We start from the raw sequence: 40,921 nt of genomic DNA, 5'->3' as shown, positions 1-40,921 counted from the left end.
TGGGCCGCCGCCGACCAGATGACCCGCGGGTTCATCATCGGGGCCACCGCCGGGCGCACCACGCTCACCGGTGAGGGCCTCCAGCACGCCGACGGCCACTCGCCGCTGCTGGCCGCGACCAATCCGGCGGTCATCCACTACGACCCCGCGTACGGCTACGAGATCGCCCACATCGTCCGGCGCGGCCTCGAGCACATGTACGGCACGGGCGACGAGGACCACAACGTCATGTACTACGTGACGGTCTACAACGAGCCGTACCAGCAGCCGGCCGAGCCGGAGGACGTCGACGTCGAGGGCATCCTCAAGGGCATCTACCTGCTCAAGCCCGCCGAGAAGGAGGGGCCCCGGGCGCAGCTGCTCGCCTCCGGCGTGGCCGTGCCGTGGGCGCTCGAGGCGCAGAAGCTGCTCGCCGAGGACTGGGGCGTCTCCGCCGACGTGTGGTCGGTGACCTCGTGGGTCGAGCTGCGCCGCGACGGCGTGGCCGCCGAGAAGGAGGCGTTCCTCAACCCGGGCGACGGGACGCGGACCCCGTTCGTGGCCCAGCAGCTGGCCGGGGCCACGGGTCCGGTCGTCGCCGTCTCGGACTTCAGCGCGGACCTGCCGGACAAGATCCGCCAGTTCGTCCCGAACGAGTTCGCGTCCCTGGGCGCCGACAGCTTCGGCTTCTCGGACACCCGCGCCGGCGCCCGCCGGTTCTTCAAGATCGACTCCCACTCCATGGTGGTCCGAGCCCTGGAGATGCTCGCCAAGCGCGGCGAGGTCGACTGGCGCGCACCCGGCGAGGCGATCGAGAAGTACTCGCTCAAGGACGTCACCGCCGGCACCTCCGGCAACGCGGGCGGCGACGCCTGAGGCGAGCCCTCCGGTGCACCACGGCGCCCCGCCCACCCGCGTCCGGGTGGGCGGGGCGCCGTCGTCGTGCCCGGGCCCGGGGCGGCGATCCGGTGCTCTAAGCTCGGAGGCATGGCTGGACAGGACGGGAACACCACGACGCGCTGGCTGCGCCCCTCGCGCAGACGGTCCACCGACCGGCACCGTCCCGTCGCCCCGCCCCACCCCAGGACGCTCGAGAACCTCAAGGCCAACCTGGGCGCGATCTCCACGGTCGCGACCCGCCGGCTCGAGACGGACCTCGGCTGGTTCGAGGAGCTGCGCGCCGACGAGCGCTCCGAGCTGGGTCTCGTGGCCCAGCGGGGCATCTCCTCGTTCGTGCGCTGGTACGAGGACCCGGAGGAGCCCCTGTGGGTGCTCACCCAGGTCTTCCGGGGCGCCCCCACGGACCTGACCCGCTCCATCTCCCTCCAGCACGCCCTGCAGCTGCTGCGGATCGTCGTGGACGTCGTGGAGGAGAAGGTCCCGGAGCTCGCCAAGCACCACGACGAGGCCGCGCTGCGGGAGGCCGTGCTGCGCTACTCGCGGGAGATCGCCTTCGCCGCCGCGGACGTCTACGCCCGCGCGGCCGAGAACCGCGGGTCGTGGGACGCCCGGCTGGAGTCCCTCGTGGTCGACGGGATCCTCCGGGGGGAGCACTCCGACGCGCTGCGCTCCCGCGTCGCGGCCCTGGGCTGGGCCTCGACGGGCCCGGTCACGGTGCTCACGGGCTCCGCGCCCGAGGCCGCCGGCCCGTCCACCGTGGCCCGGCTGCGCAGGCTCGCCGGCCGCCACGCGCAGGACTCCCTCGTCTCCATCCAGGGCGACCGGCTCGTGCTCATCCTCGGAGGGCTGTCCGACCGGGACCTCGCCCTCGAGAAGCTCGCCGCCGCGTTCGGGCCGGGACCGGTGGCCTACGGCCCGGAGTCTCCCACGGTCTTCGCCGCGGGACGCTCCGCCCGGCTCGCCCACGCCGCCCTGTCCGTGGCGCCGGCCTGGCCCGCGGCGCCCCGCCCGGTGCACTCCGAGGACCTGTGGCCGGAGCGGGCCATGGCCGGGGACGAGAGCGCGCGCACGGCGATGGTCGAGTCGGTCTACCGCCCGCTGACGCGCTCCGCGACCGGGCTCGTGGAGACCCTGTCCGCCTACGTCTCCGTCGGCCACTCCCTCGAGGCCACCGCCCGGGAGCTGTTCGTGCACGCCAACACGGTGCGCTACCGGCTGCGCCGGATCAGCGACCTCACCGGCTGGGACCCCCTGGTCCCCCGCGACGCGTTCGTGCTGCACTGCGCCCTCGTGGCGGGCCGGCTCGCGGACTCGTGCGCCCCCATCGACACCTCCGCCCCCGCCGTGGGACCGGTCTTGTAGCATCCCTACAAACACCGCCGCCGGGCTTGGTGGCCTCCGGGCCACCGCGCGAGGGCCCATCCTTGCGAAGCTGTAGCGGTGATCGCGATCCTCTGCCCCGGACAGGGCTCCCAGAAACCCGGCTTCCTCACCGAATGGCTCGCCCTCGACGGCGTCCGCGCCCACCTCGAGGAGCTGGGCGAGGCCGCAGGACTCGACCTCGTGCACTACGGCACCGAGGCCGACGAGGACACCATCAAGGACACCGCGGTGGCCCAGCCCCTCATCGTGGCCGCCGGCCTCGTCGCGGGCCGGCTGCTCGGGGACCGGACCGGCCCCGGCCGGGACGACCTGATCTTCGCGGGGCACTCGGTGGGTGAGATCACCGCCTCCGCCCTGGCCGGCGCACTCACCGAGGCCGACGCCATGGCCTTCGTGCGCACCCGGGCCAACGCCATGGCTCGGGCGGCCGCCGCCGTCCCCACCGGCATGAGCGCCGTGCTCGGCGGCAAGGAGGACGAGGTCCTCGCCGCCATCGAGGCCGCGGGCCTGACGCCCGCCAACGCCAACGGGGGCGGGCAGACCGTGGCCGCCGGCACCCTCGAGCAGCTGGCCGCCCTCGCCGCGGCCCCGCCGGCCCGCGCCCGGGTGATCCCCCTCAAGGTGGCCGGCGCCTTCCACACCGAGCACATGGCCGCGGCCCTGGAGCCCCTGCACGAGCTGGTCCCCCGGCTCTCGCCCGCCGACCCCGTGCACCCGCTGCTCTCCAACGCCGACGGCGAGCCCGTGAGCGGCGGCGCCGCGAACCTCGAGTCGCTCGTGGCCCAGGTCTGCAGGCCCGTGCGCTGGGACCTGTGCACGCGGACGCTCCTGGAGCGCGGCGTCGAGCAGCTCGTCGAGCTCCCGCCGGCGGGCACCCTCGTCGGCCTGGCCAAGCGGGGCATGAAGGGCGTCCCGGCCCTGGCCGTGAACTCCGCGGCGGAGCTGGAGCAGGCCAGGAGTATTCTTGACTGACGTCCGCGCGCGCACCGCGCGCGCCGCCCGTCCCGAGGCCGGAGCAGCCGTTCCGCCCCGCCCAGCCGGCCCGTCCGTCCCGCCCGGCCGCACGAAGGAGCAACGACCCCTGTGGTGACCCTGAAGCAGCAACAGACCAACGCGCACTCCCGGATCCTCGGCCTGGGCGTCTACCGCCCGGACGTGGTCGTGACCAACGACGACGTCTGCCAGTGGATCGAGTCCTCGGACGAGTGGATCCAGCAGCGCACCGGCATCAGGACCCGGCACCGCGCCGCCGAGGACGTGAGCGTCCTCGACATGTCCGAGCACGCCGCCCGCGAGGCGCTGGCCGCCGCCGGCATCGAGGCCTCGCAGCTCGGGGCGGTCATCGTCTCCACGATCTCCTTCCCCTACCTCACCCCGTCCGCCGCCGCGGCCCTGGCGGACCGCCTGGGCGCCACCCCTGCACCGGCCTTCGACATCTCGGCGGCCTGCGCCGGCTACTGCTACGGCGTCGCCCAGGCCGACGCGCTCGTCCGCTCGGGCGCGGCCGACTACGTGCTGGTCATCGGCGTGGAGAAGCTCTCCGACGTCATCGACAACAGCGAGCGCTCCATCTCCTTCCTGCTCGGCGACGGCGCGGGCGCCGTGGTCATCGGGCCCTCCGACACACCCGGCATCGGCCCGTCCGTATGGGGCTCCGACGGCTCCAAGTGGGACGCCATCCGGATGACCCACCCGCTCACCGACATCCGGGCGGTGGAGCAGGGGCGCGAGCGGGCCCAGTCCCCCGACCTCCTCGACCCGGAGACCGGCGCGGTGCGCGAGGACGCCACCCTCTGGCCGACCCTGCGCCAGGACGGGCAGACGGTCTTCCGCTGGGCCTCGTGGGAGGTCGCCAAGCGCGCGCAGGAGGCCATGGACGTGGCCGGGGTGCGGCCCGAGGACCTGAGCGCCTTCATCCCCCACCAGGCGAACATGCGGATCATCGACCAGATGGCCAAGACGCTCAAGCTCCCCGAGTCCGTGGTCATCGCCCGGGACATCGCCGACTCCGGCAACACGTCCGCCGCGTCCGTGCCCCTCGCCACGCACCGCCTGCTCGCCGAGCACCCGGAGCTGTCCGGGAAGCTGGCGCTGCAGATCGGTTTCGGCGCCGGCCTCGTCTACGGGGCGCAGGTCGTCGTCCTCCCCTGACCGCCGCCGGGACGCGGACCGGGCCCCAGGGGCCCGGCCCACGTGTCGGTGCCACCGCGGGGCCCTGCGAGTCGTCGTAGGGTTGAACCGCACACCCGATGTCCCCCGGTCCGGGCCCACGGCCCGACCGGGACAGATGCACCCGGCACCTGCCCGGGGCGCACGTCACCACCGGCTGCTCCGGCAGCCGCAGAGAAAGGAAGCCACCATGGCGAGCAAAGAGGAAATCCTGACCGGCCTGGCCGAGATCGTCAACGAGGAGACCGGCCTCGAGACCGAGGCCGTCCAGCTGGACAAGTCCTTCACCGAGGACCTCGACATCGACTCCATCTCGATGATGACCATCGTGGTCAACGCCGAGGAGAAGTTCGACGTGACCATCCCCGATGAAGAGGTCAAGAACCTCAAGACCGTCGAGGACGCCGTCAACTTCATCGACAACGCCCAGGCCTGATCCGGCCGGTCGGTGCGGGGCGCGGCGGACCGCAGGATCCGCCGCCCCGCACCGACCCGCGACCGGGCGGGCCGCCCGCCGCATCACCCCAGGACACGAGGAAGTGCAGTCATGACCCGCAAAGTAGTCGTCACCGGTCTCGGTGCCACCACCCCGATCGGTGGCACCGTCCCCGAGCTGTGGCGCAGCGCCACCACGGGCGTCTCCGGTGTCAGAGCCATCGAGCACGACTGGGTGGACACCTACGATCTGGGCGTGCGGATCGCCGCGCCCGTCTCGACCCCCGCCAGCGAGGTGCTCTCCCGGGTCGAGGCCAAGCGTCTGGACCCCTCCGGGCAGCTCTCCGTCATCGCCGCCCGCGAGGCGTGGGCCGACGCCGGGTTCTCCGGCAACAACGCCGAGACCTCCGAGGAGGTCGACCCGGACCGCTTCGCCGTGGCCTTCGGCACCGGCATCGGCGGGGTCTGGACCCTGCTGGACGCCTACGACACACTCCAGAAGCGCGGCGCCCGGCGCGTCATGCCCCTCACCGTCCCCATGCTGATGCCCAACGGCAACGCGGCGGCCGTGGGCATGGACCTCAAGGCCCGGGCCGCGTCCATCACGCCCGTCTCGGCGTGCGCCTCCGGCACGGAGGCCTTCTACCAGGGCATGAACCTCATCCGTTCCGGCAAGGCGGACCTCGTGGTGGTGGGCGGCGCCGAGTCCGCGATCCACCCCGTGACCATCGCGGCGTTCGCCTCCATGCAGGCGCTGTCGAAGCGCAACGACGAGCCGGAGCGCGCCTCCCGCCCCTACGACACGGCCCGCGACGGGTTCGTCATGGGCGAGGGCGCCGGCGCCGTGGTGCTCGAGTCGGAGGAGCACGCCCGCGCCCGCGGCGCACGGATCTACGCCGAGCTCGCCGGGGCCGGCCTCACCTCGGACGCCTACCACATCACCGCGCCCGACGAGGAGGGCCGCGGGGCGGCCCGCGCCCTCGCGGAGGCCATGGAGACCGGTGAGTTCGGTCCGGCCGACGTCAAGCACGTCAACGCCCACGCGACCTCCACGCCCAAGGGCGACGCCCCGGAGGCCGGCGCCCTGCGCCGGGCGTTCGGTTCGGCGGTGGACGACATGTGCGTCTCGGCGACCAAGTCGATGACGGGCCACATCCTGGGCGGCTCGGGCGCCGTCGAGGCCGTGCTCACCGTGCTCGCCGTCCACCACCGCACCGCGCCCTGCACCATCAACCTGGAGAACCAGGACCCGGAGATCGATCTCGACGTCGTCACCGACGCCCGCGACCTTCCCTCCGGGGACTTCGTGGCCGTGTCCAACTCCTTCGGCTTCGGCGGCCACAACGCGGTCGCCGCGTTCCGCACCGTCTGAGCGCACGCCCGCCGAGCCCGCACCGCCGGGAGCAGCTCGTCCGGGCGCAAACCGTTCGGACGCACGGAAGAGGGCCGTCCCGCTGATCGCGGGACGGCCCTCTTGCGCGCTGCGGGCCCCGTGCCCCCGGAGGCGGGGCAGGGCCGCGGGGGCTCAGCCGACGCGGTGCAGCCAGCGCACCGGGGCGCCCTCCGCGGCGTGCCGGAAGGGCTCGAGCTCCTCGTCCCAGGCCTCCCCCAGGGCGAGGGAGAGCTCGTTGATGACGAGCAGCGGGTTGCCGGCCGCCGTCTCGTAGGCGTAGCGGATCCGGTCCTCGGAGACCATGATGTTGCCGGCGGCGTCCGTGGTCGCGTGGAAGATCCCGAGGTCGGGGGTGAAGGACCAGCGGGCGCCGTCGTGGCCGCGGCACGGGTTCTCGGTGACCTCGAACCGGAGGCAGCCCATCGTGCGCAGCGCCGAGGCGAGGAGGGCGCCGGTCCCCGCGGGTCCGGACCACTCCAGCTCGGCTCGCACGGAACCGGGCTCGGCGTTCTGCTGGGTCCACTCGAGCTCCGTGCGCTGGCGCGCGACCGACTCCAGCGCCCACTGGATGTGCGGGCACAGCGCTCGCGGAGCCGAGTGCACGTAGAGCACTCCGCGCGTGGTGGGTGCAGACATGACCTGTTCCTCCGTCGTGTAGGTACGTCTTCCCCAACGCCCTGCACGGAAGCGGTCCCACCCGTCGGGCCGCGGCGAGCGTGCCGCGACCGGACGATGCTGTTGTCCGGGCTCGCGTCCCGCCGCGGGGATTCGAGGCCCGCGCGGCGTCCGGTCGCCCGGGTGCCGCACCCGTCGTTCCGGCCGGCTCCGAGCGTGTTGCCGTGTCTGGGACGTCGAGTACAATACGCCACTCATTCAACTGCAAACATTCCACGGGCGTCAACCCGGGACGCCGTGTTGCTCCGCGATCCTCCGCTCCGGCGCACGTCAGGCTCGCGGGTGGGCCTGACGGTAGACGGTTCCCAGGCGGTCCACGGAGACGTGCGTGTAGATCTGGGTGGTCCCCACGGAGGCGTGCCCCAGCAGCTCCTGCACCGTGCGCAGGTCGGCGCCGCCGTCCACGAGGTGCGTGGCCGCCGAGTGGCGCAGGGCGTGCGGACCCCGGGCGGCGGTGTCGGGGACGGTGCCGAGCTCCCGCTCCACGACGCGCCGGACCTGTCGGGCGTCGATCCGGCCGCCCCGGGAGCCGAGGAACAGCGCCGGCCCGCTGCCCGCCGCGGCCAGCACGGGCCGGCGGGCCAGCCAGAGCTGCAGCGCGTCGTCGGCGGGGCGGCCGAAGGGCACCGTGCGCTGCTTGTCGCCCTTGCCGATCACCGTGAGGACGCGCCGGGAGCGGTCGACGTCGTCGACGTCGGCACCCGTGAGCTCGCCCACCCGCGCACCGGTGGCGTAGAGCAGCTCGAGGAGGGCGCGGTCCCGGGCGACGAGCGCGCCCTCCGCCCCTGCGGTCCCGGGCTCGGTGGAGCGGGCCGCGAGATCGTCCAGCAGCTCGCGCATCCCGTCGGCGGGCACGACGTCCGGGAGGTGACGCCGGCGGCGCGGGGCGACGAGCCGCAGACTGGGATCGGCGCCCACCAGCCCGGTGCCGGCGGCCCAGCCGAAGAACCCGCGGACCGACGCCGTCCAGCGGGCCATGGACGAGCGTCCCGCCCCCTCGGCGTGCCGGGCGGCCAGCCAGGCCCGGAGCATCTCCAGGTCCACGGCGGCCGGCGCGGCGACCCCGTACCGGGCGTGCAGCCAGGTGAAGAGGGCGCGGAGGTCGCCCGTGTAGGCGTCCACGGTGCGGGGACTGCGCGCCAGCTCGTGCACCAGGTGGTCCGTGTACCGCTCCAGGGCCCGGACCACGGCCGTGGGTAGCGGGGCGGCGTCGGAGGTCATGCGGCGATTCTAGCGGCGGCGCCCCCCCCTCCCCCGCCCCCTCCGCCAGGCCGCGCTCCTCGAGCCGGCGCAGCCCGCCCAGCACCTCGCGGGCGGACAGGCCGGCGACGCGGGACAGGTGGTCCGGGCGGCTGCGCACCCTCAGGGGCAGGGCGTCGAGGAGCACGCGGTCCCGGTCCGAGAGCCCGTCGACGACGGAGACCGGGGCGGGGCGGTCGGGCGCCGGCGCCGTCCCGAGGGGCTGGACGAGCTCGAGCACCTCGTCGACGTCCGTGACCAGGACGGCGGTGCCCTCCCGCACCAGCCGGTGGCAGCCGGCGGAGGTGCCGGCGTGGACGCTGCCGGGCACCGCGCCCACCGGGCGGCTGAGCCCGTCCGCGTGGTGGGCCGTGTTCTGCGCCCCGGACCGCCACCGGGCCTCGACCACCACCGTGCCGGCGAAGAGGGCGGCGATGATCCGGTTGCGCTGGAGGAAGCGGTAGCGGCTGGGCGTGCACCCGGGGGCGGCCTCGGCCAGCAACAGCCCGGCGGCCTCGACCCGGTGGAGCAGCTCGTGGTTGCCCGGAGGATAGAGGCGGTCGATCCCGCACGCCATGACCGACACCGTGGGCGGGTGCGCGGTGCCGGTGGCCAGCGCGGCCGAGTGGGCGGCCTGGTCGATGCCGTGGGCACCGCCGGAGACCACCGTCCAGCCGCGGGCGGCCAGGGCGCCGGCGATGTCCAGGGCGACCTGCCGGCCGTAGGTCGAGCAGTCCCGGGAGCCGACGACGGCGACGGAGCGGGCGGCGGGGAAGCCGAGGAGTCGCCGGTCGCCGCGGCCCCACAGGCCCACCGGCTGGAACAGGCCCAGGTCGGCCAGCGCCCCGGGCCAGTCGGGGTCCTCGGGGATCGCGAACCACGCTCCCGCCTGGGCGGCGACCCCCAGGTCCGCGGGGGGTCGAGGTCCGCCGCCCGGGGGGCCCAGCGGGCCAGGGCGCGCCGGAGGTCGACCTGCCGGGGACCGTACCCGGCCTCGGCGGCCGCCCGCACGAACACCGGGTGCTCCCCGGCGCCGATGGGGTGCGTCCCCGTGGCGATCTCGAGCGCGGCGACCGGTCCGAGCGCCGCCAGCAGCAGCATGGCGGTGGCGTCGGTCGGCTCCACGAGCCGGGACAGCCCGGCGCGGGCCAGCAGCAGCGGGTCGTGGCCGGAGCGTGTGCCGGGCGGGGCGGAGTGCATGGCGGGGCCTTCCTGTCGCGGACGGGGCGGACGCGGCGGCGCTCAGGCCGGGACGAGGGAGCGGAAGTACAGCGCGGTGTCGACGTCGTCGAGCACCGGGACGCCCCGGCCCTCCAGGTCGGCCAGCGTCCAGGCGACCCGGAGCACCCGCTGGTGCCCTCGGGCGGTCAGCGAGCCTCGGTCCATGGCCCGCTCCAGCGGGGCGGTGACCGGGCGCGGGGGACGCAGGGCGCCGTGCAGGAGACTGCCCCCGAGCTCGGCGTTCGTGCGCAGGCCGAGGCCGCGCAGACGCTCCGCCTGGGCCGCCCGCGCCCGGGCGACGCGCACGGCGACCTCCGCCGTGCTCTCCCCCTGTCCTGCCCCGGCGGCGAGCTCGCCGTAGGAGACCTTCGGCACCGCGATCTGCAGGTCCACCCGGTCCAGCAGCGGACCGCTCAGCTTGCCGAAGTAGCTGCGGCGCATCCGTGGGGTGCACGTGCAGTCGGCGCCGCGGCCCCCGGCCTGCCCGCACGGGCAGGGGTTCGCCGCGAGGACCAGCTGGAAGCGGGCCAGATAGACCGCCGAGGCCGTGGACCGGTCGATCACGACCCGGCCGTTCTCGAGGGGCTGGCGCAGCGCGTCGACGACCCCGCGGTCGAACTCGGGGGCCTCGTCGAGGAACAGGACGCCGCGGTGCGCCCGGGAGGCGGCACCGGGGCGCGGGATCCCGGGCCCGCCCCCGAACAGGGCGGCCGCCGAGGCGGTGTGGTGCGGTGCCTCGAACGGAGGGCGCCGGATCAGGGCGGTGCACCGCCCGGCGGCCCCGTTGAGCGAGTGGACGGCCGTCACCTCCATCGCGGCGTCGTCCTCGAGGTCCGGCAGCAGGCCCGGGAGCCGCTCGGCGAGCATCGTCTTGCCGGATCCGGGCGGGCCCACCATGAGCAGGTGGTGCCCGCCGGCGGCGGCAATCTCCAGGGCCAGGCGGCCGTCGGCCTGCCCGGCGACGTCGGCGAGATCCGGTGCGGCGCGGGGTGCGGGGTGCGGGGTGGGCCGCCACGCCGTCCGTCCCGGGCCCGCCCGGCACTGCCCCGCCCGGGACGGACCCGGCAGGTGCCGGCCGGCACAGACCGGCGGGATCGGCCCCGGCGCCGGCGAGCACGTCGGCGAGGCAGCTGAAGCCCTCCACCCGTGCGCCCGGGACCAGCCCCGCCTCCGCCGCGTTGGCCGCCGGGACGACGATCCGCTCGTGCCCGGCGCGCACGGCGGCCATGACCGCCGGCAGGATGCCGCGCACCGGCCGCAGCGCACCGTCCAGGCCCAATTCGGCCAGGAAGACGGTCCGCCCGGTCGCGGGCACGTCACCGGCGGCCTGCAGGCGCTCATCACGATGGCGAGGTCGAAAAGGGATCCCCGCTTGGGCAGCGTCGCGGGGGTCAGGTTGACCGTGAGCTTGCGCGGGCTCAAGGGCATACCGCTGTTGCGCGCCGCCGCCCGCAGCCGTTCCCTCGCCTCGTTGAGCGCGGCGTCCGGCAGCCCCACGATGGAGAAGGCGGGCAGGGTCTGCCCGATGTCCGCCTCGACCTCCACCATCGACCCGTCGAGCCCGACCAGGGCCACTGCCCAGGTCCGTGCGAAGCCCATCAGCGCACCCCGGTGGCGGGCGCGACTGGGATCCCGGGGGGAGCGCCCGGGGACGGGGAACGGAAGGGACGACGACGGTGCATGGGAACCTCCTGGTTCCCAGACTGCGCCGTGCTGGCGGAGCGCGGCGGTGCCGCCCGCCCGACGGTGGAGAAGTCCGCCGGCTCAGGCCAGTTCGGCCCCGTTGAGGAGCGAGGGTGACGGCCCGGGCGTCGCGGCCGGTGACGGTGCGGGTGATGGAGCGCCCGTGGAGGCCGTGGGGGTGGGTGTCGCCGTGGGGGACGGAGCGGGCGACGGAGTGGTGGTCGAGGCCGACGGCGCGGGCGTCGGCGTGGGTTCCGGGCGCGGGGGCCAGTTCCAGCGCCTGGAGGTGCTCGGCGAGGGCGAGGCCGACGCGCCGGCGGTGGCCCCCGGGGTGGCGACCTCCCCCCTGTCGGGATTCTCGGCGGGAGGCATCGTCTCCTCCGGCGGTGGCGTGACCGGGGGAACGGGCGTCGGCGTGGGCTCCGGCGTCGGCTCCACGGGAGGGATGACGGGAGGGATCACCGGATCCACCGGCTGCTGGGGGTTTGCCGGTTCCACCGGCGGCTGCGGCGCCGCCGGCTCGGGCTCGGGGGCCGGTGCGGGTTCGGCCGGCACCGGCGCGACAGGCACTCGCGGCGGCTGCGCGGCGGGACGGGCGGGTTCCGGTGCCGCCGGTGCCGGCGCCGGTTCCGCCTCGATCCGCTCACGGGGCGCCGGGCTCGGCGCCCCGGCCCGGTACTGGCGCTGCTCGGGCCCGTGCCCGACCGGGGCGGGGTCCTGTGACCGGTCGTTGGGGTACGGGGACAGCTCGATGTCGTCGAAGGTCTTCGGCAGCTTCTCGAAGTCGCCGACCATGAGCTCCCGGCCCGTGGCGCCGACCGGGACGGCGCCGGTGTACTGGGCGATCAGCTCGTGCGTGCGGGCGTCGAGCCGGGCGCCCTCCTGCGGGTCGAGGGGGGAGCCGTCGGCGCCCCAGAAGCCGCCCTCCCCGGAGCGGTTGGGGTCCCAGTCGGAGAGGACCTCGGCGACCGGCTCGAACGGGAACTGCCCGCCCTCGTGGCTGATCACCTTGAGGTCGTCGATCTGGACGGTGCGGGTGCCCTCGGTGTTGTCGATGTGCAGCTCCACGTAGACCACCGGCTCCACGTTCAGGTCCCGCCGCAGCTGCTCGACGTCGTCGTCGGGGGCCGGCACGGTGGGCAGGTCGAAGGTGATGACCGCGCCCTCGTCGGTGGTGAGGGCGTACGGGCCCGGGCTGAGACCGATGGGCGCGGTGGTCACGGTGCCCGGCTGCGCGATCGCGTCGGGCTCCGGGGCCTTCAGCACGCCGCACCCGGTGGCGGTCAGCGCGACGGCCGCCGCGAGAGCCGCAGCGCGTCGTGGAGCGGCGAGCGGTCCCGCAGCGACCACAGCACACCTCCGTCGTTACTCCCGGTCATCGACGGTTCAACATTGGCACGTCGCACGAGGCATGTCACGCGGGCCGGGGCGCGCCGCGTCTCATTGGATCTGCCGCAGGACCTCGATCTCCGGCCCTCCGCCGTGTGCGAAAGTAATTGCAACGGCATCGACCCTGACCACCCGGGGGTCGCGGTCGTGGGTCCGCGCCCAGGCGGCCGCCAGGCGGTGCAGACGGACGATCTTCTGCCGCGTAATGGACTCGAACGGATGCCCGTACCGCAGGGTCGAACGGGTCTTCACCTCGACGACGACCACCCAGCCCTCGTGCTCCGCGACGAGGTCGGCCTCCCCCCGCAGTCCGTCCCGGGAGGGCCGTGCGCGCCAGTTGCGCTCCAGGACGCGGTACCCCTGCGCCTCGAGGTGGGCGGCCGCCACCTGCTCGCCGCGCGCGCCCAGTCCCTCGGACACGGGACACCTCCTTGCTCGGCGGCGCCGTCCCGGCGGCGGCCGGGCGGGTGTCCTCATCGTGCGCCACGCCGGTCCCCCGCCGAGGGACCCCACGGGCCGTGTGCAGGGCGGATCAGGGGGCCGCGGGCCCCTCCGGCACGGGCCCGGCGGCGCCCGGCACCGCGAAGGGGTCCGCGTGGGCGAGCTCCTCCACGTTGACGTCCTTGAAGCTCATGACGTGCACGTGCTTCACGAAGCGGGCGGAGCGGTAGACGTCCCACACCCATGCGTCCTTGAGCTCCACGTCGAAGTACAGCCCGTTCTTCGTCTCGACCGGCTCGACCCGGACCGAGTTGGCCAGGTAGAAGCGGCGGTCCGTCTCCACCACGAACTGGAAGAGCCCGGCGACGTCCCGGTACTCGCGGTACAGCTGCAGTTCGAGGTCCGTCTCGAAGTTCTCGAGTTCTTCGGCGCTCATGTCGTCCCGTCTCCGATCGTGCTCGGCGCGGCCGCGGGCGGCGCCTGCGTGAGCCGCCAGCTGAGCCGGTGGTGCGGCGTCGTCCCGTGCTCCTCGAGGGCGCGGCGGTGCCGGACGGCGCCGTAGCCCTTGTTGCTGCCCCAACCGTACTGCGGCCAGCCCGCGGCGAGCTCGCCCATGACCCGGTCCCGCTCGACCTTCGCGAGCACGCTGGCGGCGGCGACGGACGCGCACGTCAGGTCGGCCTTGACGCGGGTCACGACCCGTCCGTCCCACCCGTGCAACGGGAGGTCGTCCGCCGCGGGCGGGGGGTCGCCGAAGAGCGTGCCGGAGCCGGGCTCCGAGAGCCAGTCGTGCGCGCCGTCGAGGAGCACGACGTCGGGCGGCGTCCCCCGCCGCGCCGCGGCCGCGATCGCCCGGTGTCCGGCCAGGCGCAGCGCGGCCGTCAGGCCGAGTCCGTCGATCTCCTGCGGCGAGGCGTGGCCGACGCCGGCGGCCGCGCACCAGGCGAGGATGCGGGGGACGAGCGCTTCGCGCCGTGCAGGGGTGAGCAGCTTGCTGTCCCGCAGCCCGGGGACACCGCGCTCGGTCCCGGGTCGCAGGACGACCAGCCCGGCGGTGACGGGTCCGGCGAGGGCCCCGCGGCCCACCTCGTCCATACCGCCGACGAGGCGCCCGTCCGGCTCCTGCAGGGACCGCTCGACGACGAGCCCCGGGGCCCCGCCCCGGGGCGGCAACGCGCGCCGGCCCGGCCGAGGCTCAGGAGCCACCGGTGGACCGGTCGGCGACGTCCGCGAAGACCTCGTCCGGGTTCTGCAGCAGCTGCAACCGGTCGAGCGGCCAGGCGATGACGAACGCGGTGCCGACGACGTCGTCGTGGCTGACGAACGCGCCGTTGTCCGCGATCTCGGCCAGGTGCACCCGGGCGTCGGCGGACGCGTCCCGGTGGTCGCCCAGCACGAAGTAGTGGTTCTCGGGGACCTCGACCTCGAACTCGAGCTCCGAGGGCGCGGACCCCGGGTGGAGGTACGCGTCCTGCTCCTCGAGGGCCTCCCCGTTGACCGTGACCCGCCCCGAGGCGTCGCAGCACACCACGGTGTCGCCCCCGACCCCGATGACGCGCTTGATGAGGTGCTGGTCGGTGCGGTCGGGCAGCACGCCGACGAAGGCCAGGGCGTCGTAGACGGCATCGGTTGGCCCGCCCCCGCTGTCGGGCTGGGCCGGCAGCCAGCCCTTGGCGTCCTCGAAGACCACGATGTCCCCGCGCTCGAGCGGGCCGAAGGTGGGCTCGAGCACGTTGACGAAGATGCGGTCGTTGAGCTGGAGGGTGTTCTCCATCGAGCCGGAGGGGATGTAGAACCCCCGCACCAGCAGGGTCTTCACGACGAAGGCGATGAGCACGGCCCAGACCAGCACGAGGAGGATCTCCCGCGCCGAGCCCCGGAAGGTGTCGGGGCGCTTCTTGCGGGAGCGCCGGTCGGAGGAGCGGCGGCCCGCGCGGCGCGACGACGCCTGATCCGGCCCGTCCTCGGCGCCGTCGAGGGGTGCGGTGGCGCGCTCCGCGTCGGCGGTGGGCGCTGCCGGGACGGGAACGGCGGCGTCACCGGGGACGCCGTGGTTCTCCTGGGGCACGCCGTCGCCGGCGGGCTGGGTCCTGTCGGCCACTGCTCTCGTCCTTCCTGGGCGGACGCCTGTGGGCGTCCGGATCCGGATCCGTGCGGATCGCGTCAGAGCTGCCCGGCCCGGTCACGGGGCCACAGAACAGCAATGGGTTCTCCGATGACCTTATCCGCTCGGACCAGTCCGCCACCGGGCGCGCCGAGCAGGCTGCGCGAGTCCACGGACACCGACCGGTGGTCGCCCATCAGCCAGAGCCTGCCCTCCGGGACCACCGCGGTGAACTCAACCTCGCTGGGCCGGTCCCCGTCGAGGACGTAGTCCTCGACGATCTCCTCGCCGTCGACCTCGAGGCGGCCGGAGGGACCGCAGCAGGCGACGGTGTCCCCGGGGGTGCCGACGACCCGCTTGAGGTACACGCTGTCCGAGCCGGTGAGCCCGCTCCACCGGCCGAGGGTCTGCAGGACCCGCGCGGGCCACGGGTCGTCGCTGTGCAGCGGGGCGAAGCTGCCCCGCCCGTCGAAGACCACGAGGTCGCCCCGTTCGAGACCGCCCTCGTCGACGAGCTTGCCCACGAGCACCCGGTCCCCCGGTTCGACCGTGGGCTGCATCGAGTCCGACCCGATCCAGTAGACGTCCAGCACGAAGGCGCGCAACAGGCCGGTGACCAGCACGGCCACCAGGAGGGCGAGGACGACGGAACGCCAGCCCCGAGCACGGGGCTGGCGTTCTCGCCGAACGGCGTGGGACCCGGTGGCGCGGGGGTCCCGTGCGCGGGTTCCGGTGGGCACCGAAGCGCGCGCTGTCCTACTTGCCGGACTTGCCGGACTTGACGGCCTTGCCGGACTTCGAGGACTTGGCCGTGGTGTTGTCGCGCTTCTCGCGGATGCGGGCGGCCTTGCCGTGGCGGTCGCGCATGTAGTAGAGCTTCGCGCGGCGGACGTCACCGCGGGTGACGACCTCGATCTTCTCGATGACCGGGGAGTGCACCGGGAAGGTGCGCTCCACGCCCACTCCGAAGGAGACCTTGCGGACGGTGAAGGTCTCGTGCACGCCGGCGCCCTGGCGGCCGAGGACGAAGCCCTTAAAGACCTGGACGCGGGAGCGGCTGCCCTCGACGATGTTGACGTGCACGTTGAGGGTGTCGCCCGGACGGAAGTCGGGGACGTCGCTGCGCAGCGACTTGGCGTCGAGCTGGTCGAGAATGTTCATGGTGACTCTCCTGGTGAACGCCGCAGGTCGCTCACGTGGGTCGGCACGGATCCGTGGTGGCCGGGCGGTGCCCAATCCGGGTACGTGATCCGCAAGACGTGGTGACGGGAGCCCTGTTCGGGGTCCCGGGTGTCCGGCTGTTGGTCGCTCATCCCCCTGCGGCAGGGGCGTGCCCAGCAGACACACAGCTGAACATTATGCCACAGGTTCCCCGGAGGCGCCGTCCCCGGCGCGCACCACGTGTCCGCCCGAGACGACCCACCCCGCCTCGGCCAGGACGGCGCGGTCCGCGCGGTCCAGGCCGGCGGGGTCGAGGGACGCGACGAGGTCGGGGCGGCGGGCCGCGGTGCGCTGCAGCTGGCGGTCCCGCCGCCAGCGGGCGATCCGGCCGTGGTGGCCGGAGAGCAGGACCTCGGGGACCGGGCGGTCCCGCCACAGCGCGGGCTTGGTGTAGACGGGGTACTCGAGCAGGCCGTCGGCGTGGGACTCCTCCACGAGGGACTCGGGGTTGCCGACCACGCCGGGCACGAGGCGCCCGATGGCCTCGACCATGGCGAGCACGGCGACCTCCCCGCCGTTGAGGACGTAGTCGCCGAGGCTCATGGGGCGGACCTCGAAGTGCTCGCGGGACCAGTCGACCACGCGCTCGTCGATGCCCTCGTAGCGCCCGCACGCGAAGACGAGGTGCTCCCGCAGGGCCAGCTCGCGGGCGGTGGCCTGGGTGAAGACCTCACCGGCCGGGGAGGGCACGACCAGCACCGGCCGCTCCCCCGCGGGCGCGGGTCCGCCGCCGAGGACGGCGCCGAGCGCCGCGGCCCACGGCTCCGGCTTCATGACCATGCCGGCCCCGCCGCCGTAGGGGGTGTCGTCCACGGTGCGGTGCCGGTCGGTCGTGAACTCGCGCAGGTCCGTCACGGTCAGCTCGAGAAGGCCCTGCTGCCGGGCCTTGCCGATCAGGGAGAGGTCCAGGGCGGAGAGGTACTCGGGGAAGATGCTGACGACGTCGATGCGCATCAGCGCCCGCCCTCCGGCGCCCCGTCCGCGGAGTCCCCGGTGCCGGGGTCCCCGCCGCCGGGGTTCCCGTCGTCGCCGTTCCCGTCGTCGGGCTTGCCCTCGTCGAGGCCGAGCTCGAGCAGCCCCGGCGGAGGGGTCACCACGACGAAGCCCCCCTCGGGGTCGACGACCGGCACGATCTCCTCGACGAAGGGGAGCACGGCCTCGCGCCGTCCCTCGTCGAGCTCGATCTCCAGCAGGTCCTGGACGGGCAGGGTGCGCAGCCCGGTGACCACGCCGATCCGCGGGCCCGATCCGTCCTCGGGGCCGGTGCGCACCTCGAGGTCGACCAGCTCGTGCTCGTACCACTCGTCGGACTCGGGGTCCTCCTCCAGCGCCTCGGCGTAGAGGCGGGCCCCACGCAGGGTCTCGGCCCCGTTGCGGTCGGGGACCTCCTCGAGGGCCACCACGAGCACGGCCTTGTTCCAGCGCGCCCCGCGCACGGTGACCACGCCCTCGGGGGCGAGAGGGCCGGACGGCTCGAGCAGCAGCCGGGCCCCGGGGGCGAAGCGCTCCTCCGGGGCGTCGGTGAACAGCTGCACGGTGACCTCCCCCCGGATGCCGTGGGGCTTGCCGACGCGGGCGACCTGGACCTTCATGGATCTCCTGGGGGTCGGCGGCCAGGTGGCCGCGGGGAGGGGTGCGGTGGCGGGGAAAAGCCGACGGTCCCCGCATCCGGTGCGGATGCGGGGACCGTGCGGGCGGCGGGACCGGAGGCCGGGGCGCCCGGTGCGCGCCTCAGCGGGTGCGGTCGGTGTCGACGACGTCGATCCGGACCGGGCCGTCCTCGGCGAGTGCGCCCACGACGGTGCGCAGCGCCTTGGCCGTGCGGCCCTGGCGGCCGATGACCCGCCCGAGGTCGTCCGGGTGCACCCGGACCTCGAGGGTCTCCGACCGGCGCCCGCTCTTGACACGGACGTCGACGTCATCGGGGCTGTCCACGATCCCGCGGACCAGGTGCTCCAACGCGTCGGCGAGCATGACTACTCGGCCTTCTCGGCGTCAGCCGCGGGGGCGTCGTCGGACTCGGCACCGGGGGCGGCCGGCTCGGCCTTCTCGCCCTTGGGGGTGATCGCCTCGGGGACGACCACGGAGCCCTTGTCGGGGGCGACGAACTCGGCCTTGGGCTCGCGCGTCCGGAGGGTGCCCTCGGCGCCCTCCTCGCCCTTGAACCGCTGCCAGTCGCCGGTCACCTTCAGGATGGCGGCGACGGCCTCGGACGGCTGGGCGCCGACGCCGAGCCAGTACTGGGCGCGGTCCGAGACGACCTCGATGTAGGAGGGGTGCTCGGTCGGGTGGTACTTGCCGATCTCCTCGATGACGCGGCCGTCGCGCTTCTTGCGGGAGTCGACGACGACGACGCGGTAACGGGGATCGCGCATCTTGCCCATGCGCTTGAGACGGATCTTAACAGCCACTGGTGTGGACTCTCCTGGTTCTTGGATGAGGTGAACGCCCTGGTCTCGCTCCCGTGGGGCGGGCCGGTCACAGGGGTTCTGTGGACACGAGAAACGTGCGGCGAGAGGGACCGCACGCATCGAGTACCCGTCCAGTATGCCAGACGCCGTCAAGTCCGGCGTCCCGCGGCGCGCTGCCCGCTCACTGCTCGAGGCGTGCGGCCTCCCGCCACGTGAGGGAGCGTCCGCCCTGGAACACGGCGCGCTGGTAGATCCGCTCCCCGAGGCGCAGCAGCACCCAGGCCGCGGCCAGGGCCAGCGCGAGGGACAGCACGGGCTGCCACCAGGCGACGCCGCCGTCCAGCATCCGGATGGGCATCGCCACCGAGGAGACGACCGGGACGAAGGACGCGGCCGTGAGCCACGCGCCCTCGGCGTAGAGGCCCACGAAGAGGGCTCCGATGAGCACCGTCATGATCGGCCCGGTGTTCGTCTGCAGGTCTTCGGAGCGGGAGGCCAGGGAGCCGAGGACCGCCCAGACGGAGGCCTGCGCGGCGAAGCCTGCCACGAAGAAGGCCACGAACCAGCCGGACGCGGCGAGGATCCAGCCGACGTCCGCGGCGGCGCCCGTGACGTTGACGCCGACGAGGCCGACGGCGGCGTAGAGCCCGATCTGACCGAACGCGAGCAGGGAGTTGCCGAGCACCTTGCCGTAGAGCAGCTGCCGGACGGGGACGGCGGTGGCCAGGATCTCCACGACCCGGTTCTGCTTCTCCTCGAGCACGGAGTTGGCGATGGCCATGCCGAAGAGGATGGCGGCCAGGTAGAACAGGAACGCGAAGACGAAGCCCACCACGAGCCGTGCGGGGCCGCGGTCCTGGCCGCCGGACAGCAGCTCGGTGCGCACCTCGGCACCCGCGGTCAGCTCCTCGGCGGTCGTCCCGGCGGCCCGGGCGCCGGCCGCCAGCGTCTCCGCGGCCACCGCGTCCTCGAGGACCCGGCCGAGGGCGGGGTCGACGTCGTCCTGGCCGACCACCGTCCACCCGTCGAGGTCCCGCAGCAGAGCGGCGTCGGCGGTCCCGTCGGCCACCGCCTCGCGGGCCGCGTCCGGGGAGTGGGCGGAGTGCACGGTGAGAGTGTCCTCGCCGCGATCCGCCAGCTCCTGCGCGGCCCGCGCCGCGACGGGCGCCGCGTCGGGCGCCGCGGTCGCCAGGACGTGGTCGGCGGCCTGGCCCCCGAACAGGGCGGAGGCGGCGATCGAGGCGGCCACGAGGAGCACCGTGACCACCGTGGAGAGCAGGAAGGACCGGTCCCGCAGCTTGACGGAGATCTCGCGGGACGTGACGATCCACCAGGGACGGGCTGCGGGCGGGCGGGCGCTCATCGGGTGACCTCCCGGTAGACGTCGGACAGGGAGGGCACGATCTCGGCGAACTCCAGGAGCCCGCGGGGCACGGCGGTCTCGAGGACACGGCGGCGGGCGGCGGCGTCCTCGAGCTCGAGCACCGCGGCCGGTCCGTCGACGTCGACGACGCGCACGCCCGGCAGGTCCCGCACCCAGCCGGCGTCCTGCTCGCAGCGCAGCCGGTGCCGGCGGGGACCGGTGCGGCGCAGGTCCTCGGCCGGGCCGGAGGCCAGGACCCGGCCGCCGGAGAGGACGACCAGGGAGTCGCAGAGCCGGTCGACGAGGTCGAGCTGGTGGCTCGAGAAGAGCACGGGCACGCCCTGGGCCGTGTGCTCGCGCAGCAGCTCGACCATGGAGTCCACCGCCACGGGGTCCAGGCCGGAGAACGGCTCGTCCAGCACCAGGGCGGCGGGCCCGTGCAGGAGCGCGGCGGCGACCTGCACCCGCTGCTGGTTGCCGAGGGAGAGGGACTCCAGCCTGTCCTTCCCGCGCTCGGCCAGGCCGAAGCGCTCCAGCAGCCGCCCGGCCTCCGCGAGGGCGTCCCTGCGGTCCATGCCGTGGAGCCGGCCGAGGTAGCCGAGCTGGTCGAGCACCGGCTGCTTGGGGTAGAGCCCCCGCTCCTCGGGCATGTACCCGAACCGGGCTCGGTCCGCCGCGGTGGCGGGACGGCCGTCCCACAGGACCTCGCCGGCGGAGACGCGCAGCACGCCCATCAGCATCCGCATGGTCGTGGTCTTGCCCGCGCCGTTGGCGCCGACGAAGCCGGTCATCCGGCCGGGCTCGACCCGGAAGGAGACGTCCTCGACCACGGTGCGGCCCCCGAAGGACCGGCTCAGGCTCCGCGCCTCCAGGACGTGCCCCTCGGGGCGGCTCCGAAAGCGGGTCGTGGTCGCGGCGGGGGTGGTGCTGGTGCTCATGGGCCCGGGTCCTCTCGGGGTGCGTCCTCCCGGTGGGTGCCGGGCGGCTCGTGGTCAGCCTACGAACGCGGGGGCCCCGGCGGATCCCCACCCGGGCGGAGTGCGGGGCGCCCCGGGGAGCGGGTCGCGGCCGGTGGCCTCCGTCCCGGGGCGGAGCCCGCTCAGTCGACGAGGCCCGCCCGGTGGGCGAAGACGACGGCCTGCACCCGGTCCCGGGAGCCCGTCTTGGCGAGGATGTTGGACACGTGCGTCTTGACGGTGGCGGGCCCGAGGTACAGCCGCTGGGCGATCTCCGCGTTGGACAGCCCGTCCGAGACCAGCAGCAGCACCTCGTGCTCCCGCTCGGTGAGGGACTCGACGACCCGGCGCCGGGCGGGGTCGGACGGCGGGGGGTCGGCCGGCGCGGGAGCGGCCTCGGGGGCGGGTGCCGGGGCGTCCGCGGTCAGGGCCCGGATGACGCGCAGCGTGGCCTCGGGGGCGAGCAGCGCGTGGCCGCCGGCCACGGCGCGCACGGCCTCCACGAGGTCGTCCGGGTCGGCGTTCTTCAGCAGGAACCCGCTGGCCCCGGCGGCGAGCGCGTCGAAGAGGTAGTCCTCGCGGTCGAACGTGGTGACGATCACGACCTTCGCGCACCCGGTCCCGACGATCCGGCGGGTGGCCTCGATGCCGTCCATGACCGGCATCTGCACGTCGAGCAGGGCCACGTCCACGGCCCCGTCGCGGGCGGCGGCGACGGCCTCCGCGCCGTCGGAGGCCTGGGCCACGACCTCGATGTCGTCCTCCACGGACAGGACCATGGCGAAGCCGGAGCGCACGAGGGCGTGGTCGTCGGCGAGCAGGACACGGATCATGCCTCCGATCCTCGCAGAATCCCGTCCGGGGTGCCGGAGGCGCCGGCGGCGGCCGCGTCCGGGGCGTCTTCCCCGGTGCCGCCGGCAGGCAGGGGGCAGCGGGTGCGGACCCGCCAGCCGGGCCGGCCGGAGCGCGGCCCGATCTCCGCCTCGCCGCCGTGCAGGCGCACGCGCTCGCGCAGCCCCTGGAGGCCGAACCCGGTGCCGGCGGTGCCGCGGCGGGGCGAGCCGTCGTCGAGGACCTCGAGCTCGAACCAGGGCTGCCCCTCCGGGCCGCGGCCGGTGCGCAGGGTGACGGACGCAGTGCCGGCCGTGGAGTGGCGGATCACGTTGGACAGGGACTCCTGGGCGCACCGGAAGACGGACAGGCCGAGGGCCGGCGGGATCCTGTCCAGGTCACCCGGGACGGCCTCGACGGTGCGGACGTCCACCGCGAGCCCGTTGTCCGCGTGCCGGCGGGCGAGGGCGGCGATGTCGGCGAGGCCGGGGTCCGGCCGGCGCGCGGCGTCGGGGTCGCCTCCGCCGGGGCCCGGGGCGCCCTCCTCGCCATCGGCGCGGAGCACGCCGAGCAGCTGGCGCATCTCCCCCACGGCGGTCCGGCTGGACGTCTCGATCGTGCGCAGGGCGGTGGTGGCGGCGGCGGGGTCACGGTCCAGAACCTTGCGCGCCGCCCCCGCCTGGATGCCGATGACGGACACGTGGTGGGCGACGACGTCGTGCAGCTCCCTGGCGATGCGCAGCCGTTCGTCGACGACGGCGCGGCGGGCGATCTCGGCGGACTGCTCCCGGATCCGCTGCGCCTGGGCCGCGAGGCGGTGCTGCTGCAGCGCGGACCGCCAGGACGCGCGCCCGGCCAGCACCGCCCCACCGAAGTACACGGCGTTCACGATCAGGGTGAACACCGCGTAGGACGGCAGCTGGGGCAGCGGCCCGTCGACCTCGCCAAGACCGGAGAGGAAGTCCGCGTAGGCGTTGGTGATGGTGAAGGCGCCGAGCAGCCACAGGCCCATGGTGCCCACGACCACCGACATCGCGACCCACAGGGCCTGGCGGTCGCGCGACCAGGCGACGGCGGCGTAGAGGGCCGCGAAGTAGGCGCCCTGGAAGGGCAGCGTCATGGCGGCCGTGGGGCTCGCGTACGTCAGGCCCAGGAACAGCGCGGAGGACGCGACCACGACCGGCAGCGGGAAGCGACGGCGCACGGCGAGGGGCACCACGATGAGCACGGTGCTGAGGTAGAAGCGCCAGGGCTCGTCCCCCTCCGCGAGCCCCGCGTAGCTGTGCAGCAGCACGGAGGCGAGGAGGGAGACGAGCAGGAAGCCCAGGGCGGCCAGCACGTCGTTGCGCCGCTGGGCCGCCGTGGGCGCGGGCCGGGACCAGAACGGGTCCTCGGGGTCGTTCAGCCAGGCGGTGACGCGCACCGCGAGCGGAGCGCGCCGGACGGGGGCCGGGTCCGGTCCCGCGTCCGGGTCGGTGGTGGGTCGGGTGTGCACGCCCCCACGGTAGCCCGCGGCGGCGGCGCGGGACTTCCGCCCCGCGGGGGATCCTGCGGGGGCGCTCAGCCGCGGTGCAGGCCGAAGAAGCGGCGCAGGCGCGCTCGCGAGCCGGGGGCGGCGGACGGCTCCGGGAGCTGGGCGGTGGGCCCGGGGGCCGCGGGCCGCTCCTCGTTCCGGCGGCGGCGCGCGCCGCGCAGGGCGGCGTAGTAGGCGCTCTCCGCGGCGGCGTCCGCGAGCAGCGCCGCGGAGAGGGTGCCGAGCACGCGCGCCCCGGCCCCGCCGCGCCGGGCCGCGCCGGCGAGCCCCACCCCGAGGGCCGTCTCGGTGCCGGCCACGGCCAGCAGCAGCTCCGGGCGGCGGACGAGGGCCCGCTGGTACCGCGCGAACAGCCCGTCGCCGGTGGGCTCGGTGGTCATCCCCCGCAGCAGGGCCGAGCCCACGCCCGTGGGCTCGTAGTGCTCGGCGCCCTCGGTGGCCGTGAGCTCACGGTGGCCCTCGACGACCTTGGCGGCGAGCACGGGCAGGCCCAGCAGCTGCAGGACGGACTCCAGGACCAGGTCGGTGGACCCCCCCAGCACGTAGTTGCGCAGCCGGTTGGTCTCGGCCGGGTCCAGGTCGAAGACGGAGGCCACGGACTCGATCTGCAGGTCCGAGGTGCCGCCGGAGCACAGCCGGACGAGGTCGCGCTCGAACCGGGCGGCCGGCGTCTGCTCGGCCTCGACGGACACCCCGCCCGCGGGGAGCCAGTCGGGGCCCCACTCGAGGGCGCACACGGCGTCGGCCGCCTCGAGATCGGTGACGGACGCCGGGTCCTCCCCCGCGAGCAGGACCTCGAAGGAGCGGGTGGCCCCGTCCGAGGACAGCGCCACGGCGGTCTCGGCGAGACCGGTGCGCACGGCCCAGAAGTCGACCTCGGCGTCGAAGACCACCACGGACCAGCCGTGCCGGGACACGGCGGTGAAGCCGGTGCCGGACAGGGCCGCCAGCACGGGCAGCTCGGGGGCGTCCAGGTGCACGAGCAGCACCCGGCGCAGTCCCGGGTGCTCGGGCTGGAGCTGCTGGCCGGTCATCCGCACGAAGGTCTCGGAGAGCTCGTCGAGGGTGCAGCCGGGCTGCACGGAGCCGTCCTCGGCCCCCTGCGCCAGCCGGCCCTCGGCGTCGGCGAGGAACATCAGCTGTGTGGCCCGGGGGCCCTCGGCGTAGGCGCTGATCAGGCGGTGGTGGGCGATGACCTTGCGCATCCCCTCGCAGGTGGGGCGCGGCCCGGGTCCTTCGGACGCGGTGGACTCCGTCGCGCACAGCACCGTGGCCGGGACCAGGTCCCACGCGGAGGTGGGGGACGCGATGTCGTCGGCGGGGAGTGAGGTCATGGCGTCCATGCTACGCCGTCGCCGGGGCCCGGCCGGGGGCCCGGGGCGTGCGCCGGGTGGCCCCGGGTCGCTCAGCGGGGCCCGTCGACGAGCTCGGCCGTGGTGCCGTCCTCGAGGGCGGCCAGGCCCGCCCGCAGGCGGCGGGCCAGCCCGGGCCGCAGGTACCGGTCCAGGTCCTCCGGCGCCGTCCAGCGGTGGCTGAGCAGCTCCTCCTCCTGGATCGTGATGGGCGTGTCGGCGTTGATGACGCCGCCGTCGTAGACGAAGGAGACCGAGTCCCCCCACAGGCCCATCGCCACGCCGTGGTGGACGACGAGGAGCCGGCCCTCGGGCAGGTGCAGGCCGACCTCCTCGACGACCTCGCGGAAGCACCCGGTGCGGGGGTCCTCCCCCGCCTCGACGGTGCCTCCGGGCACGGTCCAGTCGGACTTGTAGTTGGGCTCCACGAGGAGCACGCGGCCCTCGGGGTCCCGGATGAGGGCCTCCGCGGCGAGGCGGCGGGTGGGCAGCGAGTCGACGAACTGCTTCAGCTCGGTCTCTGACAGGTAGGAGCTCACGGCGCGATCACTGCCCCAGGAACTTCTCGAAGCCCTTGGGCAGGTTCAGGTCCGCGGGGTCCGGCTGCCCCGGTGCCGCGCCGAACGCCGATCCGGCGGGCGCCTTCTGCTTGCGCTGCTGCTCGAGGGCCGCGTTCTCCTGCGCCCGCTTGGCGGGGTTGCCGGAGCGGGACCCGCCCTTCTTCGCGGAGCCCTTGCCCTTGCCCTTCTTCGGGCCGCCGCCCGCGCCGGGCATGCCGGGGATGCCGGCGGGCATGCCGGGCACGCCCTTGCCCTGGGCCAGGCGCTTCATCATCTTCTGCGCCTGCGCGAAGCGCTCCATGAGCTGGTTCACCTCGGAGACGGTGACGCCCGAGCCCTTCGCGATGCGGGCGCGGCGGGAGCCGTTGATGATCTTGGGCGCGACCCGCTCGTGCGGGGTCATGGACCGGACGATGGCCTCGACGCGGTCGATCTCGCGCTCGTCGAAGTTCTCGAGCTGCTCGCGCATGCCGGCGGCGCCCGGCATCATCATGAGCATCTTCTTCATCGACCCCATCTTGCGCAGCTGCTGCATCTGCGCGAGGAAGTCCTCGAAGGTGAAGTCCTCCTGGTCGGTGAACTTCCGGGCCATCTTCTCGGCCTCGTCGCGGTCCCACTGCTTCTCGGCCTGCTCGATCAGCGTGAGGACGTCGCCCATGTCGAGGATGCGGGACGCCATGCGGTCCGGGTGGAACTGCTCGAAGTCGTCGACGTTCTCCCCGGTGGAGGCGAACATGATGGGCTTGCCGGTCACGGAGGCCACGGACAGCGCGGCACCGCCGCGGGCGTCGCCGTCGAGCTTGGACAGGACCACGCCGGTGAAGTCGACGCCCTCGTTGAAGGCCTGGGCCGTGTTCACGGCGTCCTGGCCGATCATGGCGTCGATGACGAAGAGCACCTCGTCGGGCCGGACGGCGTCGCGGATGTCGCGGGCCTGGTCCATGAGGGCCTCGTCGATGCCGAGGCGGCCGGCGGTGTCCACGATGACCACGTCGTGCAGCCGCGCGCGGGCCTGGGCCACGCCGTCCCGGGCGACCTGCACGGGGTCGCCCGTGGGGTCGTCGAACTCCGAGGTGGTGCCCGGATGCGGGGCGAAGACCGGCACGCCGGCGCGCTCGCCCACGACCTTGAGCTGGGTGACCGCGTTGGGCCGCTGGAGGTCGGAGGCCACGAGCAGGGGGCGGTGGCCCTGGCCCTTGAGCCACTTGCCGAGCTTGCCGGCCAGGGTGGTCTTGCCGGCGCCCTGGAGGCCGGCGAGCATGATGATCGTGGGCCCGGTCTTGGCCATCCGGATCCGGCGGGTCTGACCGCCGAGGATGTTCTGCAGCTCCTCGTTGACGATCTTCACGACCTGCTGGCCGGGGTTCAGCGCCTCGGAGACCTCGAGCCCGAGGGCGCGCTCCTTGACCGCGGCGGTGAACTCCCGCACGACCGGCACGGCGACGTCGGCGTCGAGCAGGGCGCGGCGGATCTCCCGCACGGTGGCGTCGACGTCCGCCTCGGTCAGGCGTCCCTTGCCTTTGAGGTTCTTGAAGGTGGCGGTCAACCGGTCGGACAGTGAATTGAACACGGGTCGAAAGCTGCTTTCGTCGAGGGAGGCGGCCGGTGCCCCGCGGTCTGCGCCGCAGGCCGCGGCCCGGCCCGGTGTGGCGGGTCAGTGTCCAAGGTTAGCAACTCCGGGCGGCGCGGGGCCCGCCCCGTCTCCGTGCGGGGACGACGACGGCCGGCCCTCTCCCGGTGGAGGGGGCCGGCCGTCGGGACGGGTGGGGTCAGAGCGCCGTCTCGTCGCGCTCGCCGGTGCGCACGCGCACGGCCTGGTGCACGTCGGTGACCCACACCTTCCCGTCACCGGCGCGGCCGGTGTTCGCGGAGGAGACGATGACGTCGACGATGTCCGTGGCCTGGTGGTTGTCCACGAGGATCTCGACCCGGACCTTCTCGAGCAGGTCCACCGTGTACTCCGCGCCGCGGTAGACCTCGGTGTGCCCGCGCTGCTGCCCGTAGCCGTGCACGTTCTGGACCGTCATGCCCTGGACGCCGTAGGACTCAAGGGCGGACTTGATGTCCTTGAACTTCTCGGGGCGCACGATCGCGGTGACGAGTTTCATGAAGGGGAGCCTTTCGTGAGGGTGGGATGAGCCGGCGGTCGCCGCACGGCTCAGCTGTGCACCGGCTCGGAGCGGCCGGGCTCGAAGGACGAGGCGTCCTCGCCCGCGGCGTGCCGGCCGGGGCTGAAGGAGCCCGTGGCGTCCCCGGCCAGGGCGTAGCCGGACTCGGCGTGCTGGGTGATGTCGATGCCGTCGATCTCGTCCCGCTCCGGGATCCGGAAGCCGATGGTCTTGTCGATCGCGATGGCGATGACGAAGGTGAGCACGGCGCAGTACAGGACCGAGACGAGCACCGCGACGACCTGGGTGAGCAGCAGGCCGAAGCCGCCGCCGTAGAACAGGCCCGCGGTGCCCTCGGAGGGCAGCGCCACGAAGCCCAGGGCCACGGTGCCGACGATGCCGGAGACGAGGTGCACTCCGATGACGTCCAAGGAGTCGTCCATGCGCAGCCGGTACTTCAGGCCCACGGCGAGGGCGGAGCAGATGCCGGCCACGAAGCCGATCACGATCGCCCAGACCGGGGAGACGTTGGCGCAGGCCGGGGTGATGGCCACGAGCCCGGCCACGGCGCCGGAGGCGGCGCCCAGGGAGGTGGCGTGCTTGTCGCGGATGCGCTCGGTGAGCAGCCAGCCCAGCATGGCCGCGGAGGGGGCCACGAGGGTGTTGATCCAGATGAGGCCGGCCTGCTCGGCGGTGCCCGCGGCACCGGCGTTGAAGCCGAACCAGCCGAACCACAGGATCGCGGCGCCCAGCATCACGAGCGGAAGGTTGTGGGGGCGCTGGCTCGGGTCCTTGCCGAAGCCCTGGCGGGCGCCGACGATCATGATGAGGATCAGCGCGGCCACGCCGGCGTTAATGTGCACCACGAGGCCGCCGGCGAAGTCGATGGCCTCGCCGATCGCGGAGCCCACGGCGCCGTCCTCGGTGAGCAGCCCGCCGCCCCAGACCATGTAGGCCAGGGGGGCGTAGACGAGCGTGGCCCAGACGGGCACGAACACGGCCCAGGCGCCGAAGCGGGCCCGGTCGGCGATGGCCCCGGAGATCAGGGCGACGGTGATGATGGCGAAGGTCCCGCCGTAGGCGGCGCCGAGGAGGTCCTCGGTGCCCATGATGTCGGCCAGGGCGAAGGACGGCACGGGGCTGCCCGTGAGCCCGCCCAGCAGCGGGTCCCCGCCGCTCATGGAGTAGCCCCACAGGACCCACACCACGGAGACGAACGCGATGGAGATGAAGCTCATCATCATCATGTTCAGGACGCCCTTGGCGCGGGTCATCCCTCCGTAGAACAGGGCCAGTCCGGGGGTCATGAAGAAGACCAGGGCTGCCGCCACGATCGTCCACACGTGTCCAGCGGTGATATCCACGATGTGCACCTCTCTCTGAAGGTTGTCAGGTCACCGGTGCCACTGGCCCGTTCCCCGAGGGGCCGTCCGGTGCTCACCGTTCACTGTCGAGTGTCCGAGAGAGATGTTTCGCCCGCCGCCGCGCGGGGTTGCGGGCATGTTTCACGCCCGCCGCAATGGTTACGAGCACGTAAACTGCGGCGGGCGTGTGGGGCGATCGGGGGACGGATCAGTCGAGCAGGGCGTCCACGAAGCTCTCGGGTTCGAAGGGCGCGAGGTCGTCGGGTCCCTCGCCGAGGCCGATGAGCTTGACCGGCACCCCGAGGCTCTTCTGGATGGCGACCACGATGCCACCCTTGGCGGTGCCGTCCAGCTTGGTGAGGACGATGCCGGTGACGTCGACCACCTCGGCGAAGACCCGCGCCTGAGTCATGCCGTTCTGCCCGGTGGTTGCGTCGATGACGAGCAGCACCTCGTCGACCGCGGCGGCCTTCTCCACGACCCGCTTGATCTTCCCGAGCTGGTCCATCAGCCCCGCCTTGTTCTGGAGCCGGCCGGCGGTGTCGATCATCACGACGTCCACCTCGTGCTCGATGCCGGCGGTCACGGCGTCGTAGGCCACCGAGGCGGGGTCGGCGCCCTCGACGTGCGAGCGCACGGTGGGCACGCCCACGCGGGCGCCCCAGGTGGAGAGCTGGTCGGCGGCCGCGGCGCGGAAGGTGTCCGCGGCCCCGAGCACCACGTCCTTCTCCTCGGCGACGAGCACGCGCGCGAGCTTGCCCACGGTGGTGGTCTTGCCCACGCCGTTGACGCCCACCACGAGGACGACGGCGGGGACCGCCCCCTTGCGCTCCACGGCCAGGGACCGGTCCATCGACGGGTCGACCAGCGCGAGGAGCTCCTCCCGGAGCATGGCCTTCACGTGGGCGGGGTCGTTGGTGCCCTCGACCTTGACCCGGCGCTGGAGGGCCTCGACGAGGGCCATGGACGAGTCGGTGCCGAGGTCGGCGAGGAGCAGCGTCTCCTCGATCTCGTCCCACACGTCCTGGTCGATGCGGTCGCGCGAGAGCAGGGCCAGCAGGCCCTTGCCAAAGACGTTGTTGGACCGGGCCAGCCGCCCGCGCAGCCGCGCCATCCGGGACGCGGCGGACTCGGGGCGGTCGAGGGCCGGCCGGGCGTCGGCGGGCGGGACCGGGGCGGTGCCGGGCTCCAGGTCCCCGGGGGCCGCGACGGGGCCGCCCTCGAGGTCGTCGGGGTCCCGGGTGGAGGGGTAGCCGCCGCGGGGCGCCTTGGGCCCCCGCAACAGGACCAGCCCGAGCAGACCGAGGACCACGACGGCGATGAGCACGTAAGCGAGAACGGGTATCGAATCCACGTCGCCCAGCTTCTCACACCGCCCGGTCCCCGGGCCGCGGCCGCGGGGCCGGGCCGCCGCCCGGGGTCCTAGACTCGACGGGTGCCTGTCCAGCCCGCCGCCGCCGCGCCCGAGCGCGACCGCGTTCCCCAGCAGATCACGGTGCTCATCGCCGCCGCCTTCGTCATCGCGATCGGCTACGGCATCGTGGCTCCGGTGCTCCCCCAGTTCGCCACGACCTTCGGCGTCGGGGTGGCCGCGGCCTCGGCCGTGGTCAGCGTCTTCGCCGTGGCCCGCCTCCTCTTCGCGCCGGCGGGCGGGCGGATCCTGAACCGGATCGGCGAGCGCCCGACCTACGTGACCGGCGTGCTCATCGTCGCGCTGTCCTCCGCGGCCACCGCCTTCGCCCAGACCTACTGGCAGCTGCTGCTGTTCCGGGGGCTCGGCGGGATCGGCTCGGTGATGTTCACGATTTCGGCGATGGGGCTGATCGTGCGGCTGGCACCGCCGCGGATGCGTGGGCGGGTCTCGGGCTACTACGCCTCCGCGTTCCTGGTGGGCGGGGTGCTCGGCCCCGTGGTCGGCGGCCTGCTCGCCGGCTTCGGCATGCAGGCGCCGTTCCTGATCTACGCGGTGTCGCTGCTGGTGGCCGTGGCCGTGGTGCACTTCCGGCTCAAGGACGAGGTGCTCGGCGCCGGCGGGGACCGCCGGAACCAGCCGGTGATGACCGTGGCCGAGGCGCGCCGAGTGGGGGCCTACCGCTCCGCCCTGGTCTCCAGCTTCGCCAACGGGTGGACCGCCCACGGGATCAGGGTGGCCCTCGTGCCGCTGTTCGCGGTGGCCGTGCTGGGGGCCGGCCCGGCCGTGGCCGGCCTGGCCCTGGCGGTCTACGCCGCGGGCAACGCGATGACCCTGCCGGTCACCGGCCGGCTCACGGACCGGTTCGGGCGGAGGCCGCTCGTGCTCTCCGGCCTGGTGCTCAACGGGGTCGCGACCATGGGGCTGGGCCTGGTCCAGGACGTCCCGTGGTTCGTGGTCCTCTCGCTCGTGGCCGGAATGGGCTCCGGGACCCTGAATCCGGGCCAGCAGGCGACCGTGGCCGACGTCATCGGACCGGACCGGGCCGGCGGACCGGTGCTGGCCCGGTTCCAGATGAGCGCCGACGCCGGGCAGATCCTCGGCCCCGTGGTGGCCGGTGCGCTGGCCGACGCCGCGGGCTTCGGCTGGGCCTTCGGGGTCTCCGGGGCGATCATGCTGCTGGCCGCCGGGGCCTGGCTGCCGGTGCGGGACACGATGGAGCGGCCCGAGACCCCGCCCGTGCGCGGCGCCGGGCAGTAGCGGCCCCGGCGCCGGGCTCAGCGCAGCTCGGCGAGCCGCTGCCCGATCACGGTGGTCACGCCGTCCCCGCGCATCGCGACCCCGTAGAGGGCGTCGGCGATCTCCATGGTCCGCTTCTGGTGGGTGATGATGATCAGCTGCGAGGTCTCCTGCAGCTGGCGGAAGATGCTCAGCAGTCGCCCGAGGTTGCGGTCGTCGAGAGCCGCCTCGACCTCGTCCATGACGTAGAAGGGCGAGGGGCGGGCCTTGAAGATCGCCACGAGGAGCGCGATCGCCGTCAGCGACCGCTCCCCGCCGGAGAGCAGGGACAGCCGCTTGATCTTCTTGCCGGCCGGGCGCGCCTCCACGTCGATCCCGGTGGTGAGCATGTCCGTGGGGTCGGTGAGGCGCAGCCGGCCCTTCCCGCCCGGGAACAGGGTGGCGAAGACGCCCTCGAACTCCCGGGCGGTGTCGGCGTAGGCCTCCGCGAAGACGCGCTCCACGTGCTCGTCGACGTCGCGGATGATGCTGCGCAGGTCCTGCCGCGAGCGCTTGAGGTCCTCGAGCTGCTCGGCCAGGAAGCGGTGGCGCTCCTCGAGGGCGGCGAACTCCTCCAGCGCCAGCGGGTTCACCCGCCCCAGGGAGGCGAGCTCCTTCTCGGCCCGGCGTAGCCGCGCCTCCTGCTGGGCGCGCACGTAGGGGGCGCCTCCCGCGGCCTCGGCCGGGTCGCCGGACGCGACGCCGAACAGGGCGTCCTGGCCGTTCTCGGCCGCCGCCGGCGCGTCGTCCTGCGGCGCCCCGGGGTCGGGGCCGGGGTCGGGGATCAGCAGGTGCGGTCCGTAGTGCTCCACGAGCGCGTCCGGGGTGAGCCCCAGCTCCTCGAGGGAGCGGTCCTCCAGGGCCTGGATCCGGGCGCGCTGCTGGGTGCGGGCCAGCTCGTCCCGGTGCACGGAGTCGGTGAGCCCGGCGAGCCGCGCGGCGAGCTGGTCGTTGGCGGCGCGCAGGTCCGTCAGCTCCGCGTTCAGCCCGGCGCGGACGGCCTCGGCCCGGTCCCGCTCCGCGGCGGCGACCGCCGCGGACGCCGCCACGAGCTCGAGCAGTTGCTCGGCGCCGGCGAGCACCGCCTCGGCGTTGCGGGCCCGGATCCGGCGGCGCCGGGCCCGCCGCTCCGCCTCCTCCCGCGCCCGGCGCTCGGCGGCGGCGGCCCGCTCCTGGGAGGCGGCCCGGTTGCCGAGGGCCCGGGCCTGCTCCTCGAGGGAGCGCAGGGCGAGCCGGGCCTCCGTCTCCGCGGTGCGGGCCGTCGTGGCGGCCCGGTGCAGCTCGTCGCGGCGGGCGGCGGCCTCGAGCTGGACGGTCTCGGTGACCTCCTCGCCGTGCTCCTCGGCGGCCCCGAGCCGCTCGGCGGCCTCGCGCAGCCGCTCCTGCTCCCGGGCCAGGTGCTCCCGCGCGGCCGCGACCTGCTCGTCGTAGCGCCGGGTCTCCGCCTCGGCCGAGTCCAGCACGGCCCGGACCCGGGAGAGGTCGGACGCGGCCCGGTCCGCGGTGCGCTCGGCGGCGCGCAGCAGCCCCGCGGTCTCCTCGGCGGCCCGGCGGGCGGCGTCCCGCGCCGCGGCCGCCGCGCCGGAGGCGGCCCGCGCCCGGTCGAGGGCCGCGGCGAGCTCGGCCCGCTCCGCCTCGGCGGCCTCGGCCGCGGCGCGGGTCTCGAGCGTGCTGGCCGCCTCCGCGGCGCCGCCCCAGGCGCTGCTGCCCGTGAACACGTCGCCGCCCCGGGTGACGGCCGTCAGCTCGGGCCGGTCGGCCACGATCCGGGCGGCCGTGGCGGCGTCCTCCGTGAGCACGGTCGCGGCGAGCAGGGCCCTTACGGCGTCCGCGCCGCGCCGGGCGTCGTCGTCGCCCGGGCCGGCGCCCTCGCCGTCCCGCAGCACGGCGGCGGCGGGCCGGACCCCGGGACGGTCGGGGAGCGCCGGGGCGGGGCCGGACCGGCCGGGGGCGCCGGCGGCCACCAGCAGGTGCACCCGGCCCACGCCGTCGGCGCGCAGGGACTCGAAGACGGAGACGGCCGCGCCGTGGGAGCGCACGGCGAGGGCCTCGGCGAAGGGGCCCATGGCGGCGGTGACCGCCCGCTCCCAGCCGGGCTCGACGTCGACGAGGTCGACGACGGCGCCGAGCACGGCGTCGGCGTGCCCGTCGAGGACCGCCGCGGAGCCGTCGGGCTGGCGCAGGGCGCCGCGCAGGGTCTCGGCGCGGGCGCGCTGGGCGTCGTGGGCGCGCAGCAACTCCTGGGCCGCGGCCTCGGCCTCCCGTGCGGCGGCGCGGGCCCCGGCGGCGGCCTCGGCGTCCTGCTCGTGGCGGGCGCGGGCCCGTTCGGCGGCGCCGGCCGCGTCCTGGGCCGCGAGCGCCAGGCCGTCGGCCTCGGTGCCCGCCTGCACCCGGCGCCGCCCGGCGTCCGCGTGGGTGGTGTGCAGGCGCGAGAGCTCGTTCTCGGCCGCCTCGACCCGGGAGCGGGCCGCCGCGACCGCGCCGGTGAGCCGGGCCGTGCCCTCCCGGCGGTCGGCGGCCGCCCGGAGCAGACCGGTGACCACGCCGTCCTGGTCGCGCGCCGCGGCCTCCGCGTCCTCGCGCTCCTGGATGGCCTCGGCGAGGACGTCGACGGCGTCCTCGACCTGCTCGAGGAGCTGGTGCTGCTCCTCGCGGGTGCGGGCAGCCTGGGCGTCGAGCCGGTCCGGGTCCCGCCCCGGGTCCGCGGGCTCGGCGGCGGCGCCGAGCAGCCGGCGCCGCTCGGCGGCGAGCGAGGTGAGGGACCGGTAGCGCTCCTGCACGGCGGTGAGCTGGTACCACGTGTCCCGTGCGGCGTTCAGGGCGGGGGTCGCCTCGGCGGCGCGGGCCTCGACGTCGGCCTGCCGGGCGCGGCCGGTGTCGAGGGCCTGCTCGGCCTCGGCGCGCTCGGCGCGCAGCCGGCGCTCGGCGTCCTCGTCGACGGCGAGGCTCGTGCGGGCCTGCACGAGGTCGTCGGCCAGCAGCCGGGCGCGGGCGTCGCGGACGTCATGCTGGATCCGCTGGGCGCGCCGGGCCGTCCTGGCCTGCCGGCCCAGCGGGGTGAGCTGGCGGCGGATCTCGGCGGTGAGGTCCTCGAGCCGGTCGAGGTTGGCCTGCATCGCCTCGAGCTTGCGCAGCGTCCGCTCCTTGCGGCGCCGGTGCTTGAGGACCCCGGACGCCTCCTCGACGAAGCCGCGGCGCTCCTCCGGGGTGGCGTGCAGGATGCGGTCGAGCTGGCCCTGGCCCACGATGACGTGCATCTCCCGGCCCAGCCCGGAGTCGGAGAGCAGCTCCTGGATGTCGAGCAGCCGGCACGGCCGGCCGTTGATCGCGTACTCGGAGCCCCCCGAGCGAAAGAGCGTGCGCGAGATCGTGACCTCGGAGTACTCGATGGGCAGCGCGCCGTCGGCGTTGTCGATGGTCAGCGACACGTGGGCCCGGCCGAGCGGGGCCCGGCCGGCGGTGCCGGCGAAGATGACGTCCTCCATCTTCCCGCCGCGCAGGGACTTCGCGCCCTGCTCCCCCATCACCCACGCCAGGGCGTCCACCACGTTGGACTTGCCCGAGCCGTTGGGGCCGACGACGGCGGTGACCCCGGGCTCGAACTCGAAGGTGGTGGCCGAGGCGAAGGACTTGAACCCCCGCACGGTCAGGGTCTTCAGGTGCACGGGTGTCCGGTCTCCTGGGGTGGGCGTGTCGGGCGGGGGGTCGCCACCACTGTACTCGCGCGTCCCGACGGCCCCGCGGCCGCCGGCCGGGCACCGCGCACGGCGGGGAGCACCGACCCGCCCGCGGCGAGCACGGGCGGAGTAGAGGAGCGGAGAAGATGATCAGCCTACAGAGAAACGGCCGAGACCGGGCCGCCACTGCGGAACCGGCCGGTAGACTGACCGCGACCAGCACGACCTGCCCTCCCCGCGACCTTGCCCTCCGCGGGCGGGCCGGGGCGTCGGCGAGACCCTAACGAAAGCCAGAGACCTTGACCGGTAATTCCACGATCCGCCACCGCAACGCCGCCCTCCTGGCCATCACCAAGAAGGAGGCCGACGAGGTGGTCCCCTCGTCGCGAGCCGACGAGATCCTCGAGGAGACCTTCGCGAGGCTGAAGATGCCGAAGGGGCTGCTCGAGCGCCTCGCCGGCGTCAAGGAGCGGCGCGAGTGGGCCCCGGGGCGCCACTTCACCGACGGCGCCGTGGAGGCGGCGGAGGCTGCGCTGGCCCAGGCGTGCGTCCGCCCGGACCAGGTGGGGCTGCTGATCAACGCCTCGGTGACCCGCGACGGCTACGAGCCCGCGGTCGCCGTCGCGGTCCACGACCGGCTCGGCTTGCCCACCTCCGCCCTGAACTTCGACGTCACCAACGCCTGCCTGGGCTTCGTCAACGGGCTCACGATCGCCTCGACGATGATCGACTCGGGCGCGATCGACTACGCCGTCGTCATCGCCGGCGAGGACCCGAGCCCGTGGCACCGGGAGACCTACGAACGGCTCCAGGGCCCCGACGTCACCCGTGACCAGGTGGTGCGCGAGTTCGCCACCCTCACCCTGGGCGCCGGCGCCGCCGCGGCCGTCGTCGGCCCGGCCGACCGGCACCCCGAGGGCCACCGCGTCACCGGCTCCGTGGCCCGGTCCGCCACCCAGCACCACGGGCTGTGCATCGGCGGCTTCGACGGCATGTACACCGATGCCACGGGACTGCTCAAGCACGGCGTGGGCCTACTCGTGGACGCCTGGCACGACGCCCACGAGGACGGCTGGGACTGGACCGACATGGATTGCTACATCGCCCACCAGGTGTCCACGTCCCACACCGACAAGCTGCTGGAGGACACCGGGATCATCCCGGAGCGCTTCCCCCGGACCTTCCCCTTCTGGGGCAACGTGGCCGCCGCGGCCCTGCCCATGACCCTGGCCATGGAGGCCGAGCAGCTCGAGGCCGGCCAGCGCGTCCTGCTGCTCGGGGTGGGCTCCGGGCTCAACGCGACCTACATGGAGATCGACTGGTGAACCGCCGGCGCTGACGCCGCGCCCGCCCGAGACACCCCGCACGAGACGCACCCTCGAGGAGCCCCACGACCATGGCACGCACACGACCGTCCACGACCCAGCAGCGCGGAGGGCCGGACGCGGCGCGGCTGCCCATGACGGAGGTGCCCCTGCCCGGGGTGGACCCGGCCTGGTCCCGCACGGTCACGGTGGCCTCGACCGCCCCCGTGGAGCCGGTCCCCGGTCGGCGGCGCCGCTGGCACGTCCTCGACAACGCGGCCTCCCTGGAGGCCGCCGGGCTCACCCCGCGGGGCACGGTCCTCGCCGTGCACGGCAACCCCACCTGGTCCTACCTGTGGCGCGACGTGCTGGCCGCCGGGACGGACCCTGCGAACCCCTGGCGGGTGATCGCCGTGGACCAGCTCGACATGGGGTTCTCCGAGCGGACCGGGCTCTTCCGCCGCCTCGACGACCGGGTCCGCGACCTGGGCGACCTCACGGCCGAGCTCGGCCTGGACGCGAGCGAAGCCCCCGTGGTGACCCTCGCCCACGACTGGGGCGGGCTCGTGTCCTCCGGCTGGGCCCTGGAGCACCAGGACGTCCACCGCGCCACGATCCTCACCAACACCGCCGTCCACCACGACAACGCCGAGCGGATCCCCGCCTCGCTGCGGCTGGCACTGGCCCCGGCCGCGCACGGACTGCTCACCGAGCGGACCACGAGCTTCCTCGACGTGGCCCTGGCACTGGCGGAGCCGTCCCTGTCCCGCGAGGTGCGGGCGGCCTACCGGGCGCCCTACGCCACGCGCGCCCGGCGGGAGGCGATCCGCAACTTCGTGGCCGACATCCCCGCCGCCCCGGACCACCCCTCGCACGCCCGCTACGAGCAGATCGCCGCCGGCGTGGCCGCCCGCGAGGTCCCCGCCCTGCTGCTGTGGGGCATCGGCGACCCCGTGTTCCAGGAGCGCTACCTGCAGGACCTCGTGCGCCGCATGCCGCACGCCGACGTCCACCGCTACGAGGGAGCCCTGCACCTGCTGCCCGAGGACCGGGACGTGGCGACGCCGGTGATGGCCTGGCTCGCGGACCGCTTCGGCCCCGGCCCCGGCCGCCGCGAGCTGCACCTGCAGCGGCGCGCCGTCTCCCGCGGCGAGCACGTCCCTTTCCCCGCGGAGCTCGACGCGCGGCGGGCTGACCTCGGCCTCGCCGTCGTGGACATGGCTCCCGCCTCCGGGGACGTGGGCGTGGGGGCGCACGCGGCCCCGGTGCGGGCGAGCCTGAGCTGGGCGGAGCTCGCCGACCGCGTGGACCGCCTCGCCGCCGGGCTCACCGGCATCGGGGTGCGCCCCGGGGACCGCGTGAGCCTCATGGTGCCGCCGGGCTCCGACCTCACCGCGCTGCTCTACGCGTGCCTGCGCATCGGCGCCGTCGTCGTCGTGGCGGACTCCGGGCTCGGTCCCAAGGGCCTCACCCGGGCGCTGCGGGGGGCCGCCCCAGCCTGGCTCGTGGGCATCCGCAGGGCGCTCGTCGCCGGCCGGGCCCTCGGCTGGCCGGGCACCCGGATCTCGCTCGAGGCCCTCGACCCCGTGTCCCGCCGGGCCCTCGGCGTGGCGCACGACGTCCCCGCGCTGCTGGACTCGGCCCCGCGCGCCGACCTGCCCGCGCCGGACCCGGACGCGGACGCCGCGGTGCTGTTCACCTCCGGGTCCACGGGCCCGGCCAAGGGCGTCGTCTACACCCACCGCCAGCTCTCCGCCATGCGGGACGCCGTGCGCGGCACGTACGGGCTCACCGCCGGCACGGGGCTCGTGGCGGGCTTCGCGCCCTTCGCGCTGCTGGGGCCCGCCATGGGCACCGCGTCCGTGACCCCGGACATGGACGTGACCGCGCCGAAGACCCTCACCGCCCGTGCCCTGGCCGACGCCGCCTCGGCCATCCAGGCCACGGCGGTGTTCCTCTCCCCCGCGGCGATCGCCAACGTCCTCGCGACCCGGCACGAGCTCGACGAGGGGCAGCGGCGGGCGCTCGAGCTCGTGGAGCTCGTGCTCTCGGCCGGGGCCCCCCTCCCGGAGCCGCTCCTGGAGCAGCTGCAGGAGCTCGTGCCCGCGGCGACGCTGCACACCCCCTACGGCATGACCGAGGGGCTGCCCCTCACGGACGTGACCCTCGGGACCATCCGGCAGGCCGGCCTGGACAGCGCGGGATCCGCCGTGGCCGGCGCCGGCAACGGCGTGTGCGTGGGCGCCGCCGTGCACGGCGCCGAGCTGGGGGTCACCGCCCTGGGCCCCGACGGCGTCCCCGACGACGGGATCACCACCGAGCCCGGGGTCACCGGCGAGATCGTCGCCCGCGCCCCGCACGTCAAGGACCGCTACGACCGGCTCTGGTACACGGAGCACCTCAGCACCCAGCTGCCCGGCTGGCACCGCACCGGGGACGTCGGGCACTTCGACGCCGCCGGGCGGCTGTGGGTCGAGGGCCGCCTCGCCCACGTCATCGTCTCGGCCGGCGGCGTGCTGACGCCGGTCGCCGCGGAGCACGCGGCCCAGACCGTGCCCGGCGTCGGCCGCACCGCCGTCGTCGGGGTCGGCCCGGCGGGCACGCAGGTGCCCGTGGCCGTCGTGGAGACCGTCCCGGCGGCCCCGCGCCCGGGCCCCGCCGACCCGCTGCTCTCCGGCGCCGTGCGCGAGGCCACGGGCCTGGACCTTGCGGCCGTGCTCGTTGTCCCCGAGCACCCCACCGACATCCGGCACAACTCCAAGATCGACCGAGCCCTGCTGGCCGGATGGGCGGAGCACGCCCTGGCCGGAGGAAGGATCAGGAATCCGTGAACGGCAAGCACCGCCAGGACGGCACGCACGACGACAAGGTCCCCGCCTACGACGCCTCCGTGACGGAGGGCGCCCCGCCGGCCGGCACCGGCAGCCACGAGGTGGAGCGCGGGCGGCAGGAGCTGTCCGGCGACGGGCGGACGGTGCTCGTCACCGGCGCCTCCGGGATGCTCGGGGAGCACGTGGCGCGGCTGCTCGCCGCCCGCCACTGGACGGTCCGGCTGCTCCAGCGCCGGCACGCGCCGCTGGCCGACCAGCCGAACGTCGAGGAGGTCCTGGGCTCGGTCACGGACCCGGACGCCGTGGCGCGGGCCATGGAGGGCGTCGACGACGTCGTGCACCTCGCCGCCAAGGTCTCCTTCGCCGGGGACTGGGACGAGTTCGTGCTGACCAACGTCACCGGCACCCGCGTGGTCCTGGAGACCGCCCGGCGGGCCGGCGTGGACAACGTGGTGTTCGTCTCCTCGCCCTCGGTCGCCCACACGGGCGACTCCATCGTGGGCGAGCCCGCCCGGACGGCCGACCCCGTGCACGCCCGCGGCAACTACGCCCGGTCCAAGGCCGCGGCCGAGCTGCTCGCGCTCGAGGCCGACGGCCGCGGGATGCGCGTCACGGCCGTGCGCCCGCACATCGTGTGGGGCCCCGGGGACACCCAGCTCGTCGAGCGGCTCGTCGACCGCGCCGCGAAGGGGCGGCTGCCGCTGCTGGACCACGGGGCGGCCCTGATCGACACCACCTACGTGGACAACGCGGCCGAGGCGGTCGTGCGGGCGCTGGAGCGGATCGAGTGGGCGCACGGACGGGCGCTGGTGGTCACGAACGGCCAGCCCCGCACCGTGGGCGAGCTCGTGGCGGGCTTCTGCCGGGCGGCCGGCGTGGAGCCGCCCACGCGCAGGGTCCCCGGCGTCCTGGCCCGCCTCGCGGGCACGGTCATCGAGAAGGTGTGGTCGGTCCGCCCGGGAGCGGACGAGCCGCCCATGACGGCCTTCCTGGCCGAGCAGATGTCCACGGCCCACTGGTTCGAGCAGCAGAGCACCCGCGAGGCGCTCGACTGGACGCCGTCCGTGACGGTCGAGGAGGGCATGGCGCGGCTGGCCGAGTACTACCGGACCCACCCCCTGGGCGCCCACGACGCCCCGATGCCCGCCACGGGGTCCACCGCCGCCCACTGATCGCCCGCCGCGCCGGGCGGCGGGCCGTGGCCTGCGGTCCGCGGCCCGAGCGGCGCACCCCCGGGGCGGCCGCACGTGCGGCCGCCCCGGGGGTGCGCGGGGCCGGGGATCAGACCAGCGTGGCGGTGTCGATCACGAACCGGTAGCGCACGTCCGAGTTCTGCACCCGCTCGTAGGCCTCATTGATCTGCTTGACCGAGATGACCTCGATCTCGGCGCCCACCCCGTGCTCGGCGCAGAAGTCGAGCATCTCCTGGGTCTCGCCGATGCCGCCGATCATGGACCCGGCGAAGGTGCGGCGGTTGGCCAGCAGCGAGAACACGTTGACGTCCAGCGGCTCCGCCGGGGCGCCGACGTTGACCATGGCCCCGTTGACGTTGAGCAGCGACAGGTGCGCGTCGAGGTCGATCTTCGCGCTGACCGTGTTGAGGACCAGGTCGAAGGTCCCGGCCAACTCCTCGAACGTCTGCGGGTCGCTCGTGGCGTAGTAGGCGTCGGCGCCCAGGGCCAGCCCGGCCTCCTTCTTGCGCAGCGACT

At 74.9% G+C, this 40,921-nt stretch carries 35 protein-coding genes and 4 pseudogenes (1 of these 39 only partly in view); 10 read left to right on the top strand and 29 right to left on the bottom strand.

Annotation, left to right across the window (positions count from 1 at the left end; genetic code table 11):
* From RF647_RS10645 to RF647_RS10620, 6 genes and pseudogenes are all read left to right on the top strand, one after another.
* Positions 1–855, top strand: a pseudogene (locus RF647_RS10645) (pyruvate dehydrogenase (acetyl-transferring), homodimeric type); the annotation flags it as partial.
* A 111-nt stretch (positions 856–966) separates the two neighbouring features.
* Entirely contained in the window at positions 967–2,241 is a 1,275-nt protein-coding gene (locus RF647_RS10640; RefSeq protein ID WP_133410814.1) for a CdaR family transcriptional regulator, read from the top strand.
* A gap of 78 nt (positions 2,242–2,319) precedes the next feature.
* Positions 2,320–3,234 (top strand): ACP S-malonyltransferase, encoded by a 915-nt coding sequence (locus RF647_RS10635; RefSeq protein WP_368811656.1) that lies wholly within the window; start codon positions 2,320–2,322, stop codon positions 3,232–3,234.
* Between the two features lie 111 nt (positions 3,235–3,345).
* Positions 3,346–4,413: a beta-ketoacyl-ACP synthase III gene (locus RF647_RS10630; RefSeq protein ID WP_109222449.1), complete on the top strand. Its 1,068-nt coding sequence runs from the start codon at positions 3,346–3,348 to the stop codon at positions 4,411–4,413.
* A gap of 208 nt (positions 4,414–4,621) precedes the next feature.
* Complete coding sequence (locus tag RF647_RS10625) at positions 4,622–4,867, top strand: acyl carrier protein (protein WP_017833742.1); 246 nt, start codon at positions 4,622–4,624, stop codon at positions 4,865–4,867.
* A gap of 111 nt (positions 4,868–4,978) precedes the next feature.
* Positions 4,979–6,238 (top strand): beta-ketoacyl synthase, encoded by a 1,260-nt coding sequence (locus tag RF647_RS10620; protein WP_017833743.1) that lies wholly within the window; start codon positions 4,979–4,981, stop codon positions 6,236–6,238.
* Between the two features lie 153 nt (positions 6,239–6,391).
* Here the strand turns inward: RF647_RS10620 and RF647_RS10615 are convergent, their stop codons facing one another.
* The 27 genes and pseudogenes from RF647_RS10615 to ftsY form a co-directional block, all read right to left on the bottom strand.
* The gene (locus RF647_RS10615) at positions 6,392–6,895 is read right to left on the bottom strand and encodes a DUF3145 domain-containing protein (RefSeq protein ID WP_368811655.1); all 504 of its coding nucleotides are present in this window, start codon (positions 6,893–6,895) and stop codon (positions 6,392–6,394) included.
* 309 nt (positions 6,896–7,204) lie between these two features.
* Complete coding sequence (locus RF647_RS10610; RefSeq protein ID WP_368811654.1) at positions 7,205–8,155, bottom strand: tyrosine recombinase XerC; 951 nt, start codon at positions 8,153–8,155, stop codon at positions 7,205–7,207.
* Between the two features lie 337 nt (positions 8,156–8,492).
* Positions 8,493–9,005 (bottom strand): annotated as a pseudogene (locus RF647_RS10605) (DNA-processing protein DprA); the annotation flags it as partial.
* Positions 9,006–9,415: 410 nt separating this feature from the next.
* Positions 9,416–10,660 (bottom strand): YifB family Mg chelatase-like AAA ATPase, encoded by a 1,245-nt coding sequence (locus RF647_RS10600; RefSeq protein ID WP_368811666.1) that lies wholly within the window; start codon positions 10,658–10,660, stop codon positions 9,416–9,418.
* Positions 10,632–10,709, bottom strand: a pseudogene (locus RF647_RS10595) (hypothetical protein); the annotation flags it as partial. The pseudogene RF647_RS10595 and the gene RF647_RS10600, both read right to left, overlap by 29 nt.
* A gap of 35 nt (positions 10,710–10,744) precedes the next feature.
* Positions 10,745–10,942: pseudogene (locus RF647_RS10590) on the bottom strand (magnesium chelatase domain-containing protein); the annotation flags it as partial.
* Between the two features lie 216 nt (positions 10,943–11,158).
* Positions 11,159–12,427 carry a hypothetical protein gene (locus tag RF647_RS10585; protein ID WP_368811653.1) on the bottom strand — a complete coding sequence of 423 codons (1,269 nt, stop codon included), beginning with the start codon at positions 12,425–12,427 and terminating at the stop codon, positions 11,159–11,161.
* Between the two features lie 90 nt (positions 12,428–12,517).
* The gene (locus tag RF647_RS10580; RefSeq protein WP_368811652.1) at positions 12,518–12,886 is read right to left on the bottom strand and encodes a YraN family protein; all 369 of its coding nucleotides are present in this window, start codon (positions 12,884–12,886) and stop codon (positions 12,518–12,520) included.
* Positions 12,887–12,998: 112 nt separating this feature from the next.
* Complete coding sequence (locus tag RF647_RS10575) at positions 12,999–13,343, bottom strand: DUF2469 domain-containing protein (protein WP_017833750.1); 345 nt, start codon at positions 13,341–13,343, stop codon at positions 12,999–13,001.
* Entirely contained in the window at positions 13,340–14,113 is a 774-nt protein-coding gene (locus tag RF647_RS10570) for a ribonuclease HII (RefSeq protein WP_368811651.1), read from the bottom strand. The genes RF647_RS10575 and RF647_RS10570 overlap by 4 nt, the downstream gene beginning before the upstream one ends.
* Complete coding sequence (lepB, locus tag RF647_RS10565; protein WP_368811650.1) at positions 14,103–15,008, bottom strand: signal peptidase I; 906 nt, start codon at positions 15,006–15,008, stop codon at positions 14,103–14,105. Before lepB (RF647_RS10565) ends, RF647_RS10570 begins: the two co-directional genes overlap by 11 nt.
* 62 nt (positions 15,009–15,070) lie before the next feature.
* Entirely contained in the window at positions 15,071–15,751 is a 681-nt protein-coding gene (gene lepB, locus RF647_RS10560) for a signal peptidase I (protein ID WP_368811649.1), read from the bottom strand.
* Between the two features lie 16 nt (positions 15,752–15,767).
* Positions 15,768–16,172, bottom strand: a complete 405-nt coding sequence (rplS, locus tag RF647_RS10555) for a 50S ribosomal protein L19 (protein WP_017833754.1) — start codon at positions 16,170–16,172, stop codon at positions 15,768–15,770.
* Positions 16,173–16,367: 195 nt separating this feature from the next.
* Positions 16,368–17,186, bottom strand: coding sequence for a tRNA (guanosine(37)-N1)-methyltransferase TrmD (trmD, locus tag RF647_RS10550; RefSeq protein ID WP_109222455.1), 819 nt, complete (start codon positions 17,184–17,186; stop codon positions 16,368–16,370).
* Positions 17,186–17,824 (bottom strand): ribosome maturation factor RimM, encoded by a 639-nt coding sequence (gene rimM, locus RF647_RS10545; protein WP_368811648.1) that lies wholly within the window; start codon positions 17,822–17,824, stop codon positions 17,186–17,188. The genes trmD and rimM overlap by 1 nt, the downstream gene beginning before the upstream one ends.
* A gap of 139 nt (positions 17,825–17,963) precedes the next feature.
* Complete coding sequence (locus tag RF647_RS10540) at positions 17,964–18,206, bottom strand: RNA-binding protein (protein WP_017833757.1); 243 nt, start codon at positions 18,204–18,206, stop codon at positions 17,964–17,966.
* Positions 18,207–18,208: 2 nt separating this feature from the next.
* On the bottom strand, positions 18,209–18,643 hold the full coding sequence (gene rpsP, locus RF647_RS10535; RefSeq protein WP_368811647.1) for a 30S ribosomal protein S16: 435 nt from the start codon (positions 18,641–18,643) through the stop codon (positions 18,209–18,211).
* A gap of 181 nt (positions 18,644–18,824) precedes the next feature.
* Positions 18,825–20,006, bottom strand: coding sequence for an ABC transporter permease (locus RF647_RS10530; RefSeq protein WP_368811646.1), 1,182 nt, complete (start codon positions 20,004–20,006; stop codon positions 18,825–18,827).
* Positions 20,003–20,944: an ABC transporter ATP-binding protein gene (locus tag RF647_RS10525; RefSeq protein WP_368811645.1), complete on the bottom strand. Its 942-nt coding sequence runs from the start codon at positions 20,942–20,944 to the stop codon at positions 20,003–20,005. The genes RF647_RS10530 and RF647_RS10525 overlap by 4 nt, the downstream gene beginning before the upstream one ends.
* A 161-nt stretch (positions 20,945–21,105) precedes the next feature.
* Positions 21,106–21,795 carry a response regulator gene (locus RF647_RS10520; RefSeq protein WP_368811644.1) on the bottom strand — a complete coding sequence of 230 codons (690 nt, stop codon included), beginning with the start codon at positions 21,793–21,795 and terminating at the stop codon, positions 21,106–21,108.
* Entirely contained in the window at positions 21,792–23,288 is a 1,497-nt protein-coding gene (locus tag RF647_RS10515) for a sensor histidine kinase (RefSeq protein WP_368811643.1), read from the bottom strand. The genes RF647_RS10520 and RF647_RS10515 overlap by 4 nt, the downstream gene beginning before the upstream one ends.
* A gap of 65 nt (positions 23,289–23,353) precedes the next feature.
* Complete coding sequence (locus RF647_RS10510; protein ID WP_368811642.1) at positions 23,354–24,661, bottom strand: hypothetical protein; 1,308 nt, start codon at positions 24,659–24,661, stop codon at positions 23,354–23,356.
* 71 nt (positions 24,662–24,732) lie between these two features.
* Positions 24,733–25,218, bottom strand: coding sequence for an NUDIX domain-containing protein (locus tag RF647_RS10505; RefSeq protein WP_368811641.1), 486 nt, complete (start codon positions 25,216–25,218; stop codon positions 24,733–24,735).
* 7 nt (positions 25,219–25,225) lie between these two features.
* Positions 25,226–26,809, bottom strand: a complete 1,584-nt coding sequence (gene ffh, locus RF647_RS10500) for a signal recognition particle protein (protein ID WP_144836312.1) — start codon at positions 26,807–26,809, stop codon at positions 25,226–25,228.
* 199 nt (positions 26,810–27,008) lie between these two features.
* Positions 27,009–27,347 (bottom strand): P-II family nitrogen regulator, encoded by a 339-nt coding sequence (locus RF647_RS10495; protein ID WP_017833766.1) that lies wholly within the window; start codon positions 27,345–27,347, stop codon positions 27,009–27,011.
* A gap of 50 nt (positions 27,348–27,397) precedes the next feature.
* Positions 27,398–28,711, bottom strand: a complete 1,314-nt coding sequence (locus tag RF647_RS10490) for an ammonium transporter (RefSeq protein ID WP_368811640.1) — start codon at positions 28,709–28,711, stop codon at positions 27,398–27,400.
* A 208-nt stretch (positions 28,712–28,919) separates the two neighbouring features.
* On the bottom strand, positions 28,920–30,065 hold the full coding sequence (gene ftsY / locus RF647_RS10485; protein ID WP_368811639.1) for a signal recognition particle-docking protein FtsY: 1,146 nt from the start codon (positions 30,063–30,065) through the stop codon (positions 28,920–28,922).
* A gap of 81 nt (positions 30,066–30,146) precedes the next feature.
* Between ftsY and RF647_RS10480 the strand changes: the two genes are divergently transcribed.
* Complete coding sequence (locus tag RF647_RS10480; RefSeq protein WP_368796761.1) at positions 30,147–31,382, top strand: MFS transporter; 1,236 nt, start codon at positions 30,147–30,149, stop codon at positions 31,380–31,382.
* Between the two features lie 17 nt (positions 31,383–31,399).
* Here the strand turns inward: RF647_RS10480 and smc are convergent, their stop codons facing one another.
* Positions 31,400–35,065 (bottom strand): chromosome segregation protein SMC, encoded by a 3,666-nt coding sequence (smc, locus tag RF647_RS10475; protein WP_368811638.1) that lies wholly within the window; start codon positions 35,063–35,065, stop codon positions 31,400–31,402.
* A 311-nt stretch (positions 35,066–35,376) separates the two neighbouring features.
* Here smc and RF647_RS10470 point away from each other — a divergent pair, with 311 nt between their 5' ends.
* The 3 genes from RF647_RS10470 to RF647_RS10460 all read left to right on the top strand — a co-directional run bounded on the left by RF647_RS10470 (position 35,377) and on the right by RF647_RS10460 (position 40,384).
* Entirely contained in the window at positions 35,377–36,402 is a 1,026-nt protein-coding gene (locus RF647_RS10470; protein ID WP_368811637.1) for a 3-oxoacyl-ACP synthase III, read from the top strand.
* Positions 36,403–36,536: 134 nt separating this feature from the next.
* The gene (locus RF647_RS10465; RefSeq protein ID WP_368811665.1) at positions 36,537–39,212 is read left to right on the top strand and encodes an alpha/beta fold hydrolase; all 2,676 of its coding nucleotides are present in this window, start codon (positions 36,537–36,539) and stop codon (positions 39,210–39,212) included.
* Entirely contained in the window at positions 39,209–40,384 is a 1,176-nt protein-coding gene (locus RF647_RS10460) for an NAD-dependent epimerase/dehydratase family protein (protein WP_368811636.1), read from the top strand. Before RF647_RS10465 ends, RF647_RS10460 begins: the two co-directional genes overlap by 4 nt.
* 109 nt (positions 40,385–40,493) lie before the next feature.
* Here the strand turns inward: RF647_RS10460 and RF647_RS10455 are convergent, their stop codons facing one another.
* Positions 40,494–40,921 carry the final stretch of an NAD(P)-dependent alcohol dehydrogenase gene (locus tag RF647_RS10455; RefSeq protein WP_368811635.1) on the bottom strand. Its footprint extends 616 nt past the window's final position, so the window shows 428 of its 1,044 coding nt (coding positions 617–1,044); its start codon lies beyond the right edge, outside the window; it ends in the stop codon at positions 40,494–40,496.

It is taken from the genome of Kocuria sp. CPCC 205263, from assembly GCF_040981075.1.
Taxonomy (GTDB): Bacteria; Actinomycetota; Actinomycetes; order Actinomycetales; family Micrococcaceae; genus Kocuria; species Kocuria rosea.
Note: the sequence above shows the minus strand (reverse complement) of the source record. Positions and strands in the feature narration are given on the sequence as shown.

Excerpts from the sequence above, each read along its gene's own strand:
- RF647_RS10525 (WP_368811645.1), bottom strand. The coding sequence starts at position 20,944 with ATGAGCACCAGCACCACCCCCGCCGCGACCACGACCCGCTTTCGGAGC.
- RF647_RS10465 (WP_368811665.1), top strand. The coding sequence starts at position 36,537 with ATGACGGAGGTGCCCCTGCCCGGGGTGGACCCGGCCTGGTCCCGCACG.
- RF647_RS10615 (WP_368811655.1), bottom strand. The coding sequence starts at position 6,895 with ATGTCTGCACCCACCACGCGCGGAGTGCTCTACGTGCACTCGGCTCCG.
- RF647_RS10640 (WP_133410814.1), top strand. The coding sequence starts at position 967 with ATGGCTGGACAGGACGGGAACACCACGACGCGCTGGCTGCGCCCCTCG.
- RF647_RS10625 (WP_017833742.1), top strand. The coding sequence starts at position 4,622 with ATGGCGAGCAAAGAGGAAATCCTGACCGGCCTGGCCGAGATCGTCAAC.
- RF647_RS10540 (WP_017833757.1), bottom strand. The coding sequence starts at position 18,206 with ATGCTCGCCGACGCGTTGGAGCACCTGGTCCGCGGGATCGTGGACAGC.
- rplS (WP_017833754.1), bottom strand. The coding sequence starts at position 16,172 with ATGAACATTCTCGACCAGCTCGACGCCAAGTCGCTGCGCAGCGACGTC.
- RF647_RS10530 (WP_368811646.1), bottom strand. The coding sequence starts at position 20,006 with ATGAGCGCCCGCCCGCCCGCAGCCCGTCCCTGGTGGATCGTCACGTCC.
- RF647_RS10575 (WP_017833750.1), bottom strand. The coding sequence starts at position 13,343 with ATGAGCGCCGAAGAACTCGAGAACTTCGAGACGGACCTCGAACTGCAG.
- trmD (WP_109222455.1), bottom strand. The coding sequence starts at position 17,186 with ATGCGCATCGACGTCGTCAGCATCTTCCCCGAGTACCTCTCCGCCCTG.
- RF647_RS10495 (WP_017833766.1), bottom strand. The coding sequence starts at position 27,347 with ATGAAACTCGTCACCGCGATCGTGCGCCCCGAGAAGTTCAAGGACATC.
- RF647_RS10620 (WP_017833743.1), top strand. The coding sequence starts at position 4,979 with ATGACCCGCAAAGTAGTCGTCACCGGTCTCGGTGCCACCACCCCGATC.
- rimM (WP_368811648.1), bottom strand. The coding sequence starts at position 17,824 with ATGAAGGTCCAGGTCGCCCGCGTCGGCAAGCCCCACGGCATCCGGGGG.
- RF647_RS10520 (WP_368811644.1), bottom strand. The coding sequence starts at position 21,795 with ATGATCCGTGTCCTGCTCGCCGACGACCACGCCCTCGTGCGCTCCGGC.
- RF647_RS10510 (WP_368811642.1), bottom strand. The coding sequence starts at position 24,661 with ATGACCTCACTCCCCGCCGACGACATCGCGTCCCCCACCTCCGCGTGG.
- RF647_RS10610 (WP_368811654.1), bottom strand. The coding sequence starts at position 8,155 with ATGACCTCCGACGCCGCCCCGCTACCCACGGCCGTGGTCCGGGCCCTG.